The following is a 57377-nucleotide window of genomic DNA, read 5'->3' on the forward strand; positions in this document are numbered from 1 at the left end:
GTAACCGTAAAAACCAACCAGGACGATCAGCATGCTTGGCGCCAAAACCAGTTTGGGGAGCCAGCGCTGCAATGCGTCGAACGGTGAGGCTTTGCTGAAAACCGCCACAGAGCTCATCGGGATAATCCAGGTGAAGAGGAATGAAATCGGCACGGCGATCCCTTGTGGGAGCGGGCTTCTGTGGGAGCTGGCTTGCCTGCGATGGCATCAACTCGGTTTGAAGCTAAACCGAATCGCCTGCATCGCGGGCAAGCCTGACTCCCACATAAACCCATTCCCACAGGGGTAACGCGGCGTCAGGGATTACTGGGCGGCTTTGACAGCCGAGGCCAGTTGCGCGCTGGCCTTGGCCGGGTCAGCGTTCTTGTCGTTCATGAAGTTGGTCACCACATCAAAGATCGCGCCCTGTACGGCCAGGGACGTGGCCATGTTGTGCGCCATGCTCGGTTGCAGGCCGCCAGTTTTCTCGTCAGCCAGGAAATCCTTGGCGGAGGCTTGAGCGCAAGAATCGAAGCCCAGCGCGCTCATGTCGTTAAGCATGTCGGTACGCACCGGGATTGAGCCTTTGTTGATGCTGAAGACTTTCTGGAAGTCTTTGCCCAGAGCGACCTTGGCCAGGTCTTGCTGGGCGGCGATGTCGCCTTTGCGATCGGCTTTGAGCTTGAACACGGCCATCGAGTCGATGTTGTAGGTAAAGGCTTTTTCAGTGCCCGGGAACGGCACGCACTGATAGTCCTTGCCTGCGACTTTCTTCGCGGCGGTCCATTCGCTCTTGGCCCAGTCGCCCATCATCTGCATGCCGGCCTTGCCGTTGATGACGTCGGCTGCGGCGATGTTCCAGTCACGACCGGCGCGGTTCGGGTCCATGTAGCCGGTGACTTTTTTCAGCTCGGTGAAGGCCTTGGCCATCTCAGGCCCCGAGAGGGTTTTCTGGTCCAGGTCGACCAGGGCTTTCTTGTAACCATCTGCGCCCATGACCGAGAGCACCACGTCTTCAAACACGGTGCTGTCCTGCCACGGCTGACCACCGTGAGCGAGTGCGATGAAGCCGGCGGCTTTGAGCTTGTCGCCAGCGGCATAGAATTCTTCGAGGGTGGTTGGCGCTTTGTCGATCCCGGCTTTCTTGAAGACTTCCGGGTTGATCCACAGCCAGTTGACGCGGTGGATGTTCACCGGCACGGCGACGTAATCGCCTTCGTATTTCACGGTGTCGGAGACTTTCTTGATCAGCAGGTTATCCCAGCCTTCGGACTTGGAAACCTCTTTGAGGGTGTCGGTGCTGAGCAGGCCAGTGCTGCCCCACTCCTGGATGTCCGGCCCCTTGATCTGGGCAACACCCGGCGGGTTACCGGCCACGGCGCGGCTTTTGAGTACGGTCATGGCCGTGGAGCCGCCACCGCCGGCAACTGCGCCGTCCTTCCAGGTGAAACCGTCTTTTTCGACTTGGGCCTTGAGCACATCGACGGCTGCTTTTTCACCACCAGACGTCCACCAGTGAACGACTTCCACCGAACCTTTGGCATCGGCGGCAAGGGCACTGACGGGGAATGCAGCAACAGGAAGCAGTGAAGCGAGAGAAATGACAGTAGCGAGGCGAGAAATCGCATTCATCTAGTAGTACCTTTCTTGTTGTTATGCATGCAAGTCTGGTGCTTGCGCTGCATAGGATTCTAAACAGGGGATGCCCCTTCGCAGGTAACGAAGGGACGCGCGAATGTCACCACATGGTTACACAGCAACGCTCTGGGACAACTGCGCCAGTGCACTCGCCATGCTCGGCGCCAGTGGCAGGCGCGGGATCAAAACGGCTTGCCAGGCGTGATACAGGTCGGGTTTGCCGGCCCAGATATCGGCGCTCGGACGGTTCAGCGGATCGAGTTCGTGATGCCAGCTGCCATCGCAACGGTCAATGAAATGACTGTCACAGAATTCCCAGAACAGTCGGTACCAGCGCTCGTATTGCTCATCACCGGTGCGTTTGAGCAGGGCACTGGCGGCAGCGCTGGCTTCGGCGTGCGTCCAGTGCAGGCGATGACGAACCACTGCGCGATTGTCCCAGTCGAGGGTGTAGACAATCCCCGGCGCTCCGTCGACATCCCAACCGTGACGGCAATTGTGGTCGAAGAGTTTTTGCGCATCGGTTGCCAGCCAGCCCGGTGTAAGTATCCCGGCCTGCACCCGCGCCGCTTCAAGATGCAGCAATAGCCGCGCCCATTCAAAACCATGGCCCGGCGTGGTGCCGTAAGGGCGGAATCCGTCAGCCGGGTTGTCGTGGTTGTAGTCGCGCAACGGCTGCCAGTCGCGGTCGAAATGCTCGACCACCAGATAATCATTGGCCGCGGCATGATCATGAATGACGCGCTCGACGATGCGCTGGGCGCGAATCAGCCAGCGGTTGTCCTCGGTGACATCGGCCAGGGCGAGAAAGGCTTCGGTGGCGTGCATGTTGCTGTTGGCGCCGCGATAGGCTTCCTCGACGCTCCAGTCGCGGTTGAAGGATTCGCGCATCGCGCCCTCCTCCTCGCTCCAGAAATGACTGTCGATGATGTGGATTGCATCGTCCAGCAGCGCTTGTGCGCCGGGGCGCTGGGCGACCACCGCAGAACTCGCAGCCAATGCCACGAAGGCATGCAGGTAAGCGGCTTTGCCGGTATTGCCGTCGCGGTGTTCGGGCGTGGCGAACCAGCCACCGTGTTCGGCATCACGCAGCGGCCCGCTGAGGGCCTGGATGCCGTGATCCACCAGCTCGGCGAAACCCGGCAGGCCCTGAATGTGGGCCATGGCGAAGCTGTGGGTCATGCGCGCGGTGTTCATGGTTTCAGCTTGCGCGTTGGCCGCCAGGCGACCCTTTTCATCGAGATTGCCGAAACCTTCGGCAAGCTTTGCAGCCTTGGCGAATGCCAGCAGGCGCAGGCCTTCGGCGGCGAGCCATTGCTGATGGGCAGGCGCGTTCAGCCAACTGCTGAAGGCGGGTTGGAAGGTGTCCATGGGAAGACCTTTTTTGTTGTTATGACTGGGGGGAGTCTAAACAACGGGCGATAGCGGGCAGGTAACGAAGGGGGCGAGTTATGTCACCGAGTTGTGACATTTCCCCTGATTTTGAGGTGAGTGATGTGTTGTGGCGAGGGAGCTTGCTCCCGTTGGACTGCGCAGCAGTCCCATTCTTTTCAGGGATAAGGGGGGCCGCTCCGCGCCCCAGCGGGAGCAAGCTCCCTCGCCACAGGGGCGGTGTCAATCCACCGAGCGGGGCAACTGCAACGTCACCCGCAACCCGCCTTCACGCAGGTTTTGCAGGCTGACTTCACCGCCATGGCTATGGGCAATGTTGCGCGCTATCCCCAGCCCCAAGCCATAACCCTGCTGCTGACCGGCCAAGCGGAAGTGCGGCTCGAACACCTGTTCCAGCCGCTGCTCCGGCACACCCGGCCCTTCATCGTCGACATGCAGGACAAACGCGCTCTCATCGTCATCGATGTGCAAATGCGCGTTCTGCCCATATTTCAAGGCGTTGTCGATCAGGTTGCCGATGCAACGCTTGAGCGCCAGCGGCTTGCCGGGATACGGCGCCAGCGCCCGGCCATGCTGGGTCACGCGACCATTGCCGTTGGGCGCCAGATACGGTTCCACCAGACAGTCGAGCACATGATTGAGATCCACCGGCTCGATGTTCTCGTGGATGTCGGTGTCTTTCACGCATTGCAGCGCGCCCTTGACCAGCAACTCCAGCTCATCCAGATCACGGCCGAACTTGGCTTGCAGTTTTTCGTCTTCAAGCAATTCCACCCGCAATCGCAGCCGGGTAATCGGCGTGCGCAAGTCATGGGAAATCGCGCTGAACAACTGGCTGCGTTCAGTCAGGTAACGGCTGATGCGCTCACGCATCGCGTTGAAGGCGCGACCCACTTCCACCACTTCACTGCCGCCACCCTCGGCCACCGGTTCGACTTCAGCACCCAGAGACATGTCCCGCGCCGCCCGCGCCAATCGCTTGAGTGGTCGGCTCTGCCAGTGCACCAAGAGGCCGATGAACAGCAGCAGGAAACCGCTGGTGAGCACGATAAACCAGACCTGCTGCGCCGGCAGGCCTTGTTCCTCAAGACTGGTGTAGGGCTCGGGCAACAGGGAGGCGATGTACAGCCATTCCCCCGGTGCCATCTGGATTTGCGTGACCAGCACCGGTGGGTTCACCGGCTCCAGGGTCAACGCGTAATGCGCCCAGGAGCGCGGCAACTCATCGAGTTTCAGGCCGCCATTGAAAATCCGCAGGTCTTCGGGGCTGACGAAGGTCACCGAGATGTCGGTGTCCTGGCCCAGCGACTGGCGCAGCACTTCGTCCACCGCTTTGAGCACCGCTGCTTTGCGCGGGGTGATCGGCAGCACTTCCATGCCCAGTGGTTTGTCGTTGAGGGTCACCACGAACCGGGTGCCGCCCATGCTGCGCAATTGATCGAGCACCAGCGGCCTGAACGCCACCGGTAACGAACGGAAATAACTGACGCTGGCCGTCATCGAATGGGCCAGGCTGCGGGCGCTGGTGACCAGGCCTTCGAGCTGCGTGGCGCGCAATTGCGACACCCAGATGACGCTCGACAGTGTCTGGGCGAACAGCACCGCCAGCAGGGTCAGCAGCAACATGCGCCCGAGCAGCGAGCGCGGTACCGGCACCCGCCCGGCGAGCTTGCGCAGGAACTCAGTGGCCATTGCTGGCAACCACGTTGGCTGCCAGTTGGTAGCCGCTGCCCCGCACGGTACGGATCAGCCGTGGCGGTTTTTCGGTATCGCGCAGGCGCTGGCGCAAACGGCTGACCGCCATGTCGACGATGCGATCGAGCGGCATCAGGTCACGGCCACGGGTAGCGTTGCCGATGGTGTCGCGATCGAGGATTTCCTGAGGGTGATCGAGGAACAGTTTCAGCAGCGCGAAATCGGCGCCCGAAAGAATCACTTCCTCGCCGTCGATATGGAACAGCCGATGGCTGACCATGTCCAGCCGCCAATCATCGAAGGCCAGCACTTCACTGCCGGAACGCTCCTGACCGAACTGCGCGCGGCGCAACAAGGCTTTGATGCGCGCCTGCAATTCACGGGGGCTGAAGGGTTTGCCGAGGTAGTCGTCTGCGCCCAGTTCCAGGCCGATGACACGGTCGGCCTCGTCGGAACTGGCGGTGAGCATGATGATCGGCACATGGGCCTGACGCGGGTGCTGGCGGATCCAGCGGCAGAGGCTGAACCCGTCTTCGTCCGGCAGCATCACGTCGAGTATTACCAGATCGCTCGGCGCCTCGTTCAAGGCCTGACGAAAGCCTGCACCATCGGGCGTGGTACGGACCTGGAAACCGGCGCGGGTCAGGTAGGTGTCCAGCAACTCGCGTATCTCTTGATCGTCATCGACCAACAAAATCGACTTGTTGACTGAGCTCACGGGGCGGCGTCCTTGTTGTTTGAATTAGGTGGATTATGCCTTAAGCGCGAAATCTACAAACACCGCAGAACCAATTGTGGGAGCGAGCCTGTGGTGAGGGGGCTTGCCCCCGTTTGAGTGCGCAGCACTCACAAGATCTTTGGTGCATCAGAGATTTTGGGGCTGCTGCGCAGCCCAACGGGGGCAAGCCCCCTCGCCACAGGCCCGCTCCCACATTTGATTGCATTTCAGGCTGGAATGGATTGCTCCAGCGCCACTCCCGCACCCACCAACCCGGAATACGGCGCAGTGACGAGCCACACCGGAATGCCTTTGAAGTAATCGCTCATGCAACCTTTATCGGCGAAGCAGCGGGCGAAACCGCTTTCGACGAAGAAATCGGCAAACCGTGGAATCACCCCGCCGACGATGTACACACCTCCCCGTGCACCGGTGGTCAGCACGTTGTTGCCAGCCACGCGACCGAGCCAGCAGCAGAACTGCTCGAGCACTTCCAGGGCAATCGGATCGCCCGCCAGCCCGGCCTTTGTAATCGCCTCAGGCGTGTCGAGCACAGGCGTGTGACCGTCCACCGCGCAGATCGCCCGGTAGACCCGCGGTAAACCACTGCCGCTCAACGCCGTTTCAGCGCTGACATGGCCGATCTCATTGAAGATCTGTTGCCACAGTTGGGTTTCTCGCGGGCTGCTCAGTGGCAGGTCGACGTGACCGCCCTCCCCCGGCAGCGGGGCAAAACGGCCCTCGCCCAGATCGAGCAAGGTGCCCACGCCCAGGCCAGTGCCCGGGCCGATCACCACCGCCGGCCGCAACGGTTCCGGCGTGCCCTCGCAGACCACCCGAAACTCACCCGGTTGCAAGCGGGTCATGCCCAGGGCCATCGCCGAGAAATCGTTGACCAGCAGCAGTTGATCCACCTGCAAAGTCTTGCAGAACCCCTGGCGGCTGAGCCGCCAGTGATTGTTGGTGAACTTGAATTCATCCCCGCTCACGGGGCCTGCCACCGACAGGCACACCGAACCGATCGAACCCGGCGCCAGACCGAGCCCGCTCAGGTAGAGCGCAATCGCCTCCTCCGGGCTGGCGTGGTCTGCCGTCGCCAGCACCTGGACCGATTCCAGCTGCTGGTTTTTCCACAACGCGAAACGTGCGTTGGTGCCACCGATGTCACCGACCAGAGCCAGTTTCAATTAAGCGTCTCCAGGGCAGAAGTAAAGGCGCTGGCGCCTTGCTCTGCGGAGCTGAAGGCCATGCGCATGAAACCAAACAGTTCGCGACCGCTGCCAATGTTGTTGCCCAACAGACCCTTGGCAGGTTCGCGCGCTGCGAATTCTTCGGCGTCCACCTTAAGCTCCAGGGTGCCTTTGACGCCATCGACGCGGATGATATCGCCCTCTTGCACCCGCGCCAAAGCGCCGCCCACATAAGCTTCGGGGCTGACGTGGATCGCCGCCGGGATTTTCCCCGAGGCGCCGGACATACGCCCGTCAGTCACCAACGCGACTTTGAAACCGCGATCCTGCAGCACGCCGAGGAACGGCGTCATCTTGTGCAGCTCCGGCATGCCATTGGAACGCGGTCCCTGGAAGCGCATCACCGCGACAAAATCCTTCTCGAGCAAACCGGCCTTGAACGCATCGGCCAGGTCCTGTTGATCCTGGAACACCATGGCCGGTGCTTCGACGACCTGGTTTTCCAAAGCGACCGCCGAGACCTTCATCACGCCACGGCCGAGGTTGCCTTCCATTACGCGCAAGCCACCCTCTGGCGAGAATGCGCGAGCGACCGGACGCAGGATGGTTTCGTCGAGGCTTTCGATCGGGCCTTCGCGCCAGACCAGCTCGCCGTTTTCGAGGAACGGTTCCATGGTGTAGCGGCTCAGGCCGTGGCCCAGCACCGTGTTGACGTTTTCGTGGAGCAGGCCGGCTTCCAGCAGTTCGCGGATCAGGAACGACATGCCGCCCGCCGCCTGGAAGTGGTTGATGTCGGCTTTGCCGTTCGGGTACACGTGGCTCAGGGTCGGCACCACCTCGGAGAGGTCGGCCATGTCCTGCCAGGTCAACTGAATGCCCGCGGCCATGGCGATGGCTGGCATGTGCAGGGTGTGGTTGGTCGAACCGCCGGTGGCGTGCAGGGCCACGATGGAGTTGACCAGCGAACGCTCGTCGACGATTTCGCCGATCGGCATGAAGTCGCCGTTCTGCTTGGTCAAGCGGGTGACCTGGTGCGCCGCTTCGCGGGTCAGGGCATCGCGCAACGGGGTGTTCGGGTTGACGAAAGAGGCGCCTGGCAAGTGCAGGCCCATGACTTCCATCAGCAACTGGTTGGTGTTGGCGGTGCCGTAGAAAGTGCAGGTGCCAGGGCTGTGATAGGACTTCATCTCCGATTCCAGCAGCTCTTCGCGCGTCGCCTTGCCTTCGGCGTAGCGCTGACGCACATCGGCTTTCTGCTTGTTGGAGATGCCCGAAACCATCGGCCCGCCCGGCACGAAAATCGTCGGCAGATGACCGAACCGCAACGCGCCCATCATCAGGCCCGGCACGATCTTGTCGCAGATGCCGAGCATCAACGCGCCGTCGAACATGTTGTGGGACAGCGCCACAGCAGTGGACAACGCGATCACTTCGCGGCTCGGCAGGCTCAGTTCCATGCCCGGCTCGCCCTGGGTCACGCCATCGCACATCGCGGGGGTGCCGCCAGCGAACTGGCCGACGGAGCCGATTTCGCGCAGGGCTTTTTTGATCTGTTCCGGGAAGACTTCGTACGGCTGGTGCGCCGAGAGCATGTCGTTATATGACGAAACTATGGCGATGTTGGCGGAGTTCATCATCCGCAGGCTGTGCTTGTCGTCGCTGCCACACCCGGCTACGCCATGGGCGAAGTTGGCGCATTGCAGCTTGCCGCGCATTGGGCCGTCGCTGGCGGCGCCGCGGATCAATGCAAGGTAAGCCTCACGCGTGGTGCGGCTGCGGGCGATAAGCCGTTCGGTGACCTCAAGGACGCGGGGATGCATGTGTAGAACTCCAGGCTAACGGATGTGGCGACCTGATTGTCTATGCTGACCAAGTACCGCTGTGATCGGGGTGACAGACGGTTTTCTTGATCATTCGGACCAGTTGATTCAGGTCACTCGTTGTAGATAAAACAAAATATTGCCACTAAAAAGGCTTGTTTTCTATTTTTTTGCGAATAATCTTGTAATTCCAACAACAAAACGACGGCGGCGCTGTAAATGACTCTTCGAATTGCAATCAATGGTTTTGGCCGTATCGGCCGTAATGTCCTGCGCGCACTGTATACCCAAGGCTATCGTCAGGATCTGCAGATCGTAGCGATCAACGACCTGGGCGACAGCTCGATGAATGCTCATCTGCTCAAGTACGACACCGTTCACGGCACATTCGATGCCGATGTCCAGCACGATCAGGAAAGCCTGACCGTCAACGGCGACCGTATTTCGGTCAGCGCCATTCGCAACCCGGCCGAACTGCCTTGGGCCGCGGAAAAGGTCGACGTCGTGTTCGAATGCACCGGTCTGTTCACCGACCGTGCCAAAGCCGCCGCGCATATTACGGCCGGCGCGCGCAAAGTGATCATCTCGGCCCCGGCCAAAGGCGCCGACGCCACCGTGGTTTATGGGGTTAACCACGACATTCTGCGCCAATCGCACCAGATCATTTCCAACGCCTCGTGCACCACCAACTGCCTGGCCCCGGTGGCCCAGGTGCTGCACCGCGAGCTGGGCATCGAAAGCGGTCTGATGACCACCATCCATGCCTACACCAACGACCAGAACCTGACCGACGTCTATCACACCGACCCGTACCGCGCCCGTTCCGCCACCCAGAACATGATCCCGAGCAAGACCGGCGCCGCTGAAGCGGTAGGCCTGGTGCTGCCGGAACTGGCGGGCAAACTGACCGGCATGGCGGTGCGTGTTCCGGTGATCAACGTGTCGCTGGTGGACCTGACCGTGCAGCTCAAGCGTGAAGCGTCGGCCGATGAAGTCAACGCGATGCTCAAACAAGCCAGCCAGCACTCGAAGATTCTCGGCTACAACACCCTGCCGCTGGTTTCCAGCGACTTCAACCACAACCCGCTGTCGTCGATCTTCGACGCCAACCACACCAAGTCCAGCGGCAAGCTGCTCAAAGTGCTGGCCTGGTACGACAACGAATGGGGCTTCTCCAACCGCATGCTCGATAACTGCCTGGCGCTCTGCAACGCAGAATAAACAGCTGCGTCGACGCGGCCCCCGTAGGAGCTGCCGCAGGCTGCGATATTTTGATCTTGATCTTCTCCGGATCGCTGAAAATCAGGATCAAAAGATCGCAGCCTTCGGCAGCTCCTACGCGGCGCATTACGCCTGGGAGAAGCAAGCGATGATCGGTATCAGCTTTACGCAAAAAACCCTGGCGGCGCGCAAGCGTATCGCCCTGGTTGCCCACGACCACTGCAAGGTATTTTTGCTGGACTGGGCCGAGCGGCAAAAAAACAAACTCGCGCAACATGAACTGGTCGCCACCGGCACGACGGGGTTGTTGTTGCAACAACGCCTCGATCTGCCGGTGGAAAGCATGATCAGCGGTCCGCTGGGCGGCGATCAGCAACTCGGCGCGCGAATCGCCGAGCAGCGGGTCGACATGCTGGTGTTCTTCTGGGACCCGTTCGAACCGCAACCCCACGACCCGGACATCAAGGCCCTGCTGCGGGTCGCGGCGGTGTGGAACATCCCGGTGGCCTGCAACGAATGCAGCGCCGATTACCTGCTCAGCAGTCCGTTGATGGATCAGGCTCACGAACACCGCATCCCGGATTACGCGACCTATTTGCTAGGGCGCGGGTAAAGCGCCCGGAATCAATCTCGATACCCTCCTGACACAAATCCCCTGTGGGAGCGAGCCTGCTCGCGATGACGGACTGACATTCACCATGATGTCGACTGAAAGACCGCTATCGCGAGCAGGCTCGCTCCCACAGGATTTCATCCGACCCGCCAGTTTTTTGATCTATGCTCGGGCTCTCGCTCCGGAGGGCCTTCGATGACTGATTTACTAACGTCCATTCAAGCCGCACTCGGCTTGCCCCACACACCCATCTCGTTCACCTCGAGCGGCGCCCTGCCCTCGGCATTTGCTGTCACCGACCTTGCCTGCGCAAGCATTGCCGCCGCCGGTCAGGCTGTCAGTGAATGGCTGCAACAACACACCGGCCGTTTGCCTACTCTTGACGTCGACCGGCGCCTGGCGTCGTTCTGGTTCGCAACGTCGATCCGCCCCGTGGGCTGGAGCGTTCCACCGTTGTGGGATCCGGTCGCCGGCGACTATGCGACCAAGGACGGCTGGATCCGCCTGCATACCAACGCACCTCATCATCGTGCCGCCGCTGAAAGCGTCCTCGGCGCCTGTGCCGACCGCGCCGCGATGGCGAGCAAGGTAGCTCAATGGGCCAAAAGCGATCTGGAACAGGCCGTGGTCGATGCCGGTGGTTGTGCGGCCGAAATGCGCAGTTGGGCGCAATGGCAAGCGCATCCCCAAGGTTTGGCGGTGAACGCCGAGCCGTTGATTCAGTTCAGCGCCGACAGCGGCGAAAATGCAAAGCCGTGGCGGGGTTCGGTGGCGCAACCGCTGGCGGGCATCAAGGTGCTGGATTTGACCCGCGTGTTGGCCGGCCCCATCGCCAGTCGTTTTCTCGCCGGTCTCGGCGCCGATGTATTGCGCATCGACCCACCAACCTGGAACGAACCGGGCGTAGTGCCGGAAGTCACTTTGGGCAAACGTTGTGCGCGCCTGGATCTGCACGACAAGACTGATCGTGTGGTGTTCGAAAGCCTGCTCAAGGACGCCGATATCTTGCTCCACGGCTACCGCGCCGATGCACTGGAAAAGTTGGGCTACGGCGTCGCCGTGCGGCAAAAACTGGCGCCGGGCCTGACTGATGTGTGCCTCAACGCCTACGGTTGGAGCGGCCCTTGGCAAAACCGTCGAGGGTTCGACAGTCTGGTACAGATGAGCAGCGGGATTGCCGAAGCGGGTATGCAGTGGAAGAAAGCGAACCAGCCCACACCGCTGCCGGTGCAGGCGCTTGATCACGCCACCGGGTATTTGATGGCTGCGGCGGCGATCACGTTATTGGGACGTGGCGGGTCGGCCAGGTTGTCGTTGGCGCGGACCGCCAAGTTGCTGATTGAACATGGCGCGGGGACCGATGAGGCATTGCGGGCGGAGGATCAAAGCGATCAAGGGATGTTGGTTGAACAGACGCCTTGGGGGCCGGCGCATCGGCTTCATGTACCGCTGAAAATCACCGGGACACCGCTACAGTGGGCGCTGCCAGCCGGGGAATTGGGTTCCCATCGCGCGCAGTGGTGGTGACTCTCCGGGCCCATTCGCGAGCAAGCCCGCTCCCACATGTGATCGCATTCCTCCAAGGAAACCCGGTCACTGTGGGAGCGGGCTTGCCCGCGAAGAGGCTCGGGAAATCACTACGCATCTCAGCTCAGCTCAATCCCGTCGGCTCAGCGATGTCCAAAGCACCTGCGCCGCATACCCTCGAAAGGGCCGCCAAGCCTCGGCCCTCACCCACAACTCCCGAGCCGTCACCGGCCCACCTTCCAGCGCCACCAGCGAGTTGATCAACCCCACATCCCCACTCGGAAATGCATCCATCTCCCGCAACTGCCGCAAGGCAATGTATTGCGCCGTCCAGTCACCAATCCCGTGCAACGCCAGCAACCGCGCCACACCACCTGGCCGTTCCGGTTCAAACAACCGGGGATCATCCAGCAACGCCTGAGCCACGCCAGACAAGGTCCGACCGCGACTTTTCGGCATTCCCAACATTGCCAGATCCGCCGCTGCCAACGTGGCAGCATCAGGAAACACATGACTCAACCCCGGCCTCGGCGACTGCAATGGCTGTCCATATTGCACCACCAGTTTCCCCGCCAACCTGATCGCCGCGACCACGCTGATCTGCTGCCCCAACACCGCACGAATGGCCAACTCCAGCCCATCCCAAGCCCCGGGCACTCGCAACCCCGGACGCTCGGCAATCAAGCGTGCCATAAACGGATCGACCGCCAGTTGTCGATGAATGGCCGGCAAATTCGCATCCAGATCAAACATCCGCCGCAGCCGCGCGACAATCTCCGGTACGGCCGCTGAATCAGGAAAATCCAGCGTCACTTCCAGCACATCGCCCGCCCCTGGCCTGACCGAAATCACACCGTGAACACCGTTCAATGCAATGCTGCGCGAGTACACCCCATCGACCACGGTTTCCATCCCGACCACCGCCCGCGCCGACAAGAAATCCAGCATCGCCGACCAGTCATAAGGCGGTTGATATGCCAGCAACAACCTCACAACGACAACAATCCGCTGTACAACCCATAGGCCGCCAACCCCGCCCCGGCAACCACACAGCTGAAAATGCCTTTCTCCATCAACGTAAACAGCGGTTTGCCCTGCTCCCGCTTGGCCTGGGCAAACAAAATCACCCCCGGGGCATACAACAACGCCGAGAGCAGCAGGTATTTCACGCCACCGGCATACAACAACCAAACCGCATAACACAGGGCAATGCCACCGATCAGCAAGTCTTTCGTGCGCTCGGCCGAAGCATGCTCATAGGTTTCCCCTCGTCCGCTCAACAACACGGCATACGCCGCCGACCACAGATACGGCACCAGAATCATCGACGAGGCGAGGTAGATCAGGCTGGTGTAAGTACCAGCGGAAAACAGCGTGATCAGCAGAAAAATCTGGATCATCACGTTGGTCAGCCACAGTGCATTGACCGGCACATGGTTGGCGTTCTCTTTTTTCAGGAAGGCTGGCATCGTCTTGTCTTTAGCGGTGGCGAAAAGGATTTCGGCGCACAGCAGCGCCCAGGACAGCAACGCTCCCAATAGCGAAATAGCCAAGCCGATGCTGATCAACAGCGCGCCCCAAGGGCCGACGATATGCTCCAGCACTGCCGCCAGCGACGGGTTCTGCAAGGTGGCCAATTCCGGTTGGCTCATGATGCCGAGCGACAACAGGTTCACCAGCACCAGCAGCGCCAACACACCGATAAAACCGATGACCGTCGCCCGGCCTACGTCCGAACGTTTCTGCGCCCTCGCCGAATACACGCTGGCGCCTTCGATGCCGATGAAGACGAACACGGTGACCAGCATCATGTTGCGCACCTGATCCATCACGCCGCCGAAATTCGGGTTGCTGCGCCCCCAGATGTCTCGGGTGAAGATGTCTGCCTTGAAGGCCACAGCGGCAATGACGATGAACATGATCAGCGGCACGATCTTGGCCACCGTGGTCAGTTGATTGATGAACGCCGCTTCCTTGATTCCGCGCAGCACCAGAAAATGCACCGCCCACAGCAGCACCGACGCGCAGCCGATGGCGATGGGCGTGTTGCCTTGGCCAAAGGCCGGGAAGAAATAACCGAGGGTGCTGAACAGCAAGACGAAATAACCGACGTTGCCCAGCCAGGCACTGATCCAGTATCCCCAGGCCGACGAGAAACCCATGTAATCGCCGAAACCTGCCTTGGCGTAGGCGTACACCCCGGAGTCCAGTTCCGGCTTGCGATTGGCCAGGGTCTGAAAGACGAAAGCCAGGGTCAGCATGCCAACAGCAGTAATCGCCCAACCAATCAATATCGCCCCGGCATCGGCACGCGCCGCCATGTTTTGCGGTAAGGAAAAAATCCCACCACCAATCATCGATCCCACCACCAAAGCGATCAGCGCACCCAGGCGAAGCTTTTGTGTCGGTTGCGACATTCGTGCATCTCCCTTTCCCCGCCGCGCTATGGTCTCAAGACCGTCACATAGTCGGTTTTTAACTAAATAGATAAAGCGTAATAACGTTTATCCATTAACGCCAATCTTGTTTTTATTTATAACTGATCACGCTATCGCAGCCATCCAGAAATAGCGGTTTTGTCGGTAGATCCTAATAAATCAATATCACTGCAAAATCAAATGACCAATACTTGCCAAAACAAAAAAACAAACTAGCGTCTACACTTCAACTGATACGCTTTATTTCTTTAACTTTTATACGAAGCCTCTGGAAAGGGCTTTTCGGGCATTAGACCTTATGCCTGCCAAAGACCCATAAGTCTTTAATTAACAATGGAATGTGACCATGCATTGATCTAAGTCAGATAATTGAACAGCAAACGAAATTAATCTGTTTTCTCTCTTCTCCTGCACTGGAGTCATGCAATGTCTGAATCCCCCGGAAAACTGAAACTCGGCGCCCTGGTTGCATTGGTTGTCGGCTCAATGATTGGCGGCGGGATCTTCTCTTTGCCCCAGAACATGGCCGCCAGTGCAGACGTCGGGGCCGTTCTTATCGGTTGGGCAATTACCGCTGTGGGCATGTTGACCCTGGCCTTCGTCTTCCAGACCCTCGCTAATCGAAAACCTGATCTGGACGGCGGTGTCTACGCCTACGCCAAAGCCGGTTTCGGCGACTACATGGGTTTCTCGTCCGCTTGGGGTTACTGGATCAGTGCCTGGCTGGGTAACGTTGGTTACTTCGTTCTGTTGTTCAGTACCCTCGGCTACTTCTTTCCCGTTTTTGGCGAGGGCAATACCGTTGCGGCTGTGATTGGTGCGTCGCTGCTGCTCTGGGGGGTGCATTTCCTGGTATTGCGCGGAATCAAGGAAGCAGCGTTCATCAACCTGGTGACCACCGTCGCCAAAATCGTGCCGCTGCTGCTGTTTGTCCTGATCGCGATTTTCGCCTTCAAGCTGGAGATCTTCACCGCCGACATCTGGGGTCTGAAAAACCCGGACCTGGGCAGCGTGATGAACCAGGTGCGCAAGATGATGCTGGTCACCGTCTGGGTGTTCATCGGCATCGAAGGCGCGAGCATCTTCTCGGCCCGTGCGGAAAAACGCAGCGACGTGGGTAAAGCCACCGTTATCGGTTTCATCACCGTGCTGCTGTTCCTGGTGCTGGTGAACGTGCTGTCGCTGGGGATCATGACCCAACCGGAATTGGCCAAACTGCAGAACCCGTCCATGGCCGCGGTGCTGGAGCATGTGGTCGGTCATTGGGGCGCGGTGCTGATCAGCGTCGGCCTGATCATCTCGTTGCTCGGTGCGCTGCTGTCGTGGGTGTTGCTGTGTGCGGAGATCATGTTCGCCGCCGCCAAGGACCACACCATGCCGGCCTTCCTGCGTAAGGAAAACGCCAACCATGTGCCGGTCAACGCGCTGTGGCTGACCAACGCCATGGTCCAGTTGTTCCTGATCATCACGCTGTTCTCGGCCAGCACTTACCTGTCGCTGATCTACCTCGCCACCTCAATGATTCTGGTGCCGTACCTGTGGTCGGCGGCGTACGCGCTGCTGTTGGCAGTGCGCGGCGAGAGTTATGAAAACGCCGTGGCCGAGCGCAGGAAAGACCTGTTCATCGGCGCCGTCGCGTTGACCTACGCGGTCTGGCTGATCTATGCCGGCGGCGTCAAATACCTGCTGCTCTCCGCCCTGCTCTATGCACCCGGCGCGATCCTGTTCGCCAAGGCCAAGCTTGAAGTCAACAAACCGGTTTTCACCAACGTCGAGAAGCTGATTTTCGCAGCGGTCGTCGTGGGCGCCCTGGTGGCGGCTTACGGGCTGTATGACGGCTTCCTGACCCTGTAACACCTGACCCATTTGTCATCTGGAGGATCACTGTAATGACCACCGAAAAAGTTAAGTACGGCGTCCATTCCGAAGCCGGCAAACTGCGTAAAGTCATGGTTTGCTCCCCCGGCCTGGCCCATCAGCGGCTGACCCCGAACAACTGTGACGAACTGCTTTTCGATGATGTGCTGTGGGTTGCCCAAGCCAAGCGTGACCATTTCGACTTTGTCACCAAAATGCGCGAGCGCAACGTCGAAGTGCTGGAAATGCACAACCTGCTGACCGACATCGTCGCCATTCCAGAAGCGCTGGACTGGATTCTGGAACGCAAGATCACCGCCAACTCGGTCGGCCTTGGGCTGGTCAACGAAACCGGTTCCTGGCTGCGTAGCCTGGAGCCGCGCAAGATCGCCGAGTTTCTGATTGGCGGTGTCTCGGCCGATGACCTGCCGGATAGCTTTGGTGGCAAGACCATCCAGATGTTCCGCGAGTTTCTCGGTCACTCCAGCTTCATTCTGCCGCCGCTGCCCAACACCCAGTTCACCCGTGACACCACCTGCTGGATCTACGGCGGCGTGACGCTCAACCCGATGTACTGGCCGGCGCGTCGTCAGGAAACGTTGCTGACCACCGCCATCTACAAATTCCACCCGCAGTTCACCAACGCCGACTTCCAGATCTGGTACGGCGACCCGGATCAGGACCATGGCAGCGCCACCCTTGAGGGCGGCGACGTGATGCCGATCGGCAACGGCGTGGTGCTGATCGGCATGGGCGAGCGTTCATCCCGCCAGGCCATCGGCCAATTGGCGGTCAACCTGTTCAAGAACAAAGCCGTCGAGCGGGTGATCGTCGCCGGCCTGCCGAAGTCCCGCGCCGCGATGCACCTGGACACCGTGTTCAGCTTCTGCGACCGCGACCTTGTGACCATTTTCCCGGAAGTGGTGAGCCAGATCGTCGCCTTCAGCGTGCGCCCCGATGAAAGCAAACCGGGCGGCGTCGACATTCGCCGCGAAGACACCAGCTTCCTCGACACCGTGGCCAAGGCCCTCAACCTCAAAGCGCTGCGCGTGGTGGAAACCGGTGGCAACAGCTTCGCCGCCGAACGCGAGCAATGGGACGACGGCAACAACGTGGTGGCCGTGGAACCCGGGGTGGTGATCGGTTACGACCGCAACACCTACACCAACACCCTGCTGCGCAAGGCCGGTGTGGAGGTCATCACCATCAGCGCCGGTGAACTCGGTCGCGGGCGTGGCGGCGGCCACTGCATGACCTGCCCGATCATCCGTGACCCTATCGACTATTAACTCTCAAACCCTGGCCGCCGCTTATCCAGCGCGGCCCGGGGGATAACCGATACCCAAGGAGATCCAATCATGGCTTTCAACATGCGCAACCGCAGCCTGCTGAGTTTGATGCACCACACCACTCGCGAGCTCAATTACCTGCTGGACCTGTCCCGTGACCTCAAGCGCGCCAAATACACCGGCACCGAGCGTCCACACCTGCAAGGCAAGAACATCGCGCTGATCTTCGAAAAAACCTCGACCCGCACCCGTTGCGCCTTCGAAGTCGCGGCCCACGATCAGGGCGCCCACGTCACCTACATCGACCCGGTGTCGTCGCAGATCGGCCACAAGGAAAGCATGAAAGACACCGCCCGCGTGCTGGGGCGGATGTTCGACGCCATCGAGTACCGCGGCTTCGAACAGGAAATTGTCGAAGAACTGGCGAAGTTCGCCGGCGTGCCGGTGTTCAACGGCCTGACCGCTGAATTCCACCCGACGCAAATGATCGCCGACACCCTGACCATGCGTGAACACAGCGACAAGCCGCTGCACGACATCAGCTACGCCTACCTCGGCGATGCCCGCTACAACATGGGCAATTCGCTGTTGATGATCGGCGCCAAACTCGGCATGGACGTGCGCATCGCCGCGCCGAAAGCGCTGTGGCCACATCAGGACTTCATCGATCAGTGCAAAGCCTTCGCCGAGGAAAGCGGCGCGCGCATCACCATCACCGAAGACCCGAAGGAAGCGGTCAAGGACGTGGACTTCATCCACACCGACATCTGGGTATCGATGGGCGAGCCGGTGGAGGCGTGGGACGAGCGCATCGAGCAACTGCTGCCCTACCAGGTCAACGCCGAGATGATGAAGGCCTCGGGCAACCCGCGGGTGAAATTCATGCACTGCCTGCCGGCGTTCCACAACAGTGAAACCAAGGTCGGCAAAGACATTGCCGCGCGCTATCCGCACCTGGCCAACGGCGTCGAAGTGACTGAAGACGTCTTCGAATCGCCGGCCAACATCGCCTTCGAGCAAGCGGAAAACCGCATGCACACCATCAAGGCGATTCTGGTGTCGGCGCTGGCGGATATTTAAAGACTGACGCGGTGATCGTTCCTACGCTCTCCGCTGATCGTTCCCACGGGGACCGTGGGAACGATCAGCGAGGGAACGATCATCGTGTTGTTCGCTCCCTCTCTGAAAGGACTGCATTATGCGTATCGTCGTTGCTCTGGGCGGTAACGCCCTGCTCCGCCGGGGTGAACCCATGACCGCGGACAACCAGCGCACCAACATCCGGATCGCTACCGAACAGATCGCCAAGGTCCATCCCGGCAACCAACTAGTGATCGCCCACGGCAATGGTCCGCAGGTGGGCCTGCTGTCGCTGCAAGCGGCGGCCTACACCCAGGTGTCCGCTTACCCGCTGGACGTGCTGGGTGCCGAAACCGAAGGCATGATCGGCTACATCATCGAACAGGAACTGGGCAACCTGCTGGACTTCGAAGTCCCGTTTGCCACCCTGCTGACCCAGGTCGAAGTCGACGCCAACGACCCGGCGTTCCAGGCCCCCAGCAAACCTATCGGCCCGGTCTATACCAAGGCCGAAGCAGAAAAACTCGCTGCCGAGAAAGGCTGGGCGATTGCGCCGGACGGCGACAAGTTCCGCCGCGTGGTGGCCAGCCCGAGACCGAAACGCATCTTCGAAATCCGCCCGATCAAGTGGCTGCTGGAAAAAGGCAGCATCGTGATCTGCGCGGGCGGTGGTGGCATCCCGACGATGTACGGCGCCAGCGGCAAACTGCAGGGCGTGGAAGCGGTGATCGACAAGGACCTGTGCTCGGCGCTGCTGGCCGAACAGCTTGAAAGCGATCTGTTGGTGATCGCCACCGACGTCAGCGCGGCGTTCATCGACTTCGGCAAACCGACCCAGAAAGCCATCTCTCAGGCTCACCCGGATGAGATGGAAAAACTGGGCTTCGCCGCCGGCTCCATGGGACCAAAGGTCCAGGCGGCCTGCGAGTTCGCCCGCCATACTGGAAAAACCGCGGTGATCGGTTCACTCTCGGACATCGAAGCGATCGTCCAGGGCAAGGCCGGCACGCGTATCAGTACGGCGACACCTGGCATTACTTACTTGTAAGGAGAGACGTCAATGGCAACGTTTGAGCCCGGTCATCTGCACATCGAGCGCCACGCGCTGACCCCGGATGATGTCAACTACAACGTGCACCTCGACTATGAGGTCACGCAGGATCCCAAGAAAGGCAAAGGGATACTGTTCACCATGCACGGCAGCATGCAGGGAAAAGACATGACGGAGACCTTCTTTCTGCCCAAGGAGGAGGCTTACAACTTCGCCAACAACGTGACGAAAATCGCCGAGAAGTACGGAATCCCCAAAACACACAGCCAGATCGGCTCGGTTCACAAGCATTACGATTTAATGTTTGAAGACATCCGGAAGCAGCTGGATATGAAATCCGGCGACCCGGTAAACCTCGAGAACTTCGAATAACCCACTGACCTTGTGGGAGCGGGCTTGCTCGCGAAAGCGGTGTGACAGGCAATACTAATGTCGACTTATACTCCGCTTTCGCGAGCAAGCCCGCTCCCACATTGGTTCGGTGCAGCCCTGAAGTCCTGCACAGGATTTCATCATTGGCCCGCCCCAAGGCATACTTGCCACCCTCCGCATTCCAGAACCCAACCGCCCCATGCGTATCCACGTCAGCTTCATCGACCGCGTCGGCATCACCCAGGAAGTCCTGGCCCTGCTCGGTGGGCGCAATCTCAATCTGGATGCGGTAGAAATGGTCCCGCCCAACGTCTACATCGACGCCCCGACCTTGAGCCCGGCAGTGCTCGAAGAGCTGCGCGACGCGCTGTTCAGCGTGCGCGGCGTGCAAGCGGTGACGGTGGTCGACATTCTTCCCGGCCAGCGCCGTCACTTGCAGCTCGATGCGTTGCTCGCCGCCATGACCGACCCGGTGTTGGCCCTGGACAGCGCTGGCAAGGTGCTGTTGGCCAACCCGGCGCTGATAGCCCTGTACGGCCGCGAACCGGCGGGTGAAAGCATCAGCGAGCTGTTTGCCGACCCGGCGCTGCTCGACACGTTGCTGGAAAACGGCTTCCGCCTGCCGCTGCGCGAGATCACCGTCAACGGTCAGACCCTGCTGCTGGACGCTACGCCGATCACCGACGCCGGCGCGCTGCTGACCCTGTACCAACCGAACCGCATCGGTGAACGCCTCTCGGCGCTGCACCACGACCATGCCGAAGGCTTCGATGCCCTGCTCGGCGAATCCCCGGCGATTCGTACACTCAAGGCTCGCGCCCAACGGGTTGCGGCCCTCGATGCACCGTTGCTGATCCAGGGCGAGACCGGCACCGGTAAAGAACTGGTGGCCCGCGCCTGCCACGCCATCAGCGCCCGCCACGGTTCGCCGTTCCTGGCCTTGAACTGCGCGGCATTGCCAGAAAACCTCGCCGAAAGCGAACTGTTTGGCTATGCCCCCGGCGCCTTCACCGGCGCGCAACGGGGCGGCAAACCGGGGCTGATGGAACTGGCCAACCAGGGCACGGTATTTCTCGACGAGATCGGTGAAATGTCGCCGTATTTGCAGGCGAAACTGCTGCGCTTTCTCAACGACGGCAGCTTCCGACGGGTTGGTGGCGATCGCGAAGTGAAGGTCAATGTGCGGATCCTCAGCGCGACTCACCGCGATCTGGAAAAAATGGTCAGTGAAGGTACCTTCCGCGAAGACCTGTTTTATCGCCTCAACGTGCTGAATGTCGAAGTCCCGCCGTTGCGCGAACGGGGCCAGGACATTCTGCTGCTGGCGCGCTACTTCATGCAGCAGGCCTGCGCGCAGATCCAGCGCCCGGTCTGTCGGCTGGCGCCGGGCACTTATCCGGCGCTGCTAGACAATCGCTGGCCGGGGAACGTGCGGCAATTGCAGAACGTAATCTTCCGCGCCGCGGCGATTTGCGAAAGCAGCCTGGTGGACATCGGCGACCTCGACATCGCTGGCACCTCCGTGGCGCGCCAGAGCGACAGCGAGGTCGACAGCCTCGAACAGGCCATGGAAGAGTTCGAGAAAACCCTGCTGGAAAAACTCTACGTCAGCTACCCCTCGACCCGCCAACTGGCCAGCCGCCTGCAAACCTCCCATACCGCGATCGCCCATCGGTTGCGTAAGTACGGCATACCCAACAAACCGTAAGGCTTGTGGCTGAACACAATCCCCTCAACACCACAAAACCCTGTCGGAGCGGGCTTGCCCGCGATGGCTATCTAACATTCGGCATAGAGGTTAAATGTAATGGCCCAATCGCGGGCAAGCCCGCTCCCACAGGTTCTGCGCTGCTTTTCAAAATCGTCTTCAAAAACGACCTCCATCTGTACTGAAAGCGCTACAGTGGAATGATATCGCTACACCCTCTCCCGATCGCCGCTGTGCAAGGCTTTGATCCACCTCAGCTTTTTTCTTCAGCCTGTGTTGTAGCGATTTCGCTACAGCAAGCCCTTCTCCCTCTTCCGCAAAAACAAATAACTTATTGATTTATAAAGAATAAATAACATTGGCCGCGTTTTTGCTTAGTAACCATCCATAAAGTACGGCATTGCCGAGCATTCAATCGCGTCCACCAGACGAGTCTGGCCCCCCTTAGGAGTTTCCATGAGCGAGTTGCGTTTTACTGAAGATCACGAATGGCTGCGCACCGAAGCTGACGGCACCGTCACAGTCGGCATCACCGCTTTCGCGCAGAACGCCCTGGGCGACGTGGTTTTCGTACAACTGCCTGAGCTGCAGTCCTACGACAAAGGCGCTGAAGCCGCCACCGTGGAATCGGTAAAAGCCGCCAGCGGCGTGTACATGCCACTCGACGGCGAAGTACTGGAAGTGAACCCGGCGCTCGACAGCAGCCCGGAACTGGTCAACGAAGATCCGCTGGGCGAAGGCTGGTTCTTCCGCTTCAAGCCAACCGACGCCTCAGCTGTCGGCCAATTGCTGGATCAAGACGCTTACGACCGTCTGATCAAAGCCAACGCTGAAGCCTGAGGAGCGCTGACATGACTCAAATTAATCTCGGCACTGCCAACGAATTCATCGCGCGCCACATCGGCCCGCGTGCCGGCGATGAGCAAGCCATGCTCAACAGCCTCGGCTTTGATTCCCTGGAAGCCCTGAGCGCCAGCGTCATTCCCGATAGCATCAAAGGCACCAGCGTCCTCGGCCTGGAAGACGGCCTGAGTGAAGCGGATGCCCTGGCGCTGATCAAATCCATCGCCGGCAAAAACCAACTGTTCAAGACCTACATCGGTCAGGGCTACTACGGCACTCACACGCCGTCGCCAATCCTGCGCAACCTGCTGGAAAACCCGGCCTGGTACACCGCTTACACCCCGTACCAACCAGAAATTTCCCAAGGTCGTCTCGAAGCGCTGCTGAACTTCCAGACCCTGATCAGCGACCTGACCGGCCTGCCGATCGCCAACGCCTCCCTGCTCGACGAAGCCACCGCCGCTGCCGAAGCCATGACCTTCTGCAAACGCCTGAGCAAGAACAAAGGCAGCCACGCGTTCTTCGCCTCGGTTCATTGTCACCCGCAGACCCTCGACGTGCTGCGCACCCGTGCCGAGCCGTTGGGCATCGACGTGGTGGTCGGCGACGAGCGCGAACTGAGCGACGTCAGCGCATTCTTCGGCGCTTTGCTGCAATACCCGGCCAGCAACGGTGATGTGTTCGACTACCGCGAACTGACCGAGCGTTTCCACGCCGCCAACGCGCTGGTCGCCGTCGCGGCTGACCTGCTGGCCCTGACCGTACTGACCCCGCCAGGCGAATTCGGCGCCGACGTGGCCATCGGCAGCGCGCAACGCTTTGGCGTGCCGTTGGGTTTCGGTGGTCCGCACGCGGCCTACTTCTCCACCCGCGATGCGTTCAAGCGCGACATGCCAGGCCGTCTGGTCGGCGTTTCCGTGGACCGTTTCGGCAAGCCGGCCCTGCGCCTGGCCATGCAGACCCGCGAGCAACATATCCGCCGCGAGAAAGCCACCAGCAACATCTGCACCGCTCAAGTACTGCTGGCCAACATCGCCAGCATGTACGCCGTGTACCACGGCCCGAAAGGCCTGACGCAGATCGCCCAGCGCATTCATCACCTGACCGCGATCCTCGCCAAAGGCTTGAGCGCATTGGGTCTGACCGTCGAGCAAGCCAACTTCTTCGATACGCTGACAATTAAAACCGGCGTTAACACCGCCAAGCTGCACGACCAGGCGCGTGCTCAGCAGATCAACCTGCGCGTCGTAGATGCTGAACGTCTGGGCCTGTCGCTGGACGAAACCACGTCGCAAGCTGACGTTGAAACCCTGTGGAGCGTGCTGGCCAACGGCAAGGCGCTGCCAGATTTCGCCGCCCTCGCCGCCTCGGTGGTCAGCACCCTCCCGGCCGCGCTGGTTCGCCAGTCGCCGATCCTCAGCCATCCGGTGTTCAACCGTTACCACTCGGAAACCGAGCTGATGCGCTACCTGCGCAAGCTCGCCGACAAGGACCTGGCCCTGGATCGCACCATGATCCCGCTGGGTTCCTGCACCATGAAACTCAACGCCGCCAGCGAAATGATCCCGGTGACCTGGGCTGAATTCGGTGCCCTGCACCCGTTCGCCCCGGCCGAGCAAAGCGCCGGCTACCAGCAGTTGACCGATGAACTGGAAGCGATGCTCTGCGCCGCCACCGGTTACGACTCGATCTCCCTGCAACCGAACGCCGGTTCCCAGGGTGAATACGCAGGTCTCTTGGCGATTCGTGCGTACCACCAGAGCCGTGGCGAAGACCGTCGCGACATCTGCCTGATCCCGTCGTCCGCCCACGGCACCAACCCGGCCACCGCCAACATGGCCGGCATGCGCGTGGTCGTGACCGCCTGCGATGCCCGTGGCAACGTCGACATCGAAGACCTGCGCGCCAAGGCCATCGAGCACCGCGAACATCTCGCCGCACTGATGATCACCTACCCGTCGACCCATGGCGTGTTCGAAGAAGGCATCCGCGAAATCTGCGGCATCATTCACGACAACGGCGGCCAGGTGTACATCGACGGCGCCAACATGAACGCCATGGTCGGCCTCTGCGCACCGGGCAAGTTCGGCGGCGACGTGTCCCACCTGAACCTGCACAAAACCTTCTGCATCCCACACGGCGGTGGCGGCCCGGGCGTCGGCCCGATTGGCGTCAAGTCGCACCTGACGCCGTTCCTGCCGGGCCACGCCCAGATGGAACGCAAGGAAGGCGCGGTCTGCGCGGCACCGTTCGGCAGCGCGAGCATTCTGCCGATCACTTGGATGTACATTCGAATGATGGGTGGTGCGGGTCTCAAGCGTGCTTCGCAACTGGCAATCCTGAATGCCAACTACATTTCCCGTCGCCTCGAAGAGCATTACCCAGTGTTGTACACCGGCAGCAATGGTCTGGTGGCGCACGAATGCATCCTCGACCTGCGTCCGTTGAAAGACAGCAGCGGCATCAGTGTCGATGACGTCGCCAAGCGCCTGATCGACTTCGGCTTCCACGCCCCGACCATGTCGTTCCCGGTGGCCGGCACGTTGATGATCGAGCCGACCGAAAGCGAATCCAAGGAAGAACTGGACCGCTTCTGCGACGCCATGATCCGCATCCGCGAAGAAATCCGCGCGGTGGAAAACGGCACGCTGGACAAGGACGACAACCCACTGAAAAACGCGCCACACACCGCCGCAGAAATCGTCGGCGAGTGGACTCACCCGTACAGCCGCGAGCAAGCGGTGTACCCGGTTGCGTCGCTGATCGAAGGCAAGTACTGGCCACCGGTCGGTCGCGTCGACAACGTCTTCGGCGATCGCAACCTGGTCTGCGCCTGCCCGTCGATCGAAAGCTACGCTTAAACCAATGGGGGGCGGGTTCACTCGCCCCCGATTTCAAGAACACCACAAAAACCTGTGGGAGCTGGCCTGCCAGCGATAGCGGTGCATCAGTCGACATTTCCGTTGCCTGACACCCTGCAATCGCTGGCAAGCCAGCTCCCACAGGATCGTGCCTGGCCTGACATTTCGCCAATTCCCATAACAAGAAAACCGGAGAACAACCATGTCGTTAAGCGTGTTCGACCTGTTCAAGATTGGCATCGGCCCCTCCAGTTCCCACACCGTCGGCCCGATGCGTGCCGCTGCGCGTTTCGCCGAAGGTCTGCGCCGTGAAGGGCTGCTGGCCGCAACCACCTGCGTCAAAGTCGAGCTCTACGGCTCGCTCGGCGCCACCGGCAAAGGCCACGGCAGCGACAAGGCTGTGTTGCTGGGCCTGGAAGGCGAACACCCGGATACCGTAGACACCGAAACCGTCGCCGCTCGCCTGCAAGAGATTCGCGGCAATGGTCGCTTGAACCTGCTCGGCGAACACAGCATTGCGTTCAACGAGAAAGAACACCTGGCGATGATCCGCAAACCGTTGGCCTATCACCCCAACGGCATGATCTTTCGCGCATTCGATGCCGCTGGCCTGCAAATCCGCAGCCGCGAGTACTACTCGGTTGGTGGCGGGTTCGTGGTCGATGAAGACGCTGCCGGTGCCGACCGCATTGTCGAAGACGCCACGCCGCTGACCTTCCCGTTCAAAAGCGCCAAGGACCTGCTCGGTCATTGCACCACCTACGGTTTGTCCATCAGCCAAGTGATGCTGACCAATGAAAGTGCCTGGCGTCCGGAAGCGGAAACCCGTGCCGGTTTGCTGAAGATATGGCAAGTGATGCAAGACTGCGTCGCCGCGGGTTGTCGCAACGAAGGCATTTTGCCCGGTGGGCTGAAGGTCAAACGCCGGGCTGCAGCGCTGCATCGGCAACTGTGCAACAACCCGGAATCGTCACTGCGCGATCCGCTGTCGGTGCTGGACTGGGTCAATCTATACGCCTTGGCGGTCAACGAAGAAAACGCCAACGGCGGACGCGTGGTCACCGCGCCCACCAATGGTGCAGCCGGAATCATCCCGGCGGTGTTGCATTACTACATGCGTTTCATCCCTGGCGCCAACGAAGACGGCGTGGTGCGCTTTCTGCTGACGGCCGCCGCGATCGGCATTCTGTACAAGGAAAACGCCTCTATCTCCGGCGCCGAAGTCGGCTGTCAGGGCGAGGTTGGCGTCGCCTGTTCCATGGCCGCCGGCGCCTTGTGTGAAGTGCTGGGCGGCACGGTGCAGCAGGTGGAAAACGCCGCCGAAATCGGCATGGAACACAACCTCGGCCTGACCTGCGACCCGATTGGCGGATTGGTGCAAGTACCTTGCATCGAGCGCAATGCCATGGGCTCGGTCAAGGCCATCAATGCGGTGCGCATGGCCTTGCGCGGCGACGGTCAGCACTTCGTCTCCCTCGACAAAGTCATCCGCACCATGCGCCAGACCGGCGCCGATATGAAAAGCAAATACAAGGAAACCGCCCGTGGCGGTTTGGCGGTCAACATTATCGAGTGCTGATGCGCGCATCTGCACTATTTTCAGGAGCTGGATATGTCCACCGAACAACTGTTGAAAACCCCGTTGCACGCACTGCACCTCGAACTCGGCGCCCGCATGGTGCCGTTTGCCGGCTACGATATGCCGGTGCAATACCCATTGGGCGTGATGAAAGAACACCAGCACACCCGTGATCAGGCCGGGTTGTTCGATGTTTCGCACATGGGCCAGATCCGCCTGACCGGCGCCAACGCTGCCAAGGCCCTGGAAACCCTGGTGCCGGTGGACATCATCGATTTGCCGGTGGGCATGCAGCGCTACGCGATGTTCACCAACGAGACCGGCGGCATCCTCGACGACCTGATGGTCGCCAACCTCGGTAATGACGAACTGTTCCTGGTGGTCAACGCGGCCTGCAAGGATCAGGATCTGGCGCACCTGCGCAAGCACATCGGCGACCAGTGCACGATCGAACCACTGTTCGAAGAGCGCGCGTTGCTGGCGTTGCAAGGCCCGGCCGCCGTCACCGTGCTCGCACGCCTGGCACCTGAAGTTGCGAAGATGACCTTCATGCAGTTCGCCCGCGTGAAGCTGTTGGGCGTGGACTGCTTTGTCAGCCGCTCGGGCTACACCGGTGAAGACGGTTTCGAAATCTCCGTACCAGCCGCCAATGCCGAAGCCCTGGCTCGCGCCCTGCTGGCCGAACCGGAAGTGGCGGCCATCGGCCTCGGCGCTCGCGACTCCCTGCGCCTGGAAGCCGGTCTGTGCCTCTACGGTCACGACATGAACACCGAAACCACCCCAATCGAAGCCAGCCTGCTGTGGGCCATCTCCAAGCCTCGTCGTGCCGATGGCGCGCGGGCCGGTGGCTTCCCCGGCGCTGAACCCGTGTTCGCCCAACAGCAAACCGGTGTCAGCCGCAAACGCGTTGGCCTGCTGCCACAGGAACGTACGCCAGTGCGCGAAGGTGCAGAGATCGTCAACGAAGCCGGCGAAATCATCGGCAGCGTGTGCAGCGGTGGCTTCGGTCCGACCCTCGGCGGTCCTTTGGCCATGGGTTACCTCGACAGCGCTTATATCGCTTTGGATACGCCGGTTTGGGCAATTGTTCGTGGGAAAAAGGTGCCTTTGCTTGTAAGCAAAATGCCATTTGTTCCACAACGCTACTATCGTGGTTGATCGACCGTTTCTATAAGTAACGCGGCTGCGTTAACAGTGCACTAATCTGTAACGCAGCCGCCATAAAACAGTGCGAACGTTTCGTTTATGAACGTTACTTATAACGATCGAAAACAACTGAACAACTCCATCGAATAAGCCTGCGCTAGTGCCACCAACCCGAGGAAATACGGGCCTTCGCAGGGCTTGTTTTTTCTCCCGTAGTTGGCGTAGAGTTTGTTCACTGTGTTTGCATGGGTCGCTTGGAATCGTGACCTGGGCAGTAGCCTACAAGTTAGCTACATCCCGTTCGACGTCTTCTTACTCTCCTGCAACCAGCCCCAGTACTCTTTCACCAGAAGGAGACTGTCATTCATTTTTTTGCGTCAAAGGAAATAAGAAATGTCCCAACGTCAGAGCGGTACCGTCAAGTGGTTTAACGACGAGAAAGGTTTTGGTTTTATCACTCCAGAAAGCGGTCCGGATCTGTTCGTACATTTCCGCGCTATTCAGGGCAACGGCTTCAAGAGCCTGAAAGAAGGCCAGAAAGTGACTTTCGTTGCTGTGCAAGGCCAGAAAGGCATGCAGGCTGACGAAGTACAAGCAGAAGCCTGATCTTCTGTAGCGAAAAAGCCCCTGATACTGATATCAGGGGCTTTTTTGTGCGCGTAAATCCGTAAAATGGCTTCTTTTTCCGTTCAGAGGCTGCCATGTCGAAACACCTGCTATATCCACAGGGCGACTTCCCCGCCGTCGGCCTGGGTCGTCGCCTGGCAGCGATGTTCTACGACTTCCTGTTATGCACCGCGCTGCTGATCGTCACCAGCGGCATTTACAAGATGATCCAGATGGCGATCATCGGCGAAGGCCAAATGCGCGCCTTGACCGACGCTGGCGCGCTGGACGGTGATCCGCTGCTATCAACGGTGCTGTTGTTCGTGCTGTTCGGTTTCTTCGCCAAGTTCTGGATCTGGTCGGGGCAGACACTGGGCATGCAGGTGTGGGGCATCCGCGTGCAAAACGCCGACGGCTCATCCATCAGCCTGTGGCAGGCACTGCTGCGCTTTGTGGTATCGATCGCATCCTGGCTATGCCTTGGGCTTGGGTTCTTCTGGTCGCTGTTCGACAAGCAGAAACGCAGCTGGCATGACATCTACTCCAATACCCAGCTTGTGCGGATTCCGAAGAAGACCAAATAGCACTGGCAATGCAAATCACGGTGGCGAGGGAGCTTGCTCCCGCTGGGGTGCGAAGCGCCCCCAAATGCGGCTGCTGCGCGACCGAACGGGAGCAAGCTCCCTCGCCACAACAGCTCTCGCCACAGTAAGTATTAGGCGTTGCCGGCCAACTTCATCCGCGCCGCCTGCGTGAAATCAAGCATGCGCTTGAGCGGCCGAATCGCCTGCGGAATCAACGCCGGGTCGACGAAGATCTCGTTAGTCCCTTCCTTCAAGCTCTTCAGCATGCGCTCAAGCGTGTTCATCGCCATCCATGGGCAATGTGCGCAACTACGGCAGGCTGCGCCGTTACCGGCCGTTGGCGCTTCGATGAAGACCTTGTCCGGACACAGCTGCTGCATCTTGTAGAAGATGCCACGGTCGGTGGCGACGATCAGGGTCTTGTTCGGCAGACTTTGCGCCGCAGCGATCAGCTGACTGGTGGAACCCACCGCGTCGGCCAACTCGATTACGGCGGTAGGCGATTCCGGGTGCACCAGGATGGCCGCATCCGGGTACAACGCCTTCATGTCTTCGAGCTGCTTGGCCTTGAACTCTTCATGGACGATGCAGGCACCGTCCCACAGCAGCATGTCGGCACCGGTCTTGCGCTGGATGTAAGTGCCCAGGTGCTTGTCTGGTGCCCAGATGATGGTTTCGCCGTTATCCATCAGGCTTTCGACGATTTCCAGCGCGCAGCTGGACGTCACCACCCAGTCCGCACGCGCCTTGACCGCCGCCGAGGTGTTGGCATACACCACCACCGTACGTTCCGGATGCTGATCGCAGAACGCCGAGAACTCGTCCACCGGGCAACCCAGGTCCAGCGAGCAGGTCGCTTCCAGGGTCGGCATCAGTACACGTTTTTCAGGGTTGAGGATTTTCGCGGTTTCGCCCATGAACTTCACGCCGGCGACTACCACAGTCTTGGCCGGGTGGGCATTGCCGAAGCGGGCCATCTCCAGAGAGTCGGAGACGCAACCACCGGTTTCTTCGGCCAGGGCCTGAATGACGGGATCGCAATAGAAGTGGGCAACCAGCACCGCGTCCTGAGCCTTGAGCTCGGCAGCGATGGCAGTACGGTAATAAGCCTCTTCCTCGGCCGTCAGCGGCTTGGGCTGCTTGGCGTCGAGGTGGGCTTGAACCAGAAGGCGTTCGGAAATCTGCGTCATGTTCGCAAGACCTGCAGGCGCTTTCGCGCGAAAGTCGAGTATACACCCGGCTCCGGACCCTTAAGGGTACCGCCGGGAGAGTGAGTATTCATCAGGCGTGGATAGCGTTGAAGCTGCGCAAGGCTACAGAATATCCCGTGGATGCAAAAGATGATTCTGACCTGCGTCACCCGGACTGAGTCGACCTCAAATCGCGGGCAAAAAAAAACCCGGAAATCCTCACTTACGTGGGCCTTCCAGATTTTTTAAAATGGTGGGTCGTGTGGGATTCGAACCTACGACCAATTGGTTAAAAGCCAACTGCTCTACCAACTGAGCTAACGACCCGCTGTGTGGTGGCGCGTATAATACTGATTTTTAAGGACTATTCAACACCTAATTTGAAATAAATCAAAAATAAGGTGTTGGGTCAGTTACACCGGCCGCCGCGAAGCCTTCTGCACGCAGGCGGCAGCTGTCGCATTTACCGCAGGCGCGGCCATTATCGTCTGCCTGATAGCAGGAAACGGTCAGCCCGTAATCAACGCCAAGCTTCACGCCAGCCTGAACGATCTGCGCCTTGCTCAGGTTCTGCAGTGGCGCCTGGATACGGAAGCCCTGCCCTTCTACCCCAGCCTTGGTCGCCAGGTTGGCCATGCGCTCGAAGGCTTCGATGAACTCGGGACGGCAATCCGGGTAACCGGAGTAATCCACCGCGTTAACGCCGATAAAGATGTCACGCGCGCCCAGCACTTCGGCCCAGCCCAGCGCCAGCGACAGAAACACGGTGTTGCGCGCCGGCACGTAAGTCACCGGAATACCTTCACCCGGTGTTTCCGGCACATCGATACTAGTGTCGGTCAACGCCGAGCCGCCGATGCCATTCAGGTTCAGGCCAATCACCTTGTGCTCGACCACACCCAAGTCTTGGGCGACACGTGCGGCGGCGTGCAATTCTGCGTGAGACCGCTGACCATAATCGAAGCTCATGGTGTAGCAGCGGTAGCCTTCAGCGCGGGCCATGGCCACGACTGTCGCGGAGTCGAGACCGCCGGACAGCAGGATGACCGCACGTTTTTCGACAGTGTTCAGTTGTTCAGTCATTTCAGCGCCCCGGCTCGTCATTCCAAAGATATTTATGCAGCTGCAATTGCAGGCGCACAGGCAGATTGTCTGCCACCACCCAGTCCGCCAGATCACGCGCGTTCAGGTCATGGTGGCTCGGCGAGAACAGGACTTCGCCGGCACGCTGATCCAGACCGTATTGAATCAGCTTGGACACGGCCCAGTCGTAGTCTTCCCGCGAGCAGATGACAAACTTTACCTGATCGTTAGGCGTGAGCAGCTCAATGTTCTCGTAGCGGTTGCGATGCGCTTCTTTCGAACCCGGGGTTTTCAGGTCGACGACGCGACTGACCCGCGGATCGACCGCCGAGATATCCAGCGCGCCACTGGTTTCCAGCGACACTTCGTAGCCGGCGTCACACAACTGCTTGAGCAAGGGAATGGCATTCGGTTGCGCCAGGGGCTCGCCGCCCGTGACACAGACATAACGCGGGCGAAAACCGGCCACTTGCTCGAGGATGTCATCGAGCGTGCGAATGGTGCCGCCAGTGAACGCGTAGGCGCTGTCGCAGTATTGGCAACGCAATGGGCAACCGGTCAGGCGCACAAAAACAGTGGGCAGCCCGGCAGTCCGCGTTTCACCCTGCAACGAGTAGAAAACTTCGGTGATTCTCAATGTGTCTTGCATAGTCGCCACGGGCGTAACAGCTAAACAGGCTGTCCGCCTCCGTCAGGCACTTCAAGGAACCTCGCCAACGCGCAGATCCCAAAAAGCGTGTTTCATAAAAAGGGCATGAATTCTAACGAAAAAACCCGCGATAGGCGCGGGTTTCTTCTAAACATAACTATTTCTACAAGCTTACAGGCTTACATGCGCTGCAAGTCACGCTGCGCCAGCTGAGCGGCGGAAGTGCCCGGATATTGGGACACGACCTGCTGCAGAATGCCTTTGACCCGGTCGGTATGACCGAGGCGACGCTCTACATCAGCGAGCTTGTACAACGAGTCAGGCACTTTTGGGTGCTTGGGGTACAGCTGCGAAACCTTGGCAAATGCCTGACCTGCGCCTTGCAGATCGCCTTTGGCCAGGTTCACTTCACCCAACCAGTACTGGGCGTTGCCCGCGTACTGGCTGTTCGGGTATTTGCGCAGGAATGCGGCGAAAGCCTGGCTGGCCTTGTCGAAATCCTTGGCTTTGATCAGGTCGAAGGCTGCATCGTAATACAGTTTCTCCTTCGCCGGATCAGCCGGTTCGCCACCCGCGGCAGGCGCTTGTGTGGAAGTGGCAGCGGCTGCCGCTCCCGCACCTGCGCCGGCTGCTGCACCGGGGGCATTCAAGTTGCCACCGGTGGAAGAATTATCAGGAGTCGCGGCTGGTGCAACGCCGGTTCCTATGCGCCGATCAAGATCCTGATATCGCTCCAGGTTCTCTTGCTTCATGCGCGCTACATCATTTTGCAGAACTTCGATCACACCCTGTTGGCGTGAGATCTGCTCCTGCATCGATTGCAGTTGGTTGAACAGCTCGCCCTGTGCCGAGACAGGGGCCGAAACCCCTCCCCCGGCATAGGCGCCGTTCGTACCGTAACCCGCAGGCGGATAACTACTCCCGCTATTGTTATAGCCGGAGTTGTCCTCGACCACAGGAACCGCAGCCCACACCGCAAGCGGTGCGAGGCTGAGAGCCAAAACAGTTACAGCACGACGGCACGTTCGCATGACGAATTACTTACGCAGTTCGACGCGACGGTTTTGAGCCCAGGACTGCTCGTCGTTGCCGGTAGCAACTGGACGCTCTTCGCCGTAGGAAACCAGTTCCAGCTGAGCTGGGGAAACACCTTGCAGTACCAGGTAACGCTGAACGGCTTTCGCACGACGCTCGCCCAGTGCCATGTTGTACTCACGAGTACCACGTTCGTCGGTGTTGCCTTCCAGAACAACGCGAGCGCCGTTTGCTTTCAGGTCTTTGGCGTGAACGTCCAGAGCGCGCATGGCTTCTGGCTTCAGGTCCGAGCTGTCGTATTCGAAGTAGAAGGTGGTGATTGCGCGCAGAGCAGCTTCTTCGCTCAGGGAGCCGTCAACAGCACCAGTGTTAGCGCCGTAACCAGCGTTTGGATCAACAGCGCCTTCACCGGCGTTGTCGCCGCCTTTGGACGAGCAACCTACAGCTACAGCCATGGCCAGAGCCAGCGCAGCAAATTTACCAAACTTCAGCATTTCCATCGTGAAACTCCTAATGAACCCCAGTGTGTTAAGTACAACGTGTAGCGCCGCGTCAGTTCAGGTAAGGGGACCAGGACGGTTCTCTGACTTCGCCTTGTGCGGTAGGAAGCGGGAGCCTCACGCGTCCATTAATGGACACGAGCATCAAGACTCCCCGGCCCTGCTGGCGGGTGGCGTAGATTACCATGGTGCCGTTGGGCGCAACAGTAGGCGACTCGTCCAGAGTGCTATCAGTGAGGATCTTTACACTACCGCGCTGCAAATCCTGGGCCGCCACCTTGAAATTGGTGAAACCTTCCTGGCGATGGATCATCACCAGGGTCTTTTCATCGGCCGACAGTTTAGGGTTGGCGTTGTAGTTACCGATGAAGGTCACACGCTCCGCACCACCACCGCTTGCGCTGGTTTTGTAGATCTGTGGCTTGCCGCCACGGTCGGAGGTGAAGTAGATGGTCGAACCATCTTTACCCCAGAACGGCTCGGTGTTGATGCCCTGACCGTTGGTGACGCGACTGATCTGACGCGAACCCAGGTTCATCACATAGATGTCCGGGTTACCGTCTTTCGACAGTACGAATGCCAGACGCTGACCATCCGGCGACCAGGCTGGCGCACCATTCAGGCCTTCGAAGTTGGTGATCTGCTCACGGCGACCGGTGTCGATGTTCTGCATGAAAATGCGCGGACGCTTCTGCTCGAACGACACATAAGCAATGCGTTTGCCATCCGGTGCAAAACGCGGCGACAGGATCGGCTCGCGCGATTGCAGCAGTGTCACGGCACGGGCACCGTCATAGTCCGAACGTTGCAACGTGTAGCGAGTGTTCTTCTCGGAGAACCGCTCGGCCGTCACGTACAGCAGACGAGTCGAGAACGCACCTTTGATACCGGTGAGTTTCTCGAACGACTGGTCGGAGATGTAATGCGCCATGTCACGCAGTTGATCGACGCTGCCCGACACGCTGCCGGTCAGCACTTGCTGCTCGGTGGCGACGTTGAACAGAGCGTATTGAACCTGCAGGCGACCGCCCGCTGGAACGATACTGCCAACCATAATGTACTGGGCGCCAACAGCCTTCCAGTCACGGAAAATGATTTCGCTGGCCTGGCTTGGCTGGCTGATCATGTTCTGCTTTGGAATCGGTGCGTAGTAACCCGAGTTACGCAGGTCGTTACCGATGATTTCGGCCATGTCATCCGGCAGCACGGTGCCACCCTGGAAACCGAATGGCACTACGGCAATTGGAGTTGCCTGGGAGCTACCACTGCTGACCAGGATATTTTTTTCATCTGCCGTGGCCAGTCCTGCAAAGCAGAACATGACTACAAGCAGTCCTCGAAGAAGGTTTCTCACAAGGCTAGATCCTCAGGTGTGAATGTCATCTTGAATGAACGATAGGGTGCGAAATCAGCTGGCTTCAGACCCTGCATTTCGGTCAATCGACCAATATTTTTTACTGCCGCTACCGCTGAACTGTCGAACGGCACATCACCACTGGAACGGGCAACCGATACGCCGGAGATCGTTCCGTCAGGCAGCATGTTGATTTGCAGGATCACTTTCATGCCCTTGCGGGCCGACGGTGGCTGCGCCCAACCTTCAGAAGCACGCGAGCGAATCAGGTCATCGAAGTTGCCGGCGACTTCGTCACCCTGCTCATCGGCCAAGGCCTGCTGACGCTGCGGCGTGTCGGAAAGCAAATCTGCCAGGGCCTGAGCCTTTTTCTCATCGACGGATTTACGTGCCGCTTCCTGCGATTTTTTCTTCGCGGCATCGGCAGCAGCTTTCTTCTTCGCGTCTTCGGCGACTTTCTTCTTCGCCTCTTCAGCTTCAGATTTCTTCTTGGCGTCTTCGGCGGCTTTCTTCTTCGCGTCTTCGACGATCTTTTTCTTCGCTTCTTCAGCGGCCGCTTTCTTGGCCTCTTCTTCAGCAGCTTTCTTGGCTTCTTCTTCAGATTTCTTCTTGGCTATATCAGCCAATTGTTTCTCTTCGGCCTTTTTGGCTTCGGCGGTCTTCTTGGCTTCATCGGCTTTCTTGGCTTCATCAGCCTTTTTTGCCTCTTCCGCTTTCTTCGTCTCGTCGGCCTTCTTGGATTCTTCGGCTTTTTGAGCCGCATCTTCCTTCTTTTGTTCCGCGGCCTTGATCGCTTCCTGTTCGATCTTTTTCTGTTCCATCTGTTCGACTTCGGTCTGGCGCGCAGCAGATTTCTGCGCTTCACCCGCAATCTTCTGATTGGTCTGGGTGGTCGCCCGACTTTTCGATTTCAACTGGTACAGGGTCGCCTGGACGATAGGCTTGGCCGGCGGCAGCTCCGGTGTGAAGGCGAAACTGACGAACAGCATGCCGAACACCAGCACGTGCAAGACAATCGCCCAGACACTAGGCCAGAAGTAGCTTTCCGAGGCGGACGGCTCTCGCATTTGCTGCATCAGGGTGCCTCGGTAATCAAGCCAACATTACCGACCCCGGCTTTCTGCAACCCGCCCATCGCGCCCATGACGGAGCCGTAATCGACAGTCTTGTCGCCGCGAATGAATACCTGGGTACGCTTGCCGCCTTCAGTACCGGCGCGAATGATCTTGGTCACCGCGTCGGTCATTTGCGGCAAGGTCATGGCCTTGTCCTGCTGCTTTTCGGTGTCGACTTCGCTGCCAAGGTTCCAGTAGTAGGTCTTGTCAGACTTGATCGAAATGGTCAGGACCTGAGTGTTGTTGTCCTGCGGCAAGGCTTCGCTGGAAACCTTGGGCAGATCAACTTTCACGCCCTGATTGAGCATCGGCGCGGTCACCATGAAGATGACCAGCAGTACCAGCATCACGTCGATGTAAGGCACCACGTTCATCTCGGCAACCGGCTTGCGCTTTTTGCGAGCTCGAGCGATTAAAGCCATTGGAAATTACCTGCTTATTCTTCGCTGGTGTGCACTTTGCGGTGCAGGATCGCCTGGAATTCGTCGGCGAAGGTGTAGTAACGGCCCAGCAAGGTTTCGCTGCGAGCAGCAAAACGGTTGTACGCTATAACGGCCGGGATGGCGGCGAACAGACCGATCGCGGTAGCAATCAGTGCTTCGGCAATACCAGGGGCCACAGTGGCCAGGGTCGCTTGCTGGGCAGTTGCCAGACCACGGAAGGAGTTCATGATGCCCCAGACCGTACCGAACAGACCGATGTACGGGCTGACGGAACCCACGGTGGCGAGAAACGGCAGGCTCTGCTCGAGTTTTTCTTCCTCGCGGGAGATGGCCACGCGCATGGCACGGGCCACGCCTTCCATGACCGCTTCCGGGTCAACGCCTGACTGCTGACGCAGACGGGAGAATTCCTTGAAGCCGGCACGGAAGATTTGCTCGACGCCCGAATCCGGATCAGGGTTGCTGCCGGCCTGACGGTAGAGTTTGGACAGGTCGATACCGGACCAGAAGCGCTCTTCAAAGCTCTCCAGGGCACGTCGACCGGCGCGCAGCAAGTTGCTGCGCTGAAAGATCATGATCCATGAGGTCACCGATGCGGCTACCAGGATCAGCATTACCAGTTGCACCACGATACTGGCATTGCTGACCAGGCTCCACATGGAGGAATGGTCGACGACGTTAGCTTCCACGCTTTATCTCCTGCTTTGAGTGTGTACCCGCGCCGCTCACGTCGGCAAAGGCCGCACGTAGAGCTTCGGGAATGGCCCGGGGTTTCAAACTGTTGGTGCGCACACAGGCCACCAGAAACTGCCCTTCGCAGAGCAGCACATTATCCGTAGCCCGCCTGACCTGCTGTTTGAAGCGCAGGCTGACCCGGTTCAATTCAATTACTTCAGCGCTTACCAGCAGTTCGTCGTCCAGTCGCGCCGGCGCGTGGTAACGCGCTTCGCTGGAATGCACGACAAACAACAGGTCCTCCCCTGCCAGCGCCGACTGGGCAAAGCCCAGCTCCCGGAGCCGCTCGGTTCGAGCCCGTTCCATAAACTTGAGGTAATTGACGTAATACACGATGCCGCCCGCATCGGTGTCCTCGTAATAAACGCGACAACGATGTGCGAACGGCTCAAGCCCGTTTTGCGCGCGCATACTCTAGTGCTTACTCCTCAGGTTGCCAATCCGGCCAGGCAACTGTTTTTCATTGATTCGCGGCTTTCTGGTGAAAGTACGGTCCTGGGACAACACAAACCCCGAATAAATCAGCGCGCAAAGGTTACTAATCGTCCACGGCATCGAGGAACTCGTCTACCACGGGCATCTCGCCTAATCGTGACGGGATGTTTAAACCGAAGTGCAGGTACGCATGTCGAGTGACCACCCGCCCCCGCGGAGTGCGCATGATATAGCCCTGCTGGATCAAATACGGTTCCAGCACATCTTCAATGGTGTGACGTTCTTCGCTGATCGCCGCCGCCAGACTGTCCACCCCCACCGGCCCACCGTCGAACTTCTCGATCATGGTCAGCAGCAGGCGTCGGTCCTGATGGTCGAAACCACGCTCGTCGACATCCAGCAGGTTCAGCGCCAGGTCGGCGATCGGCTTGGTGATGTGACCCTTAGCGCGGACCTCGGCGAAATCCCGGACCCGACGCAGCAAGCGGTTGGCGATCCGCGGCGTGCCACGGGCACGGCGGGCGATTTCGAAGGCGCCTTCCGGGTCCAGCGGCAAACCGAGAATGTTCGCCGAACGGCTGACAATCGTTGCCAGGTCGGCGGTGTTGTAGAACTCCAGACGCTGAACGATCCCGAAACGGTCGCGCAACGGGTTGGTCAGCATGCCGGCCCGGGTGGTTGCGCCGACCAGGGTGAACGGCGGCAGATCGAGTTTGATCGAGCGCGCGGCCGGCCCTTCGCCGATCATGATGTCAAGCTGGAAATCTTCCATCGCCGGGTACAGCACTTCTTCGACGATCGGCGACAACCGATGGATCTCGTCGATGAACAGCACGTCATGGGGTTCAAGGTTGGTCAGCAACGCTGCCAAATCACCTGGACGCTCAAGAACCGGCCCCGAGGTGCTTTTGATCGACACGCCCATTTCCTGGGCAATGATGTTGGCCAGGGTAGTTTTACCCAGCCCCGGCGGGCCGAAAATCAGCGTGTGGTCCAGGGATTCATTGCGCCCACGCGCGGCCTGGATGAACAACTCCATTTGCTCGCGAACGGTTGGCTGGCCAATGTACTCGGCCAGGCTGACGGGACGAATCGCCCGGTCCTGGACTTCCTCGCGGTCACGGGGACCACCCGTGGCAGCGATCAGACGATCAGCTTCAATCACTTAGATCATTCCCTTCAGGGCACGACGAATCAAGTCTTCACTGCTCAAACCTTTCTCCTTGATCGCAGAAATTGCCTTGCTGGCTTCCTGCGGCTTGTAGCCCAGGGAAATCAGCGCGCTGACCGCGTCATTTTCGGCGGTGGCGACTGGAGCTGGCGCATCTGGCCCACCCGGCTGGTTTGGCACCAACGCAAACATCGCCGGCACGGTTTCCCACGCCTTGAAGCGATCCTTGAGTTCCACCAACAACCGCTCGGCCGTCTTCTTGCCAACGCCAGGCACCTTGGTCAGGGCCGAAGTGTCCTGGGACTGCACGCAACGAACCAGCTCGTCGACCTCCAGGCTCGACATCAAGGCCAGCGCCAGTTTCGGCCCCACACCATTGAGACGGATCAGCTCGCGAAAAAAGTCTCGCTCGCGCTTGCCAAAGAAGCCATAGAGTAACTGCGCGTCTTCGCGTACGACCAAATGGGTGTGCAAGGTCAGTGGTTCACCGACCGACGGCAAGCGATAAAGCGTTGTCATGGGCACTTCCAGCTCATACCCCAGACCGTTTACATCCAGAATCAGGTGCGGCGGCTGTTTCTCAGCCAAAGTGCCGCGCAAGCGTCCAATCACGTTTCAGATCCTTGAGCCTTGGCCAGATCAGTGCTGGCGACTGACAGAACAAGGGTTTTGCGCCGACAACACAGGCGCAAAACCCTCATTCCATAAAAATGATTGCTGATGCTATCAGAGACGCAGGCGCCCGCCACGACTGCGTGCTGTGCCCAGACCATGAGGCAACAGGCTGGAACGGGTGTGAGCGTGGCAAATCGCGATGGCCAGGGCATCCGAAGCATCGATTTGCGGCTTGCTGGTCAATTTCAGCATGTGCATGACCATCATCTGCACCTGCTCTTTATTCGCCGCGCCGGTGCCAGTCACCGCCTGTTTGACTTGGGTCGCGGTGTATTCGGCGATTTCCAGGCTTTCCTCGGCACCGGCCACGATGGCTGCCCCGCGGGCCTGACCGAGCTTGAGGGCGGAGTCGGCATTGCGCGCCATGAAGACCTTTTCGATGCCCATGGTCACCGGGCCGTAGGTCTGGATCACTTCACGTACGCCCCGATAGACGATTTGCAGGCGCTCGTGCAGCTCGCCGGAGCCCGTGCGAATGCAGCCCGACGCCACGTACACACAGCCACGCCCGGTATCACGTACCACGCCATAACCGGTGATACGCGAACCGGGGTCGATACCAAGAATTAAAGTCATAACGCCTGCAGAAAGAGATCGCGGTGGCTTGAGGATAACTGTGTAGGAGCTGCCGAAGGCTGCGATCTTTTGATTTTCGATCTTACAGTCAAAAGATCGCAGGCTTCGCCAGCTCCTACAGGGGCCAAGGGAAGGCTGCGATCTTTATCAATGCATCAACCGAGCTGTGCGGCCACCGACTCTGGAATGTCCGCGTTGGAATACACGTTTTGCACGTCATCCAGGTCTTCGAGCATATCGATCAGCTTGAGAACCTTCTCGGCGCCCTCCAGGTCCAGTTCGGCACTGGTGGTCGGCTGCATGACGATTTCCGCGTCATCGCCCTTGAAGCCTGCATCCTCCAAAGCGTTGCGCACGGAATAGAAGCCGGCGAACGAGGTGAACACGTCGATTGAACCGTCTTCGTGGGTCACCACATCATCGGCGTCAGCCTCCATGGCCGCTTCCATCAGCGCATCCTCATCCACGCCTGGCGCGAAGGAAATCTGCCCCTTGCGCTCGAACAGGTAGGCCACCGAACCGTCAGTGCCGAGGTTGCCGCCACACTTGCTGAACGCATGGCGAACAGCCGCTGCAGTACGGTTACGGTTGTCGGTCATGCATTCGACCATCACCGCCACACCGCCCGGACCGTAACCTTCGTAGGTCAGCTCGACCATGTCATCGGTATCGGCGGCGCCAGCGCCGCGGGCCACTGCGCGGTCGATGATGTCGCGGCTCATGTTCGCACCCAGCGCTTTATCCAGCGCCAGACGCAAGCGCGGGTTGGAGCCTGGATCACCGCCGCCCTGGCGAGCAGCAACCGTCAGTTCACGAATCCACTTGGTGAAAATCTTGCCCTTCTTGGCATCCTGACGTTCTTTGCGGTGCTTGATGTTCGCCCACTTGGAATGACCCGCCATAACTCGCTCCGAATTATCTTTGAAACATTGCCCGCCACGCCATGATGCGCCAGCCAGCAAAAAAAAATCTCGACCTGTCTATATAGAAAGGGCGCATCCGAAGATGCGCCCTTCTGGTCAACCTTACTCAGCTTTAGGCGTTTCGCGCAGACGAATGTGCAGTTCGCGCAACGCCTTGGCATCCACCAGCCCCGGTGCCTGAGTCATGACGCAGGCAGCGCTCTGGGTTTTCGGGAAGGCGATCACTTCACGGATCGACTGGGCGCCGGTCATCAGCATCACCAGACGGTCCAGACCGAAGGCCAGGCCACCGTGCGGCGGCGCGCCGTATTTCAGGGCGTCGAGCAGGAAGCCGAACTTCTCTTCCTGTTCCGCTTCGCTGATACCCAGCAGACGGAACACCGACTGTTGCATTTCCTTGCGGTGGATACGGATCGAACCGCCACCCAGTTCGGTGCCGTTCAGGACCATGTCGTAGGCACGGGACAGCGCGGTTGCCGGGTTGGCTTCCAGTTCTTGCGGCGTGCACTTCGGCGCGGTGAACGGGTGGTGCAACGCGGTGAAGCTGCCGTCGTCGTTCTCTTCGAACATCGGGAAGTCGACAACCCACATCGGAGCCCACTCGCAGGTCAGCAGGTTCAGATCGTGACCAACCTTGATCCGCAGCGCGCCCAAGGCTTCGCTGACGATCTTCGATTTATCAGCGCCGAAGAACACGATATCGCCATCAACTGCACCGACGCGATCGAGGATCACGTTCAGGTTAGCCTCAGGGATGTTCTTGACGATTGGCGATTGCAGACCTTCAACGCCTTTGGCGCGCTCGTTGACCTTGATGTACGCCAGGCCCTTGGCACCGTAGATGCCGACGAACTTGGTGTAGTCGTCGATCTTGCTGCGCGGCATGCTTGCCGCGCCTGGAACGCGCAGAGCGGCAACGCGGCATTTCGGGTCGTTGGCAGGGCCGCTGAACACCTTGAAGTCGACTTCTTTCAGTTGATCGGCAACATCAACCAGTTCCAGCGGGTTACGCAGGTCCGGCTTGTCGGAACCGTAACGACGCATGGCCTCTTCGAAGGTCATGTGCGGGAAGTCGCCGAACTCCAGGTCCAGCACTTCCTTGAACAGGTTGCGAATCATTTGTTCGGTGATGCCCATGATCTCTTTTTCATCGAGGAAGCTGGTCTCGATGTCGATCTGGGTGAATTCCGGCTGACGGTCGGCGCGCAGATCTTCGTCGCGGAAGCACTTGGCGATCTGGTAGTAACGGTCGAAGCCGGCGACCATCAGCAGCTGCTTGAACAGCTGTGGCGATTGCGGCAAGGCGAAGAAGCTACCTGCGTGAGTACGGCTCGGCACCAGGTAGTCGCGAGCGCCTTCTGGCGTGGCGCGGGTCAGAATCGGCGTCTCGACATCGAGGAAGCCGTTCTCGTCCAGGAAGCGACGGATGCTGGTGGTCATGCGCGAACGCAGACGCAGCTTCTCGAGCATTTCCGGGCGACGCAGGTCGAGGAAGCGATAACGCAGGCGGGTTTCTTCGCCGACGTCGGAGAACTCGTTCAGCGGGAACGGCGGGGTTTCCGCTTCGTTCAATACTTCCAGCTCGTAGCCCAGCACTTCGATCATGCCCGACGCCATGTTGGCGTTGGTGGCACCGGCCGGACGCAGGCGCACCTTGCCGGTGATCTTGACCACGTATTCGCTGCGCACGCGATCGGCGGCGGCGAAGGATTCAGCGCGGTCCGGGTCGAACACCACCTGGGCCAGACCGTCACGATCACGGATATCGAGGAAAATCACCCCACCGTGGTCACGACGACGATGGACCCATCCGCAAAGGGTAATTTCCTGGCCTTCCAGGCTTTCGTTCAGTTGGCCGCAATAATGGCTGCGCATCATGGTAGTGGTTTCGCTTCTCGTAATTCGAAATTCGGTTGGAGGTCTTGCCGCACCCCCGCACTTGAATCAGGTGCCAGATGATGCAAGAACTCGCGCGTGTCATTCAGCCCGGGCGCTAGACCCTAGTCAGCTTTGTCGCCACCGGCCAGATTTTTCTTGGAACCGGTCTTGAAGTCGGTTTCGTACCAGCCGGTGCCGCTGAGGCGGAAGCCCGGCATGGACAGCATCTTTTTAAGCTCTGGCGCCTGGCAGGCAGGGCAGTCGACCAGCGGTGCTGCGCTGATCTTTTGAATGGCTTCCAACTGATGACCACAGGAAGCACATTGATAGTCGTACATCGGCATGGGGGTTGTCTCGGCGATCAGATTGCTACCGCGCATGCTGGGCTTTGCGGCAAAGGGCGGGATTATATCCATTAAATGCAGCCTGTGCAGCCGTAAGACTGCACAGACCGACACTCGACCCGATCAACCGCCATCGTCAAGCCATGATGGGGCAACTTCCTTCCTTCAGGCTGTGCACGACGCAGACAACCCGCACCAGCCCGGTGAAGTTCTTCACCCCGCCGTGGCGCAGATGCACTTCGCGATCCACGTGGGACAACAGCGCACTGACCGAGCAGCAATTGACCTTGGCCATATCACCCAAAATATCCCAATAAACCTGCTCCAGCCGCAAACAGGTCGCAAAGCCGTTCAAGCGCACTGACCGGGATAATGGCTGGGCCAGGCCCATATCGAATTCGCTGACAAATGAATCAATCCTTACTTCCTTGAGTGGACCGACCCTCCCCTCGCTTCGCCTGTCTTGATAAACCATAGCGTTGACACTCCTTTGCCATCCTTGCTGCTTATAAGAGTCATATTCCGTTTGCTTATAAAAGCGCAGGCGCACAGGGATATCTAGATGACTTTATGACCATCGACGTAGGATAAGCCAACAACTGAGGGGAGATCATGGAGCTCGTCCTAGGCCGGACGATTTCCTACGAAAACTGACGCAATGTCTTTCAGCGGAACGGCAAAAAGACGCGAGAAACACAGCAGGCAAATAATACTCAGCAAGCGTCATGCACACAGCGGCCAGCGGGAGTACCGCTGGACTGCCTGATTTGAGTAGCTGCGGGCTTTGCTGTTAAATAGGCAGTGTGTCGCTACCGCCTATTTTCCGGGGGCTGCGCATAGGCTGATAGCGGGAACGTGTCCAACGCCTCTTATTGTTCCGAAGCGAACCGTGCTCCATCAGCTCTTCCTTGTGATCCGTCTTAACGTGAGTTAATCAAAATGTTGAAAATCGTCCACCTGCTAATGGGCGCAGCAGCCTTGCTGCTGTCCTTCATCCCTAGCCTGCGATCCGAAGCGCTACCTTACCTGCAACAACCCGATGCGCTGTACCTGGCCTTTTTCGGCCTGCTCAACCTCACCCTTGCACCTGTTATCCCTTACTGGAACAAAGGCCCACGTCATCAACTGCAAAACCTGGTCAGCGCCTTGCTGGTTCTGGCTGTGGTATTGCAAACACTGACATTGTTCGCCCCGATGCCTGTCATCGCCGGTCAACCTGCCGTTCTGTTCAGTCTGGTCGTTGCCCTGATCGCCATTTTTTTGCACCTGGCCGTCAGCTTCTACAAATCTTCACCGGCCGCCGCCTCGCCAAGCTATGACATGAGCAACCGCGATACTGGCACCGTTAAATGGTTCAACACCTCCAAAGGCTTCGGCTTTATTTCCCGTGATTCCGGCGATGATATTTTCGTGCACTTCCGGGCAATTCGCGGTGAAGGCCACCGTGTTCTGGTCGAAGGCCAGCGCGTGGAGTTCTCTGTCATGAACCGTGACAAAGGCCTGCAAGCCGAAGATGTGATCGCCGCCCTGCCGCGTCGCTGATTCCAAGGCTAAAAAAAACCGCGAACAGCCCAGGCTGTTCGCGGTTTTTTTATGGCCTCTTCTTCACTAATGTGGCTCAGTAATGCGGCGGTGGCGCCTCTTCTTCGAAGGACTCGAACTGACCGGCCATCTCCTCCTGCCGCTTGAGCAACGCAGCCATTTGCAATTGCAAGCGCTCTACCATCCGCTGCTGCGCCGCCAGCACATCACTCAATGCCTGGATGGTGTCATCCTGAAACGCCAACTGGCTTTCCAGATCGGTAACGCGTTCTTCCAGGCTCATGTTTCAGCCCTCCAGAAACGTGAAGTCATCGGTCAACACCAGACGCAGCCGCTCACGAATCGCCGCGATCTGCTCTGGACTGTAGGGTTTGGCCGGCTGCTTGCCCCAGACCGGAGCTGGCCAGGCGGCGTCCTCACGCTTGCGCACAATCACATGCATGTGCAACTGGCTGACGACATTACCCAGGGCCGCGACGTTCAACTTGTCCGCATCGAACGAGTCCTTGAGCATTTCCGCCAGTGCGGTGGTTTCCTGCCACAGCTGCTGTTGATCTGCGACATCTAATTGAAATATCTCACTGATATCCTCGCGGCGGGGCACGAGGATGAACCACGGGTAGTTCGAATCATTGGACAACAGCAACCGACAGAGCGGGAAATCGCCGATAGGCAACGTGTCTTGTTGAAGTCGTGGATCTAAAGCGAACACAGCGCGCACTCCCCTCTGGTGATCTTTTTTCAGCTTAGCGCCCCCCTGCGAAAGACGGCGCACCAAGCGACAGGACGGCAGCATACCTGCGAACGCCACACGCTTCACGACGAACTGCCACCTGCTGCACCCTACGGGCGCCCCGACATGAGCCATTTTGATCCGGTATGCACCATGACAGAACCAGCCACCGCACAAAAAATGCCGAAATGACCGATAAACGACGGGCCGTTCGAATCCACGACAAAGCGACACCGTGTGAATTCGATACAACAATTGAAATTTTTTGCACCAAAACCGCACAACGCGTCTACGCTCAGTGCGTCAGCATCCGCTAACTACTCACTGGCGGGGTGAACCGGTAACGTTTTTGGTTGTCGCCCCCACTGGATCGATGTGGTAAACACGATGCGAAGCATGGCGTCAAGCTCAGGCAAAACAAGCTTGAACCCCCCGGTTTTATGAGGTTTTTACAGCAACAGGCAGGCCTTTGGAAAAAAACAGCAACAGAATTCCGATTTGTGCACGCTTGTTGCATTCACACCCGTATCGTCTATAAGCGCTCCGCTGGAAGTGGAAGCCTTAAGGCCAATAAAAACAGCGGCAGGGTTGCCCGATGGAGATTCAAGTGCAGGACAAGGGACTCTTTTTTACCGACGCTCAAGCCATGGAAAACAACGTTGAAGTTGTCAGTCCGATTGCGTCGGGATTGTGAATTTGCGACATCTACCAAGCCATTTGCGACAGGGTCGTAAAGAAGCTGAAAGGTTAGATGCGCAAGTATCGCCAACATGGTCGGCGTGATATAAGTTTGCGCCGACACAAAAAGAAAGAGCCGCCCGGATAATAAAACAGGCGGGACGGCAGTACTCTTCTAAAAACCAAAGGAGCAAATCACGATGCGCGTGATGAAGTGGAGCATGATCGCACTGGCAGTTGCAGCAGCAGCCAGTACCCAAATGGCTACGGCCGCACCTTTCGTAAGTGACCAGGCTGAAGCCAAAGGTTTTGTTGAAGACGCCAAGTTCGACTTGCTGATTCGCAACTATTACTTCAACCGTGACAACAAAGATGGCGCCCGCGACGTTAAAGACTGGACCCAAGGTCTTTGGGGCACCTTCAACTCCGGTTACACCCAGGGTACTGTTGGCGTTGGCGTTGATGCATTCGGTTACCTGGCCATCAAACTGGATGGCGGCGATGGCACTTCCGGTTCGGGCAACATGAGCCGTAGCGACACCGTCAACGCCAACGGTGGCCGCAACGTCAACGACAGCCAGGGTAAAGCCGGGGGGGCCATTAAATTCCGCGTCTCCAAAACCGAGCTGAAATTCGGCGACATGTCGCCAAGCACTGCTCCAGTGTTTGCTGTTGGCGGTTCCCGTATCCTTCCTCAAGTTGCCAGCGGTTTCCAACTGCAGAGCAGCGAAGTCAAAGACCTTGACCTCGAAGCCGGTCACTTCTACTCGGGTTCCAGCCAGGACAAAAACGCCCGTGACGGCGGTCTGTTTGCAAACTACGCCGGCGTTGAAGCCAACAGCATCGACTATTTCGGTGGCAAGTACGGCATTACCGATAACCTTTCCGCATCGCTGTATGGCGCCAAGCTGGAAGACATCTGGAACCAGTACTACGCCAACGTGAACCTCACCACTCCATTTGGTGGTGACACGTCGCTGAACACCGACTTCAACATCTACCGCACCACCGACACCGGTGACGCGAAAGCCGGTGACATCAGCAACACAGCATTCTCGCTGGCCACTGCTCTGTCGTTCCTGAAAGCACACACCATCACCCTGGCCTTCCAAAAGGTTAATGGCGATACCCCGTTCGACTACGTCGGTATTGGCAAGAACAACCGCGGCGGCGACTCGATCTTCCTCGCCAACTCCATCCAGTACTCTGACTTCAACGCCCCTGGCGAGAAGTCTGCCCAGATCCGTTACGATCTGAAAATGGCTGAGTACGGCGTTCCTGGTCTGAGCTTCATGACCCGTTATGTGAAAGGTTGGGACATCGACGGTACCAAAACTCCAGCAGGTAGCGCTTACGCCGGCCTGTACGGTGAAGATGGCAAGCACAACGAAACCAACTTCGAAGCCAAGTACGTTGTTCAGTCTGGCCCGGCAAAAGATCTGTCCGTCCGCTTCCGTCAAGCTTGGCACTTTGCTAACGCCGACGAAGGTGAAGGCGACGTGAAAGAGTTCCGTGTGATCGTCGACTACCCGCTGTCGATTTTGTAATCGCATCCAGTTAGTTTGCGGTAACAAACAAAAAGGCCCATCTTCGGATGGGCCTTTTTTGTTGCTTACTGCACCGCAGATTCCTGAACCACTCGAATCACCCGCTGTGGAAACGGAATATCGATACCGGCCGTTTTCAAACGATCACGGGACTGTTCGTTGAACATGAACATCACATCCCAATAATCCGCCGTCTTCACCCACACTCGAAGGGAAACAGTAATCGAACTGTCGCCCAGAGTAGAAATCACTGCCTGAGGTGCCGGGTCAGCCAAAACGCGCTCATCTTTTGCCAGGTCCAGCAACACTTCACGGGCCTTCTGCAAGTCCGCCTCGTAAGCCACGCCGACATCGAATATCACCTTGCGGGTCGGCTGACGGTTGGTATTGGTAATGATGCCGTTCGACAGATTGCCGTTAGGCACGATGATGGTTTTGTTATCGCCGGTACGCAGTACGGTGTGGAAGATCTGGATGCTATCAACAGTACCCGCAACACCTTGAGCTTCGATCCAGTCGCCGATGCGGAACGGACGGAACAACAGAATCAGCACGCCGCCAGCGAAGTTCGCCAGGCTGCCCTGCAACGCCAGACCGATCGCCAGGCCAGCAGCACCGATCGCTGCGACGAACGAGGTGGTTTCCACGCCGATCATCGACGCCACGCTAACGATCAGCAGAACCTTGAGAATGATGTTCGCCAGGTTGCTGATGAAACCTTGCAACGCCAGGTCGGCATTACGCAACGCCAGCAGGCCGCCGAGTTTTTGTGCCACCTTGTTGATCAGCCACCAACCGATGGCCAGGGTAATCACCGCCAACAGCACACGGCTGCCGTATTCCATGATCATCGGAATCCAGGCTTGGGATTCCTTGACCAGGTTGTCCACTTCAGCATTCAAATCCATCTTTTTTCTCCTGATTTCCGGCTACCCGGCACGCAAAAAATGAGCGGCAGAAAGACCGAACCCATGAAGGATTCAATCGTTTCTGCCGTTGCTTGGGCCTCGGACGTCGAAAACGCCGAGAGGTTCCCGCTTGAAAAGTCAGTCGCGGAAGTTATTGAACTGTAGCGGCATATCGAAGGATTTGGCGCGCAGTGCGGCAATTGCTTCTTGCAAGTCATCACGCTTCTTGCCGGTGATGCGCACTTGCTCGCCCTGAATGGCGGCCTGGACCTTGAGCTTGGCGTCTTTGACGTGAGCGACGATTTTCTTCGCCAGCTCTTTGTCGATGCCTTCCTTGAGGACCGCTTCCTGCTTCATCAACTTGCCCGACGCGTAGGCATCCTTGACTTCAAGGCACTGCACATCAATCTTGCGCTTGACCAAGGCCAGCTTGAGGATCTCGATCATCGCTTCGAGCTGGAAATCGGCTTCCGCGGTCAGGTTGACGGTCAGGTCCTTTTCCTTGAACTCGAAGGTGCCTTTGCCTTTCAGGTCATAACGACGATCGAGTTCCTTGACGGCGTTCTCGACCGCGTTGGTGACTTCGTGTTTGTCCAGTTCGGATACCACGTCGAACGACGGCATGTAATCTCTCCAATAAAAGGCGCGCTCGATAACGATGGAGCGCGCTTGGCTTGCGGTTAAAATCGGGCTCATTATAACGGGTCTTTTCCAACCGATACTGCGAGCCTCACATGCCAGCGTCAAACCGAGCAAAAAGCTGATGTCTACCCCTTGGCATATTCTGGGCGCCGGCAGCCTCGGCACCCTTTGGGCCACACGTCTGGCGCGGGCTGACGTACCGGTCAGGCTGATCGTGCGGGACGCGACACGCTTACAGGCCTATCGGACGGCTGGCGGTTTGACGCTGGTCGAACATGGCGAAGCGCAGCTGTATCCGGTGCCCGGCGAAACAGCCGACAGCGACGAGCCCATCAGCCGTCTGCTAGTGGCCTGCAAAGCCTACGACGCCGTAACAGCCGTGGCCCGCCTCGCCCACCGGCTGACACCCGACGCCGAACTGATCCTGCTGCAGAACGGCCTCGGCAGTCAGGACGCAGTTGCCGCGCAGGTGCCTCAGGCGCGCTGCATCTTCGCCTCCAGCACCGAAGGCGCGTTTCGCGATGGCGACTGGCGTGTGGTGTTCGCCGGTCACGGCTACACCTGGCTGGGCGATGCGGGCCATCCGGTAGCGCCGATCTGGCTGGAGGACTTGAGCGCCGCCGGTATTCCTCATGAGTGGAGCACCGATATCCTCACAAGGCTGTGGCGAAAACTGGCGCTCAATTGTGCGATCAACCCGCTGACCGTGCTGCACGAATGCCGCAACGGCGGTTTGCAGCAACATCATTGCGAAGTCGCCACCCTGTGCGCCGAGCTCACCGAGCTGCTGGAGCGCTGCGGCCAACCGGCAGCGGCACAAAACCTCCGGGAGGAAGTCGAACGGGTAATCAAGGCTACCGCGGCCAATTTCTCCTCGATGTACCAGGACGTCGCGAATCAGCGCCGCACCGAAATCAGCTACCTGTTGGGCCATGCTTGCAAAGTCGCGTCGCGGCATCAGCTGAACCTGCCCCACCTCAGTCAATTGCAGGAGCGCCTGATTGCTCATCTGCGCAGCCTTGGATTGCCCAGCGACTGAGCAGCGGCTACGCTGGCCACTTGTTCCTTTTCAGCGATAAACCTGATGCCATTGCGCCAGCGCCTTGAAAATCTTCCAGTCGGCCAGAAATTGCTGGCCGCCCTGCTGGTGCTGTTGACCACCGTTTTGCTGGTCGCCAACCTGACCTTTATCAGCGCCGCCTATTACATCTCCCAGGAAAGCATGGCTCCCCAGGCCTTGCAGACCATCGGCCGACTGGTGTCCAACCCAAGCCTGATCTCCGAAGCCTTGAAGTCGCCACAAACCGCCGAACGCCTGCTCAACGAACTCAACAGCTATACACCGTTGCGTGCGGCTGCGCTCTATGACGGCAAAGGTGTGCTTCTGGCGCAGCTGCAGCAGGGCGACAAGCTCCAGCTGCCGGAGCATTTCCGGCATCTGGAAGCCTGGCAAGCCACCGAGTTTCGCAGCAATCAAGTGATCACCCTGCCCCGCCCCGGTACCGCACCGGGGCACTTGCTGCTGGTAGCCAGCAGCGAATTGCCGATGGCGTTCTATACCGGGACCCTGACCGCCAGTTTGGGGATTCTGATCTTCAGCGTGCTGTTGTGGCTGGTGATTGCCCGGCAGATCAAACGCCTGATTACCCGGCCGATCCATCAGCTCGAAGAGTTGTCCCGGCAAGTGACCCGGGAAGAGAACTACGCCCTGCGCGCCTCTCGCGGCAACCACGACGAAATCGGCAGCCTCGCCGAAGCGTTCAACACCATGCTCTCGCGCATCGAGGCCCGGGAGCAGCAGCTCAAGCGCGCCCGCGACGATTCCCAGGCCGCTTACGACCAGGCTCAGGGGCTGGCCGAAGAAACCCGCCACACCAACCGCAAGCTGGAACTGGAAGTTCAGGTGCGCAGCAAGATCGAAAAGAAACTCACCGGTTTCCAGAACTACCTCAACAGCATCATCGACTCCATGCCGTCGGCCTTGATCGCCCTCGACGAGCAGCTCTATGTGACCCAGTGGAATCAGGAAGCCAGCGCCCTGTCCGGCACACGCCTGGACGAAGCCTTGAACCAGCCGATTTTCCTCGCCTTCGAACCGCTCAAGCCATTCTTGCCGCAGCTCAGGCAAACCGTCGAGCAGCACACGGTGGCGAAGATTGAGCGGGTTACCTGGCTCAAGGACGAAGAGCCCCGGCACTACGCCCTGACGTTCTACCCGTTGATGGGTGGTGCCGGGCGCGGCGTGGTGATCCGGATCGACGACATCACTCAGCGGCTGTCCCTGGAAGAAATGATGGTGCAGTCGGAAAAAATGCTCTCGGTCGGTGGCCTCGCCGCCGGCATGGCCCACGAAATCAATAATCCACTGGGTGCAATCCTGCACAACGTGCAGAACATTCGTCGGCGCCTGTCACCCGATCTGCCGAAGAACCTCGAACAGGCCGAGCAACTCGGCATTGAGCTGGAAACGGTCAACCAGTATTTGAAAGCTCGAGAAGTGCCGCAATTACTCGATGGCATTCAACAGGCCGGTGCCCGGGCAGCAAAAATCGTGACGCACATGCTCAGTTTCAGCCGCCGCAGTACCCGGCAGATGGCTCCCTGCGATTTGCCGGCGTTGATCGATCAAGCGGTGGAGATCGCCGGCAACGACTTCGACCTGGCCATCGGCTTCGACTTCAAGGGGCAGGCGATCATTCGGCAGTTCGATCCGGCACTGGGCCCGGTGCCCGGCACTGCCAACGAGCTGGAACAGGTGCTGCTCAACCTGCTGAAAAACGCCGCGCAAGCCATTCACCAGCGCACAGACGACCGCGAGCCGGGGCGGATCATTCTGCGTACAAAACTGAACCCGCCGTGGGCAGAAATTCAGGTCGAAGACAACGGCATCGGCATGAGCGAGAGCGTGCGCAAACGTACGTTCGAGCCGTTCTTCACCACCAAGGAAATCGGTCAGGGCACCGGCCTTGGGCTCTCGGTCTCGTACTTCATCATCACCAACAACCACAAAGGCCAGATGGAAGTGCAATCGACACCGGGCCAAGGCACCTGTTTCACCTTGCGCCTGCCGTTGTCGGGCACTCCGGTGGTTTCTCAAGAACTCAATCAGCTGTCGAGGTAACCATGGGCTTTCGCTTGTCGAAGATTTACACCCGCACTGGCGACAAAGGCGAAACCGGGCTCGGCGATGGCCGCCGGGTGCCCAAGGACCATCCGCGCATCGAAGCCATTGGCGAAGTCGATACGCTGAACAGCCAGGTGGGTGTGCTGTTGGCCGGGTTGGCGGCACAAAGTGATACGTACCCAGGGCTGAACGAAGTGATCGAGGTGTTGGCGCCCTGCCAGCATCGGTTGTTCGACTTGGGTGGCGAACTGGCGATGCCGGTTTATCAGGCACTGAACACGGCAGAAGTCGAGCGCCTGGAGGCGGCAATCGATGTGTGGAATGAAGAGTTGGGGCCGCTGGAGAATTTCATTCTGCCCGGCGGTTCGGCGCTGATCGCCCAGGCCCACGTATGCCGCTGCCTGGCGCGCAGTGCCGAGCGGCGCTGTCAGCAGCTGAATGCGATCGAGCCATTGGCCGGGGTTGGCCTGGCGTATATCAATCGGTTGTCGGATTTGTTGTTTGTGGCGGCGAGGTTGATTGCCAAGCGTCAGGGGGTTGCCGAGATTTTGTGGCAGCCTGCGGCCAAACCCGGGGTTTAGTAACTGATCGTTCCCACGCTCTGCGTGGGAATGCAGCCCGGGACGCTCTGCGTCCCATCAAGAGCCGAACGCGGAGCGTCCGTTGAGGCATTCCCACGCAGAGCGTGGGAATGATCGGGTGCTACGCCTCAGGCCAAAACGCCCGAATCCCCGCCACACCCTGCGCCCCTGCTTCCCAGGCTTTCTGCCGCTCTGCCGGGCCCACCCCGCCAAGCAAAAACACCGGCTTGCTGAAGCCTTCGATCAAACTCGAAGCCTGCTCCCAACCCAATGGCAGAGCATCCGGATGAGTCTGCGTCGGCTGCACCGGCGACAGGGTCACGAAGTCCACGCCCATTTGCTCGGCCAACGCCAGTTCTTCAGCGTTGTGGCAAGACGCTGCCAACCAGCGTGACGCCGGTAGCGGACGCCCGGCCGCTGCGTACTTGCGCAACTGCGCCGACGTGATATGCCAACCGGCGGACGGGAAGTCCCCCAGCCATTCAAACGGCCCCTTGATCATCAACTGCGCCTTGCCGGCACACAGCCCCGCCGCATCCACCGCCAGATCGCGGTATTGCGGGTCGTAGCCGTTGGGCGCGCGCAACTGAATCAGCTTGATGCCGCCAGCGATGGCTTTCTGAATACCGCGCAGCAAGGCCGGGGTTTCCAGGCCCTCCGGTGTGATCAGGTAGTCGCCGGGCAAGCGTGCAGCGGCGACGATCGGCTGGTTGGCGGCCGGAAATTCGTAATCCACCAGTTCTCGCGCGGTCACCCAGGCCAAAGGCTGGCCTTCGGCGCCATGGGGTTCGCCGGTAAACGCCGAGACTTCCCAGACATCCAGCAACACCTGCTTATCCGGGTAATCGTGGCGGACCTTGATCATCGGTCGCGCTGTGTTGACCACAATGCCCAACTCTTCGTGAAGCTCGCGAGCCAGGGCCATCTCGACGGATTCGTCATCCTCGACCTTGCCACCGGGGAACTCCCACAAACCGCCCTGATGCTGAGTGTCGGCACGGCGGGCAATGAGGATCTTGCCGCTGCTATCGCGGATAACCGCGGCTGCTACATGGACTCGTTTCACCGCTCTATTTCCTCCAGACCCGCCTTCCGCCAGGCCTTGAAGGCTGGCCATTGGTAGATGGTTTCGACATAGGCCGCGTCGGCCTCGGGCAGTTTTACCTGATAGGTGCGCAGGCGTACGGCGATCGGTGCGAAAAACGCATCCGCCAGGGTCGCGCCGCCAAACAGGAACGGGCCGGTTTCAGTCGCGACGGCGCGACATTCAGCCCACAACGCCAGCATGCGCTCGATTTCAGCCTGAACCTCAGGTGGGGTCGGCGACAGTGGCGCATCGTGGCTCAGGTCGAACGGCATGTTGCCGCGCATGGCGAAAAAACCGCTGTGCATCTGCGCGCACGCCGAACGCGCCTGGGCACGGGCGACAGTGTCTTTGGGCCAGAGGCCGGCATCGGGGAATTGTTCGGCCAGGTATTCGGCAATCGCCAGGGAATCGGCGATGGTGCCGTGTTCGGTTTTCAGCAGCGGGACTTTCCCGGTTGGCGAATGCTTGAGCACGCGCTCGCGAGTGTCCGGCTGGTTCAGCTTGATCAGTTCTTCGGTGTAGGACGCGCCGGTCAGGTCAAGAGCCAGGGCGGCGCGCAGGGACCAGGAGGAATGCAGTTTGTCGCCGATGATCAGGTGGAGGCTCATGTTCGGGACCTTTTTATGAGGGAAACAGGCCAGCCTATGCAGCGACTGGCAGACCGTCATCGCGAGCAGGCTCGCTCCCACATTTGATCCTGCCGAACACAAATGTTGTATTCACTGGAGATCTATTGTGGGAGCGAGCCTGCTCGCGATTGCAGCGACTCGGTCTAACGAGTGATCAAGTACGGTACTCGGCGTTGATCTTCACGTATTCGTGGGACAGGTCAGTGGTCCAGATGGTTTCGCTGCAATCACCGCGCCCCAGTTCGATGCGGATGGTGATTTCTTCCTGCTGCATCACCGCCGCGCCCTGAGCTTCGGTATAGGTGGAAGAGCGAGCACCACGGCTGGCGATGCACACGTCACCAAGGAATACGTCGATCTTGCTCACGTCCAGGTTCGGTACGCCGGCACGGCCCACGGCGGCCAGAATGCGGCCCCAGTTCGGGTCGGAGGCGAACAGTGCGGTCTTGATCAGCGGCGAATGGGCCACGGTGTAGCCGACGTCCAGGCACTCCTGGTGATTGCCGCCGCCGTTGACTTCCACGGTGACGAACTTGGTCGCGCCTTCGCCGTCGCGCACGATGGCCTGGGCCACGTCCATGCAGACTTCGAACACCGCTTGTTTCAGCAAAGCGAACAGCGGACCGCTGGCTTCGGTGATTTCCGGCAGTGCAGCCTGACCGGTGGCGATCAGCATGCAGCAGTCGTTGGTCGAAGTGTCGCCGTCGATGGTGATGCGGTTGAACGACTTGTTGGCGCCGTCCAGCAGCAGGTTTTGCAGCACCTCGCGGGAAACTTTGGCGTCGGTGGCGATGTAGCCGAGCATGGTCGCCATGTTCGGACGAATCATGCCCGCGCCTTTGCTAATGCCGGTGACGGTGATCGTCACGCCGTCATGCTGGAACTGGCGGCTGGCACCCTTTGGCAGGGTGTCAGTGGTCATGATGCCGGTAGCGGCGGCTTCCCAGTTATTGACCGACAGGTCGTCGAGGGCGGCTTGCAGCGCACCTTCGATTTTTTCGACCGGCAGCGGCTCGCCGATCACACCGGTGGAGTACGGCAGCACGAGATTTGCATCGACGCCGGTCAGCTCAGCCAGTTTGGCGCAAGTGCGCTCGGCAGCTGCCAGGCCTGGTTCGCCGGTACCGGCGTTGGCATTGCCGGTGTTGGTCAGCAGGTAACGTACCGGGCCTTGCACGCGTTGTTTGGCCAGGATAACGGGAGCGGCGCAAAAGGCGTTCAGGGTGAACACGCCCGCCACTGTGGAACCTTCGGCACAGCGCATGACCACGACATCCTTGCGCCCCGGGCGCTTGATACCGGCCGAGGCGATACCGAGTTCAAAACCGGCAACCGGGTGCAACGTTGGCAAAGGACCAAGACCAACAGCCATGAATGCGCTCCTTAAAAAGTAGTGTCTGCACCGTCATTACCCCGTTCTTTTAACGTGGCGCGGTGGTTTAAATGGCAAAACGCCGCGACGGCATAAGCCGGTCGCGGCGCGGGTATTTCAGCGAATGAAACGGGTTTACTGGATCTGCCCGTGGCAATGCTTGAACTTCTTGCCCGAACCGCAGTAGCACAGCTCGTTACGGCCCAGCTTCTGCTCGTTGCGCACCGGTGCGGTGGCGAGGGCTACGTCGACCTCTTCACCCAACACTTCCGGTTGCTCCAGGCCAGGGGCTTCGTCGTGCTGGAACTGCATGCGCGCAGCCAGTGCTTCGGCTTCCTGACGCAGGCGAGCTTCTTCTTCGATCGGATCTTCGCGGCGAACCTGAACGTGCGACAGCACACGGATCGAGTCGCGCTTGATCGAATCCAACAGCTCGGAGAACAAGGTGAAGGACTCGCGCTTGTATTCCTGCTTCGGGTTCTTCTGCGCATAACCACGCAAGTGGATGCCGTGACGCAGGTGATCCATGGTCGACAGGTGGTCTTTCCACAGGTCGTCCAGTACGCGCAGAACGATTTGCTTCTCGAAGGTGCGCAGTGCTTCGGCACCGGCCTGGTCTTCTTTCTCGTTGTACGCGGCGATCAGCTCGTTCATCAGCTTTTCGCGCAGGGTCTCTTCGTAGAGGTGATCGTCTTCGTCCAGCCATTGCTGGATCGGCAACGCCACGCCGAAGTCGCTCTGCAACGCCGCTTCCAGACCGGCCACGTCCCACTGCTCTGGCAGCGATTGCGGTGGAATGTGTGCGCTGACGGTTGCGTTGAGCACGTCCTGACGGAAATCGGCGATGGTTTCGCCGATGTTGTCGGCGGCCAACAAACTGTTACGCATGTGATAGATCACTTTACGTTGTTCGTTGTTGACGTCGTCGAACTCGAGCAGTTGTTTACGGATGTCGAAGTTGCGGCCTTCAACCTTGCGCTGAGCCTTCTCGATGGCGTTGGTCACCATGCGGTGCTCGATCGCCTCACCGGACTGCATGCCCAGCGCCTTCATGAAGTTCTTCACCCGGTCAGAGGCGAAGATGCGCATCAGGCTGTCTTCCAGCGACAGGTAGAAACGGCTGGAACCGGCGTCGCCCTGACGACCGGCACGACCGCGCAACTGATTGTCGATACGGCGCGATTCGTGACGCTCGGAAGCGATCACCTGCAAACCGCCCGA

Annotated in this window: 53 protein-coding genes, 1 tRNA gene and 1 pseudogene (1 of these 55 running past the window's edge); 20 read left to right on the forward strand and 35 right to left on the reverse strand. The window is 59.2% G+C overall.

Annotation, left to right across the window (positions count from 1 at the left end):
• From ACQKPC_RS01555 to edd, 7 genes and pseudogenes are all read right to left on the reverse strand, one after another.
• Nucleotides 1-126, reverse strand: a pseudogene (locus ACQKPC_RS01555) (sugar ABC transporter permease); the annotation flags it as partial.
• 177 nt (nt 127-303) lie between these two features.
• Entirely contained in the window at nt 304-1611 is a 1308-nt protein-coding gene (locus ACQKPC_RS01560) for an ABC transporter substrate-binding protein (RefSeq protein WP_218397894.1), read from the reverse strand.
• A 117-nt stretch (nt 1612-1728) separates the two neighbouring features.
• A complete protein-coding gene (locus ACQKPC_RS01565; protein WP_427622884.1) occupies nt 1729-2988 on the reverse strand; it encodes an AGE family epimerase/isomerase in 1260 nt (419 codons plus the stop codon).
• 243 nt (nt 2989-3231) lie between these two features.
• On the reverse strand, nt 3232-4701 hold the full coding sequence (locus ACQKPC_RS01570; protein WP_192343885.1) for an ATP-binding protein: 1470 nt from the start codon (nt 4699-4701) through the stop codon (nt 3232-3234).
• Nucleotides 4691-5422 carry a response regulator gene (locus ACQKPC_RS01575; RefSeq protein ID WP_008006907.1) on the reverse strand — a complete coding sequence of 244 codons (732 nt, stop codon included), beginning with the start codon at nt 5420-5422 and terminating at the stop codon, nt 4691-4693. Before ACQKPC_RS01575 ends, ACQKPC_RS01570 begins: the two co-directional genes overlap by 11 nt.
• Nucleotides 5423-5649: 227 nt before the next feature.
• Entirely contained in the window at nt 5650-6609 is a 960-nt protein-coding gene (locus ACQKPC_RS01580) for a glucokinase (protein ID WP_427622885.1), read from the reverse strand.
• Entirely contained in the window at nt 6606-8432 is a 1827-nt protein-coding gene (edd, locus tag ACQKPC_RS01585; RefSeq protein ID WP_008072944.1) for a phosphogluconate dehydratase, read from the reverse strand. Before edd ends, ACQKPC_RS01580 begins: the two co-directional genes overlap by 4 nt.
• 219 nt (nt 8433-8651) lie before the next feature.
• Here edd and gap point away from each other — a divergent pair, with 219 nt between their 5' ends.
• The 3 genes from gap (at nt 8652) to ACQKPC_RS01600 (ending at nt 11793) form a co-directional block, all read left to right on the forward strand.
• Nucleotides 8652-9653 carry a type I glyceraldehyde-3-phosphate dehydrogenase gene (gene gap / locus ACQKPC_RS01590; protein WP_008013978.1) on the forward strand — a complete coding sequence of 334 codons (1002 nt, stop codon included), beginning with the start codon at nt 8652-8654 and terminating at the stop codon, nt 9651-9653.
• 148 nt (nt 9654-9801) lie between these two features.
• Nucleotides 9802-10266 (forward strand): methylglyoxal synthase, encoded by a 465-nt coding sequence (locus ACQKPC_RS01595; RefSeq protein ID WP_123495468.1) that lies wholly within the window; start codon nt 9802-9804, stop codon nt 10264-10266.
• Nucleotides 10267-10461: 195 nt separating this feature from the next.
• Nucleotides 10462-11793 (forward strand): CoA transferase, encoded by a 1332-nt coding sequence (locus ACQKPC_RS01600; protein ID WP_427622886.1) that lies wholly within the window; start codon nt 10462-10464, stop codon nt 11791-11793.
• A 129-nt stretch (nt 11794-11922) separates the two neighbouring features.
• Here ACQKPC_RS01600 and ACQKPC_RS01605 read toward each other — a convergent pair whose 3' ends face one another.
• Nucleotides 11923-12786, reverse strand: coding sequence for a DNA-3-methyladenine glycosylase family protein (locus tag ACQKPC_RS01605; RefSeq protein ID WP_427622887.1), 864 nt, complete (start codon nt 12784-12786; stop codon nt 11923-11925).
• Nucleotides 12783-14210, reverse strand: a complete 1428-nt coding sequence (gene arcD, locus ACQKPC_RS01610) for an arginine-ornithine antiporter (protein WP_427622888.1) — start codon at nt 14208-14210, stop codon at nt 12783-12785. Before arcD (ACQKPC_RS01610) ends, ACQKPC_RS01605 begins: the two co-directional genes overlap by 4 nt.
• A 447-nt stretch (nt 14211-14657) precedes the next feature.
• Here arcD (ACQKPC_RS01610) and arcD (ACQKPC_RS01615) point away from each other — a divergent pair, with 447 nt between their 5' ends.
• The 12 genes from arcD (ACQKPC_RS01615) to ACQKPC_RS01670 all read left to right on the forward strand — a co-directional run bounded on the left by arcD (ACQKPC_RS01615) (nt 14658) and on the right by ACQKPC_RS01670 (nt 29207).
• Nucleotides 14658-16085, forward strand: a complete 1428-nt coding sequence (arcD, locus tag ACQKPC_RS01615; RefSeq protein ID WP_427622889.1) for an arginine-ornithine antiporter — start codon at nt 14658-14660, stop codon at nt 16083-16085.
• Between the two features lie 35 nt (nt 16086-16120).
• Nucleotides 16121-17377: an arginine deiminase gene (arcA, locus tag ACQKPC_RS01620; RefSeq protein WP_427622890.1), complete on the forward strand. Its 1257-nt coding sequence runs from the start codon at nt 16121-16123 to the stop codon at nt 17375-17377.
• 69 nt (nt 17378-17446) lie between these two features.
• On the forward strand, nt 17447-18457 hold the full coding sequence (locus tag ACQKPC_RS01625) for an ornithine carbamoyltransferase (RefSeq protein ID WP_007903335.1): 1011 nt from the start codon (nt 17447-17449) through the stop codon (nt 18455-18457).
• 118 nt (nt 18458-18575) lie between these two features.
• Nucleotides 18576-19505 (forward strand): carbamate kinase, encoded by a 930-nt coding sequence (arcC, locus tag ACQKPC_RS01630; RefSeq protein ID WP_427622891.1) that lies wholly within the window; start codon nt 18576-18578, stop codon nt 19503-19505.
• 12 nt (nt 19506-19517) lie between these two features.
• Nucleotides 19518-19880 (forward strand): DUF5064 family protein, encoded by a 363-nt coding sequence (locus ACQKPC_RS01635; RefSeq protein ID WP_427622892.1) that lies wholly within the window; start codon nt 19518-19520, stop codon nt 19878-19880.
• Between the two features lie 199 nt (nt 19881-20079).
• The gene (locus ACQKPC_RS01640; protein WP_123495484.1) at nt 20080-21588 is read left to right on the forward strand and encodes a sigma-54-dependent transcriptional regulator; all 1509 of its coding nucleotides are present in this window, start codon (nt 20080-20082) and stop codon (nt 21586-21588) included.
• A 456-nt stretch (nt 21589-22044) separates the two neighbouring features.
• Nucleotides 22045-22428 (forward strand): glycine cleavage system protein GcvH, encoded by a 384-nt coding sequence (gene gcvH, locus ACQKPC_RS01645; protein ID WP_007903329.1) that lies wholly within the window; start codon nt 22045-22047, stop codon nt 22426-22428.
• An 11-nt stretch (nt 22429-22439) separates the two neighbouring features.
• Nucleotides 22440-25292, forward strand: a complete 2853-nt coding sequence (gcvP, locus tag ACQKPC_RS01650) for an aminomethyl-transferring glycine dehydrogenase (protein WP_427622893.1) — start codon at nt 22440-22442, stop codon at nt 25290-25292.
• A 202-nt stretch (nt 25293-25494) separates the two neighbouring features.
• Nucleotides 25495-26871 carry an L-serine ammonia-lyase gene (locus tag ACQKPC_RS01655; RefSeq protein ID WP_008072921.1) on the forward strand — a complete coding sequence of 459 codons (1377 nt, stop codon included), beginning with the start codon at nt 25495-25497 and terminating at the stop codon, nt 26869-26871.
• A gap of 33 nt (nt 26872-26904) precedes the next feature.
• Complete coding sequence (gcvT, locus tag ACQKPC_RS01660; RefSeq protein ID WP_427622894.1) at nt 26905-28029, forward strand: glycine cleavage system aminomethyltransferase GcvT; 1125 nt, start codon at nt 26905-26907, stop codon at nt 28027-28029.
• A 381-nt stretch (nt 28030-28410) separates the two neighbouring features.
• On the forward strand, nt 28411-28623 hold the full coding sequence (locus tag ACQKPC_RS01665) for a cold-shock protein (RefSeq protein WP_003175786.1): 213 nt from the start codon (nt 28411-28413) through the stop codon (nt 28621-28623).
• Nucleotides 28624-28718: 95 nt separating this feature from the next.
• Entirely contained in the window at nt 28719-29207 is a 489-nt protein-coding gene (locus ACQKPC_RS01670; protein WP_008072918.1) for an RDD family protein, read from the forward strand.
• Nucleotides 29208-29338: 131 nt separating this feature from the next.
• Here the strand turns inward: ACQKPC_RS01670 and nadA are convergent, their stop codons facing one another.
• From nadA to ACQKPC_RS01760, 18 genes are all read right to left on the reverse strand, one after another.
• Nucleotides 29339-30397, reverse strand: coding sequence for a quinolinate synthase NadA (gene nadA, locus ACQKPC_RS01675; protein ID WP_427622895.1), 1059 nt, complete (start codon nt 30395-30397; stop codon nt 29339-29341).
• A 251-nt stretch (nt 30398-30648) separates the two neighbouring features.
• A tRNA-Lys gene (locus ACQKPC_RS01680) sits at nt 30649-30724 on the reverse strand.
• A gap of 63 nt (nt 30725-30787) precedes the next feature.
• Nucleotides 30788-31480, reverse strand: coding sequence for a 7-cyano-7-deazaguanine synthase QueC (gene queC, locus ACQKPC_RS01685; protein ID WP_008072915.1), 693 nt, complete (start codon nt 31478-31480; stop codon nt 30788-30790).
• A 1-nt stretch (nt 31481) separates the two neighbouring features.
• Nucleotides 31482-32129, reverse strand: a complete 648-nt coding sequence (gene queE / locus ACQKPC_RS01690) for a 7-carboxy-7-deazaguanine synthase QueE (RefSeq protein WP_008072914.1) — start codon at nt 32127-32129, stop codon at nt 31482-31484.
• Between the two features lie 179 nt (nt 32130-32308).
• Entirely contained in the window at nt 32309-33160 is an 852-nt protein-coding gene (ybgF, locus tag ACQKPC_RS01695) for a tol-pal system protein YbgF (protein ID WP_192343872.1), read from the reverse strand.
• 6 nt (nt 33161-33166) lie between these two features.
• On the reverse strand, nt 33167-33664 hold the full coding sequence (pal, locus tag ACQKPC_RS01700) for a peptidoglycan-associated lipoprotein Pal (protein WP_003178634.1): 498 nt from the start codon (nt 33662-33664) through the stop codon (nt 33167-33169).
• Between the two features lie 52 nt (nt 33665-33716).
• Nucleotides 33717-34985, reverse strand: a complete 1269-nt coding sequence (tolB, locus tag ACQKPC_RS01705) for a Tol-Pal system beta propeller repeat protein TolB (protein WP_201060569.1) — start codon at nt 34983-34985, stop codon at nt 33717-33719.
• 29 nt (nt 34986-35014) lie between these two features.
• A complete protein-coding gene (gene tolA, locus ACQKPC_RS01710) occupies nt 35015-36094 on the reverse strand; it encodes a cell envelope integrity protein TolA (RefSeq protein ID WP_008072426.1) in 1080 nt (359 codons plus the stop codon).
• Entirely contained in the window at nt 36094-36546 is a 453-nt protein-coding gene (tolR, locus tag ACQKPC_RS01715; protein ID WP_162556275.1) for a protein TolR, read from the reverse strand. Before tolR ends, tolA begins: the two co-directional genes overlap by 1 nt.
• A 23-nt stretch (nt 36547-36569) precedes the next feature.
• Nucleotides 36570-37265 (reverse strand): protein TolQ, encoded by a 696-nt coding sequence (gene tolQ / locus ACQKPC_RS01720; RefSeq protein WP_007897030.1) that lies wholly within the window; start codon nt 37263-37265, stop codon nt 36570-36572.
• Nucleotides 37255-37722: a tol-pal system-associated acyl-CoA thioesterase gene (gene ybgC / locus ACQKPC_RS01725; RefSeq protein WP_007933231.1), complete on the reverse strand. Its 468-nt coding sequence runs from the start codon at nt 37720-37722 to the stop codon at nt 37255-37257. Before ybgC ends, tolQ begins: the two co-directional genes overlap by 11 nt.
• A gap of 127 nt (nt 37723-37849) precedes the next feature.
• Complete coding sequence (ruvB, locus tag ACQKPC_RS01730) at nt 37850-38911, reverse strand: Holliday junction branch migration DNA helicase RuvB (RefSeq protein WP_008006678.1); 1062 nt, start codon at nt 38909-38911, stop codon at nt 37850-37852.
• Nucleotides 38912-39529, reverse strand: a complete 618-nt coding sequence (ruvA, locus tag ACQKPC_RS01735) for a Holliday junction branch migration protein RuvA (protein ID WP_059182263.1) — start codon at nt 39527-39529, stop codon at nt 38912-38914.
• Nucleotides 39530-39643: 114 nt separating this feature from the next.
• Nucleotides 39644-40168 carry a crossover junction endodeoxyribonuclease RuvC gene (gene ruvC, locus ACQKPC_RS01740; RefSeq protein ID WP_008147379.1) on the reverse strand — a complete coding sequence of 175 codons (525 nt, stop codon included), beginning with the start codon at nt 40166-40168 and terminating at the stop codon, nt 39644-39646.
• Between the two features lie 155 nt (nt 40169-40323).
• Nucleotides 40324-41070 carry a YebC/PmpR family DNA-binding transcriptional regulator gene (locus ACQKPC_RS01745; protein WP_427622896.1) on the reverse strand — a complete coding sequence of 249 codons (747 nt, stop codon included), beginning with the start codon at nt 41068-41070 and terminating at the stop codon, nt 40324-40326.
• A 123-nt stretch (nt 41071-41193) separates the two neighbouring features.
• Nucleotides 41194-42969 (reverse strand): aspartate--tRNA ligase, encoded by a 1776-nt coding sequence (gene aspS / locus ACQKPC_RS01750; protein WP_008072428.1) that lies wholly within the window; start codon nt 42967-42969, stop codon nt 41194-41196.
• Nucleotides 42970-43091: 122 nt separating this feature from the next.
• A complete protein-coding gene (locus ACQKPC_RS01755) occupies nt 43092-43313 on the reverse strand; it encodes an FmdB family zinc ribbon protein (protein WP_010457489.1) in 222 nt (73 codons plus the stop codon).
• Between the two features lie 136 nt (nt 43314-43449).
• Complete coding sequence (locus tag ACQKPC_RS01760) at nt 43450-43788, reverse strand: ribbon-helix-helix domain-containing protein (RefSeq protein WP_427622897.1); 339 nt, start codon at nt 43786-43788, stop codon at nt 43450-43452.
• Between the two features lie 464 nt (nt 43789-44252).
• Here ACQKPC_RS01760 and ACQKPC_RS01765 point away from each other — a divergent pair, with 464 nt between their 5' ends.
• Entirely contained in the window at nt 44253-44855 is a 603-nt protein-coding gene (locus ACQKPC_RS01765) for a cold shock domain-containing protein membrane protein (RefSeq protein WP_427622898.1), read from the forward strand.
• Between the two features lie 76 nt (nt 44856-44931).
• On the opposite strand, the gene ACQKPC_RS01770 is transcribed toward ACQKPC_RS01765, so the two are convergent.
• Nucleotides 44932-45138, reverse strand: a complete 207-nt coding sequence (locus tag ACQKPC_RS01770) for a SlyX family protein (RefSeq protein WP_427622899.1) — start codon at nt 45136-45138, stop codon at nt 44932-44934.
• Nucleotides 45139-45141: 3 nt separating this feature from the next.
• Nucleotides 45142-45567 carry an HIT family protein gene (locus ACQKPC_RS01775; RefSeq protein ID WP_123495507.1) on the reverse strand — a complete coding sequence of 142 codons (426 nt, stop codon included), beginning with the start codon at nt 45565-45567 and terminating at the stop codon, nt 45142-45144.
• 899 nt (nt 45568-46466) lie between these two features.
• On the opposite strand from ACQKPC_RS01775, the gene ACQKPC_RS01780 reads away from it, so the two are divergent.
• On the forward strand, nt 46467-47813 hold the full coding sequence (locus ACQKPC_RS01780) for an OprD family porin (protein ID WP_427622900.1): 1347 nt from the start codon (nt 46467-46469) through the stop codon (nt 47811-47813).
• A gap of 65 nt (nt 47814-47878) precedes the next feature.
• Here ACQKPC_RS01780 and ACQKPC_RS01785 read toward each other — a convergent pair whose 3' ends face one another.
• Nucleotides 47879-48721 carry a mechanosensitive ion channel family protein gene (locus ACQKPC_RS01785; protein WP_427622901.1) on the reverse strand — a complete coding sequence of 281 codons (843 nt, stop codon included), beginning with the start codon at nt 48719-48721 and terminating at the stop codon, nt 47879-47881.
• Between the two features lie 138 nt (nt 48722-48859).
• Nucleotides 48860-49345 carry a YajQ family cyclic di-GMP-binding protein gene (locus ACQKPC_RS01790; protein ID WP_095632188.1) on the reverse strand — a complete coding sequence of 162 codons (486 nt, stop codon included), beginning with the start codon at nt 49343-49345 and terminating at the stop codon, nt 48860-48862.
• A gap of 139 nt (nt 49346-49484) precedes the next feature.
• Here ACQKPC_RS01790 and ACQKPC_RS01795 point away from each other — a divergent pair, with 139 nt between their 5' ends.
• Genes ACQKPC_RS01795 through ACQKPC_RS01805 form a run of 3 tightly spaced genes read left to right on the forward strand, consistent with a single transcriptional unit; the run spans nt 49485 to nt 53068 of the window.
• Nucleotides 49485-50402: a putative 2-dehydropantoate 2-reductase gene (locus tag ACQKPC_RS01795; protein WP_427622902.1), complete on the forward strand. Its 918-nt coding sequence runs from the start codon at nt 49485-49487 to the stop codon at nt 50400-50402.
• A 45-nt stretch (nt 50403-50447) separates the two neighbouring features.
• The gene (locus ACQKPC_RS01800; RefSeq protein ID WP_427622903.1) at nt 50448-52484 is read left to right on the forward strand and encodes a sensor histidine kinase; all 2037 of its coding nucleotides are present in this window, start codon (nt 50448-50450) and stop codon (nt 52482-52484) included.
• Nucleotides 52485-52486: 2 nt separating this feature from the next.
• Nucleotides 52487-53068 carry a cob(I)yrinic acid a,c-diamide adenosyltransferase gene (locus ACQKPC_RS01805; RefSeq protein ID WP_427622904.1) on the forward strand — a complete coding sequence of 194 codons (582 nt, stop codon included), beginning with the start codon at nt 52487-52489 and terminating at the stop codon, nt 53066-53068.
• A gap of 121 nt (nt 53069-53189) precedes the next feature.
• Here the strand turns inward: ACQKPC_RS01805 and ACQKPC_RS01810 are convergent, their stop codons facing one another.
• From ACQKPC_RS01810 to secA, 4 genes are all read right to left on the reverse strand, one after another.
• Nucleotides 53190-54134, reverse strand: a complete 945-nt coding sequence (locus ACQKPC_RS01810) for a Nudix family hydrolase (protein WP_427622905.1) — start codon at nt 54132-54134, stop codon at nt 53190-53192.
• Nucleotides 54131-54763, reverse strand: a complete 633-nt coding sequence (locus tag ACQKPC_RS01815; RefSeq protein ID WP_427622906.1) for a glutathione S-transferase family protein — start codon at nt 54761-54763, stop codon at nt 54131-54133. The genes ACQKPC_RS01810 and ACQKPC_RS01815 overlap by 4 nt, the downstream gene beginning before the upstream one ends.
• 175 nt (nt 54764-54938) lie before the next feature.
• Nucleotides 54939-56156, reverse strand: coding sequence for a bifunctional glutamate N-acetyltransferase/amino-acid acetyltransferase ArgJ (gene argJ / locus ACQKPC_RS01820; RefSeq protein ID WP_427622907.1), 1218 nt, complete (start codon nt 56154-56156; stop codon nt 54939-54941).
• Between the two features lie 135 nt (nt 56157-56291).
• Nucleotides 56292-57377: the 3' end of a preprotein translocase subunit SecA gene (gene secA / locus ACQKPC_RS01825; RefSeq protein WP_123495523.1), read on the reverse strand. The gene runs 1650 nt beyond the window's last position; 1086 of the gene's 2736 nt are visible here — the last part of the coding sequence; its start codon lies off the right edge, out of view; its stop codon occupies nt 56292-56294.

Origin of the sequence: Pseudomonas sp. NPDC089918, assembly GCF_050280605.1 — a bacterium.
Classification (GTDB): domain Bacteria; phylum Pseudomonadota; class Gammaproteobacteria; order Pseudomonadales; family Pseudomonadaceae; genus Aquipseudomonas.

Coding starts and splice junctions, on each gene's coding strand:
- argJ (WP_427622907.1), bottom strand. CDS start 56,156: ATGGCTGTTGGTCTTGGTCCTTTGCCAACGTTGCACCCGGTTGCCGGT.
- ACQKPC_RS01765 (WP_427622898.1), top strand. CDS start 44,253: ATGTTGAAAATCGTCCACCTGCTAATGGGCGCAGCAGCCTTGCTGCTG.
- edd (WP_008072944.1), bottom strand. CDS start 8,432: ATGCATCCCCGCGTCCTTGAGGTCACCGAACGGCTTATCGCCCGCAGC.
- ybgC (WP_007933231.1), bottom strand. CDS start 37,722: ATGCGCGCGCAAAACGGGCTTGAGCCGTTCGCACATCGTTGTCGCGTT.
- gcvH (WP_007903329.1), top strand. CDS start 22,045: ATGAGCGAGTTGCGTTTTACTGAAGATCACGAATGGCTGCGCACCGAA.
- ACQKPC_RS01790 (WP_095632188.1), bottom strand. CDS start 49,345: ATGCCGTCGTTCGACGTGGTATCCGAACTGGACAAACACGAAGTCACC.
- ruvC (WP_008147379.1), bottom strand. CDS start 40,168: ATGACTTTAATTCTTGGTATCGACCCCGGTTCGCGTATCACCGGTTAT.
- ACQKPC_RS01655 (WP_008072921.1), top strand. CDS start 25,495: ATGTCGTTAAGCGTGTTCGACCTGTTCAAGATTGGCATCGGCCCCTCC.
- gap (WP_008013978.1), top strand. CDS start 8,652: ATGACTCTTCGAATTGCAATCAATGGTTTTGGCCGTATCGGCCGTAAT.
- ACQKPC_RS01640 (WP_123495484.1), top strand. CDS start 20,080: ATGCGTATCCACGTCAGCTTCATCGACCGCGTCGGCATCACCCAGGAA.
- ACQKPC_RS01570 (WP_192343885.1), bottom strand. CDS start 4,701: ATGGCCACTGAGTTCCTGCGCAAGCTCGCCGGGCGGGTGCCGGTACCG.
- arcC (WP_427622891.1), top strand. CDS start 18,576: ATGCGTATCGTCGTTGCTCTGGGCGGTAACGCCCTGCTCCGCCGGGGT.
- aspS (WP_008072428.1), bottom strand. CDS start 42,969: ATGATGCGCAGCCATTATTGCGGCCAACTGAACGAAAGCCTGGAAGGC.
- ACQKPC_RS01755 (WP_010457489.1), bottom strand. CDS start 43,313: ATGCCGATGTACGACTATCAATGTGCTTCCTGTGGTCATCAGTTGGAA.
- ACQKPC_RS01625 (WP_007903335.1), top strand. CDS start 17,447: ATGGCTTTCAACATGCGCAACCGCAGCCTGCTGAGTTTGATGCACCAC.
- ACQKPC_RS01635 (WP_427622892.1), top strand. CDS start 19,518: ATGGCAACGTTTGAGCCCGGTCATCTGCACATCGAGCGCCACGCGCTG.
- ACQKPC_RS01665 (WP_003175786.1), top strand. CDS start 28,411: ATGTCCCAACGTCAGAGCGGTACCGTCAAGTGGTTTAACGACGAGAAA.
- tolA (WP_008072426.1), bottom strand. CDS start 36,094: ATGCAGCAAATGCGAGAGCCGTCCGCCTCGGAAAGCTACTTCTGGCCT.
- ACQKPC_RS01670 (WP_008072918.1), top strand. CDS start 28,719: ATGTCGAAACACCTGCTATATCCACAGGGCGACTTCCCCGCCGTCGGC.
- ACQKPC_RS01745 (WP_427622896.1), bottom strand. CDS start 41,070: ATGGCGGGTCATTCCAAGTGGGCGAACATCAAGCACCGCAAAGAACGT.
- ACQKPC_RS01780 (WP_427622900.1), top strand. CDS start 46,467: ATGCGCGTGATGAAGTGGAGCATGATCGCACTGGCAGTTGCAGCAGCA.
- ACQKPC_RS01595 (WP_123495468.1), top strand. CDS start 9,802: ATGATCGGTATCAGCTTTACGCAAAAAACCCTGGCGGCGCGCAAGCGT.
- tolB (WP_201060569.1), bottom strand. CDS start 34,985: ATGTTCTGCTTTGCAGGACTGGCCACGGCAGATGAAAAAAATATCCTG.
- arcD (WP_427622889.1), top strand. CDS start 14,658: ATGTCTGAATCCCCCGGAAAACTGAAACTCGGCGCCCTGGTTGCATTG.
- queC (WP_008072915.1), bottom strand. CDS start 31,480: ATGACTGAACAACTGAACACTGTCGAAAAACGTGCGGTCATCCTGCTG.
- pal (WP_003178634.1), bottom strand. CDS start 33,664: ATGGAAATGCTGAAGTTTGGTAAATTTGCTGCGCTGGCTCTGGCCATG.
- ACQKPC_RS01785 (WP_427622901.1), bottom strand. CDS start 48,721: ATGGATTTGAATGCTGAAGTGGACAACCTGGTCAAGGAATCCCAAGCC.
- ACQKPC_RS01560 (WP_218397894.1), bottom strand. CDS start 1,611: ATGAATGCGATTTCTCGCCTCGCTACTGTCATTTCTCTCGCTTCACTG.
- ACQKPC_RS01600 (WP_427622886.1), top strand. CDS start 10,462: ATGACTGATTTACTAACGTCCATTCAAGCCGCACTCGGCTTGCCCCAC.
- ACQKPC_RS01760 (WP_427622897.1), bottom strand. CDS start 43,788: ATGGTTTATCAAGACAGGCGAAGCGAGGGGAGGGTCGGTCCACTCAAG.
- arcD (WP_427622888.1), bottom strand. CDS start 14,210: ATGTCGCAACCGACACAAAAGCTTCGCCTGGGTGCGCTGATCGCTTTG.
- ACQKPC_RS01805 (WP_427622904.1), top strand. CDS start 52,487: ATGGGCTTTCGCTTGTCGAAGATTTACACCCGCACTGGCGACAAAGGC.
- gcvP (WP_427622893.1), top strand. CDS start 22,440: ATGACTCAAATTAATCTCGGCACTGCCAACGAATTCATCGCGCGCCAC.
- nadA (WP_427622895.1), bottom strand. CDS start 30,397: ATGACGCAGATTTCCGAACGCCTTCTGGTTCAAGCCCACCTCGACGCC.
- queE (WP_008072914.1), bottom strand. CDS start 32,129: ATGCAAGACACATTGAGAATCACCGAAGTTTTCTACTCGTTGCAGGGT.
- ACQKPC_RS01770 (WP_427622899.1), bottom strand. CDS start 45,138: ATGAGCCTGGAAGAACGCGTTACCGATCTGGAAAGCCAGTTGGCGTTT.
- gcvT (WP_427622894.1), top strand. CDS start 26,905: ATGTCCACCGAACAACTGTTGAAAACCCCGTTGCACGCACTGCACCTC.
- ACQKPC_RS01795 (WP_427622902.1), top strand. CDS start 49,485: ATGTCTACCCCTTGGCATATTCTGGGCGCCGGCAGCCTCGGCACCCTT.
- ACQKPC_RS01800 (WP_427622903.1), top strand. CDS start 50,448: ATGCCATTGCGCCAGCGCCTTGAAAATCTTCCAGTCGGCCAGAAATTG.
- ybgF (WP_192343872.1), bottom strand. CDS start 33,160: ATGCGAACGTGCCGTCGTGCTGTAACTGTTTTGGCTCTCAGCCTCGCA.
- ACQKPC_RS01565 (WP_427622884.1), bottom strand. CDS start 2,988: ATGGACACCTTCCAACCCGCCTTCAGCAGTTGGCTGAACGCGCCTGCC.
- ACQKPC_RS01815 (WP_427622906.1), bottom strand. CDS start 54,763: ATGAGCCTCCACCTGATCATCGGCGACAAACTGCATTCCTCCTGGTCC.
- arcA (WP_427622890.1), top strand. CDS start 16,121: ATGACCACCGAAAAAGTTAAGTACGGCGTCCATTCCGAAGCCGGCAAA.